General features: G+C 65.8%; 49 protein-coding genes (2 of these 49 cut by a window edge). 28 read left to right on the top strand and 21 right to left on the bottom strand.

Annotated elements, in window-relative coordinates:
• The 8 genes from FQU96_RS28155 to FQU96_RS28120 form a co-directional block, all read right to left on the bottom strand.
• Nucleotides 1-468, bottom strand: the 5' portion of a protein-coding gene (locus FQU96_RS28155; protein ID WP_146544691.1) for a TonB C-terminal domain-containing protein. The gene continues 243 nt to the left of window position 1, outside the view; 468 of the gene's 711 nt are visible here — the first part of the coding sequence; the start codon lies at nucleotides 466-468; its stop codon lies beyond the left edge, outside the window.
• A 24-nt stretch (nucleotides 469-492) separates the two neighbouring features.
• Nucleotides 493-897, bottom strand: a complete 405-nt coding sequence (locus FQU96_RS28150) for a biopolymer transporter ExbD (RefSeq protein ID WP_146544690.1) — start codon at nucleotides 895-897, stop codon at nucleotides 493-495.
• A 5-nt stretch (nucleotides 898-902) separates the two neighbouring features.
• On the bottom strand, nucleotides 903-2834 hold the full coding sequence (locus FQU96_RS28145) for a DUF2341 domain-containing protein (RefSeq protein ID WP_255468599.1): 1932 nt from the start codon (nucleotides 2832-2834) through the stop codon (nucleotides 903-905).
• A gap of 62 nt (nucleotides 2835-2896) precedes the next feature.
• Nucleotides 2897-4624 (bottom strand): ShlB/FhaC/HecB family hemolysin secretion/activation protein, encoded by a 1728-nt coding sequence (locus tag FQU96_RS28140; protein WP_146544688.1) that lies wholly within the window; start codon nucleotides 4622-4624, stop codon nucleotides 2897-2899.
• A 149-nt stretch (nucleotides 4625-4773) separates the two neighbouring features.
• Nucleotides 4774-5754 carry a FecR domain-containing protein gene (locus FQU96_RS28135; protein ID WP_146544687.1) on the bottom strand — a complete coding sequence of 327 codons (981 nt, stop codon included), beginning with the start codon at nucleotides 5752-5754 and terminating at the stop codon, nucleotides 4774-4776.
• A 61-nt stretch (nucleotides 5755-5815) separates the two neighbouring features.
• Entirely contained in the window at nucleotides 5816-6367 is a 552-nt protein-coding gene (locus tag FQU96_RS28130; protein WP_146544686.1) for an RNA polymerase sigma factor, read from the bottom strand.
• 128 nt (nucleotides 6368-6495) lie between these two features.
• Nucleotides 6496-7194, bottom strand: a complete 699-nt coding sequence (locus tag FQU96_RS28125) for an energy transducer TonB (RefSeq protein ID WP_146544685.1) — start codon at nucleotides 7192-7194, stop codon at nucleotides 6496-6498.
• A 4-nt stretch (nucleotides 7195-7198) separates the two neighbouring features.
• Nucleotides 7199-7939 carry an STN domain-containing protein gene (locus FQU96_RS28120; RefSeq protein ID WP_146544684.1) on the bottom strand — a complete coding sequence of 247 codons (741 nt, stop codon included), beginning with the start codon at nucleotides 7937-7939 and terminating at the stop codon, nucleotides 7199-7201.
• Between the two features lie 268 nt (nucleotides 7940-8207).
• On the opposite strand from FQU96_RS28120, the gene FQU96_RS28115 reads away from it, so the two are divergent.
• Both FQU96_RS28115 and FQU96_RS42820 read left to right on the top strand, forming a co-directional pair.
• On the top strand, nucleotides 8208-8642 hold the full coding sequence (locus FQU96_RS28115; protein ID WP_146544683.1) for a hypothetical protein: 435 nt from the start codon (nucleotides 8208-8210) through the stop codon (nucleotides 8640-8642).
• 67 nt (nucleotides 8643-8709) lie between these two features.
• Nucleotides 8710-9078 (top strand): hypothetical protein, encoded by a 369-nt coding sequence (locus FQU96_RS42820; protein ID WP_255468598.1) that lies wholly within the window; start codon nucleotides 8710-8712, stop codon nucleotides 9076-9078.
• A 42-nt stretch (nucleotides 9079-9120) separates the two neighbouring features.
• On the opposite strand, the gene FQU96_RS28105 is transcribed toward FQU96_RS42820, so the two are convergent.
• The 5 genes from FQU96_RS28105 to FQU96_RS28085 form a co-directional block, all read right to left on the bottom strand.
• Nucleotides 9121-20292, bottom strand: coding sequence for a filamentous haemagglutinin family protein (locus FQU96_RS28105; RefSeq protein ID WP_146544682.1), 11172 nt, complete (start codon nucleotides 20290-20292; stop codon nucleotides 9121-9123).
• Between the two features lie 115 nt (nucleotides 20293-20407).
• A complete protein-coding gene (locus tag FQU96_RS28100) occupies nucleotides 20408-21400 on the bottom strand; it encodes a FecR domain-containing protein (RefSeq protein WP_178130746.1) in 993 nt (330 codons plus the stop codon).
• Nucleotides 21401-21413: 13 nt separating this feature from the next.
• Nucleotides 21414-21983 carry an RNA polymerase sigma factor gene (locus FQU96_RS28095; protein WP_255468603.1) on the bottom strand — a complete coding sequence of 190 codons (570 nt, stop codon included), beginning with the start codon at nucleotides 21981-21983 and terminating at the stop codon, nucleotides 21414-21416.
• Between the two features lie 32 nt (nucleotides 21984-22015).
• Nucleotides 22016-22738 carry a TonB C-terminal domain-containing protein gene (locus tag FQU96_RS28090; protein WP_146544680.1) on the bottom strand — a complete coding sequence of 241 codons (723 nt, stop codon included), beginning with the start codon at nucleotides 22736-22738 and terminating at the stop codon, nucleotides 22016-22018.
• A 149-nt stretch (nucleotides 22739-22887) separates the two neighbouring features.
• Nucleotides 22888-23691, bottom strand: coding sequence for an HpcH/HpaI aldolase/citrate lyase family protein (locus FQU96_RS28085; RefSeq protein WP_146544679.1), 804 nt, complete (start codon nucleotides 23689-23691; stop codon nucleotides 22888-22890).
• A 319-nt stretch (nucleotides 23692-24010) separates the two neighbouring features.
• On the opposite strand from FQU96_RS28085, the gene FQU96_RS28080 reads away from it, so the two are divergent.
• The 13 genes from FQU96_RS28080 (at nucleotide 24011) to FQU96_RS28020 (ending at nucleotide 38056) form a co-directional block, all read left to right on the top strand.
• The gene (locus FQU96_RS28080) at nucleotides 24011-25348 is read left to right on the top strand and encodes an ABC transporter substrate-binding protein (protein ID WP_146544678.1); all 1338 of its coding nucleotides are present in this window, start codon (nucleotides 24011-24013) and stop codon (nucleotides 25346-25348) included.
• A 97-nt stretch (nucleotides 25349-25445) separates the two neighbouring features.
• A complete protein-coding gene (locus tag FQU96_RS28075; RefSeq protein WP_146544677.1) occupies nucleotides 25446-26783 on the top strand; it encodes an ABC transporter substrate-binding protein in 1338 nt (445 codons plus the stop codon).
• A 115-nt stretch (nucleotides 26784-26898) separates the two neighbouring features.
• Nucleotides 26899-28230 (top strand): ABC transporter substrate-binding protein, encoded by a 1332-nt coding sequence (locus tag FQU96_RS28070; RefSeq protein ID WP_146544676.1) that lies wholly within the window; start codon nucleotides 26899-26901, stop codon nucleotides 28228-28230.
• A gap of 12 nt (nucleotides 28231-28242) precedes the next feature.
• Nucleotides 28243-29574, top strand: coding sequence for an ABC transporter substrate-binding protein (locus FQU96_RS28065; RefSeq protein ID WP_370461395.1), 1332 nt, complete (start codon nucleotides 28243-28245; stop codon nucleotides 29572-29574).
• Between the two features lie 117 nt (nucleotides 29575-29691).
• Nucleotides 29692-30591 carry a carbohydrate ABC transporter permease gene (locus FQU96_RS28060; protein ID WP_255468602.1) on the top strand — a complete coding sequence of 300 codons (900 nt, stop codon included), beginning with the start codon at nucleotides 29692-29694 and terminating at the stop codon, nucleotides 30589-30591.
• Nucleotides 30588-31499 carry a carbohydrate ABC transporter permease gene (locus FQU96_RS28055; RefSeq protein WP_146544673.1) on the top strand — a complete coding sequence of 304 codons (912 nt, stop codon included), beginning with the start codon at nucleotides 30588-30590 and terminating at the stop codon, nucleotides 31497-31499. The genes FQU96_RS28060 and FQU96_RS28055 overlap by 4 nt, the downstream gene beginning before the upstream one ends.
• A gap of 42 nt (nucleotides 31500-31541) precedes the next feature.
• Nucleotides 31542-32642, top strand: a complete 1101-nt coding sequence (locus FQU96_RS28050; protein ID WP_146544672.1) for an ABC transporter ATP-binding protein — start codon at nucleotides 31542-31544, stop codon at nucleotides 32640-32642.
• A 75-nt stretch (nucleotides 32643-32717) separates the two neighbouring features.
• Nucleotides 32718-33497, top strand: a complete 780-nt coding sequence (locus FQU96_RS28045) for an SDR family oxidoreductase (protein WP_218574907.1) — start codon at nucleotides 32718-32720, stop codon at nucleotides 33495-33497.
• A 48-nt stretch (nucleotides 33498-33545) separates the two neighbouring features.
• The gene (locus tag FQU96_RS28040) at nucleotides 33546-34634 is read left to right on the top strand and encodes a malate/lactate/ureidoglycolate dehydrogenase (RefSeq protein WP_146544671.1); all 1089 of its coding nucleotides are present in this window, start codon (nucleotides 33546-33548) and stop codon (nucleotides 34632-34634) included.
• 39 nt (nucleotides 34635-34673) lie between these two features.
• Nucleotides 34674-35621 (top strand): nucleoside hydrolase, encoded by a 948-nt coding sequence (locus tag FQU96_RS28035; protein WP_178130745.1) that lies wholly within the window; start codon nucleotides 34674-34676, stop codon nucleotides 35619-35621.
• A gap of 18 nt (nucleotides 35622-35639) precedes the next feature.
• Nucleotides 35640-36035, top strand: a complete 396-nt coding sequence (locus FQU96_RS28030; protein ID WP_146544669.1) for a VOC family protein — start codon at nucleotides 35640-35642, stop codon at nucleotides 36033-36035.
• A 312-nt stretch (nucleotides 36036-36347) separates the two neighbouring features.
• Nucleotides 36348-37685: an acyclic terpene utilization AtuA family protein gene (locus FQU96_RS28025; protein ID WP_146544668.1), complete on the top strand. Its 1338-nt coding sequence runs from the start codon at nucleotides 36348-36350 to the stop codon at nucleotides 37683-37685.
• Nucleotides 37682-38056, top strand: coding sequence for a hypothetical protein (locus FQU96_RS28020; protein ID WP_146544667.1), 375 nt, complete (start codon nucleotides 37682-37684; stop codon nucleotides 38054-38056). The genes FQU96_RS28025 and FQU96_RS28020 overlap by 4 nt, the downstream gene beginning before the upstream one ends.
• Here the strand turns inward: FQU96_RS28020 and FQU96_RS28015 are convergent.
• Together FQU96_RS28015 and FQU96_RS28010 are read right to left on the bottom strand one after the other, a co-directional pair.
• Nucleotides 38053-38367, bottom strand: a complete 315-nt coding sequence (locus tag FQU96_RS28015) for a BON domain-containing protein (protein ID WP_178130744.1) — start codon at nucleotides 38365-38367, stop codon at nucleotides 38053-38055. The two genes, FQU96_RS28020 and FQU96_RS28015, sit on opposite strands and share 4 nt — an antisense overlap.
• An 87-nt stretch (nucleotides 38368-38454) precedes the next feature.
• A complete protein-coding gene (locus FQU96_RS28010) occupies nucleotides 38455-38709 on the bottom strand; it encodes a YMGG-like glycine zipper-containing protein (RefSeq protein WP_146544665.1) in 255 nt (84 codons plus the stop codon).
• Between the two features lie 283 nt (nucleotides 38710-38992).
• Between FQU96_RS28010 and FQU96_RS28005 the strand changes: the two genes are divergently transcribed.
• From FQU96_RS28005 to dapA, 3 genes are all read left to right on the top strand, one after another.
• Nucleotides 38993-39772, top strand: coding sequence for an EipB family protein (locus FQU96_RS28005; protein WP_178130743.1), 780 nt, complete (start codon nucleotides 38993-38995; stop codon nucleotides 39770-39772).
• Nucleotides 39773-39781: 9 nt separating this feature from the next.
• Nucleotides 39782-41212: a deoxyribodipyrimidine photo-lyase gene (locus FQU96_RS28000; protein WP_146544663.1), complete on the top strand. Its 1431-nt coding sequence runs from the start codon at nucleotides 39782-39784 to the stop codon at nucleotides 41210-41212.
• A 407-nt stretch (nucleotides 41213-41619) separates the two neighbouring features.
• The gene (gene dapA, locus FQU96_RS27995; protein WP_146544662.1) at nucleotides 41620-42525 is read left to right on the top strand and encodes a 4-hydroxy-tetrahydrodipicolinate synthase; all 906 of its coding nucleotides are present in this window, start codon (nucleotides 41620-41622) and stop codon (nucleotides 42523-42525) included.
• A 56-nt stretch (nucleotides 42526-42581) separates the two neighbouring features.
• On the opposite strand, the gene FQU96_RS27990 is transcribed toward dapA, so the two are convergent.
• Nucleotides 42582-42854: a hypothetical protein gene (locus FQU96_RS27990; protein ID WP_146544661.1), complete on the bottom strand. Its 273-nt coding sequence runs from the start codon at nucleotides 42852-42854 to the stop codon at nucleotides 42582-42584.
• A gap of 169 nt (nucleotides 42855-43023) precedes the next feature.
• Between FQU96_RS27990 and FQU96_RS27985 the strand changes: the two genes are divergently transcribed.
• The 3 genes from FQU96_RS27985 to FQU96_RS27975 all read left to right on the top strand — a co-directional run bounded on the left by FQU96_RS27985 (nucleotide 43024) and on the right by FQU96_RS27975 (nucleotide 45452).
• Nucleotides 43024-44058, top strand: coding sequence for a cyclase family protein (locus tag FQU96_RS27985; protein ID WP_146544660.1), 1035 nt, complete (start codon nucleotides 43024-43026; stop codon nucleotides 44056-44058).
• Between the two features lie 92 nt (nucleotides 44059-44150).
• Nucleotides 44151-44498 (top strand): hypothetical protein, encoded by a 348-nt coding sequence (locus tag FQU96_RS27980; RefSeq protein ID WP_146544659.1) that lies wholly within the window; start codon nucleotides 44151-44153, stop codon nucleotides 44496-44498.
• Between the two features lie 54 nt (nucleotides 44499-44552).
• Nucleotides 44553-45452 carry a TerC family protein gene (locus FQU96_RS27975; RefSeq protein ID WP_146544658.1) on the top strand — a complete coding sequence of 300 codons (900 nt, stop codon included), beginning with the start codon at nucleotides 44553-44555 and terminating at the stop codon, nucleotides 45450-45452.
• A gap of 151 nt (nucleotides 45453-45603) precedes the next feature.
• Here FQU96_RS27975 and FQU96_RS27970 read toward each other — a convergent pair whose 3' ends face one another.
• Both FQU96_RS27970 and FQU96_RS27965 read right to left on the bottom strand, forming a co-directional pair.
• Complete coding sequence (locus tag FQU96_RS27970) at nucleotides 45604-46053, bottom strand: DNA polymerase III subunit chi (RefSeq protein ID WP_146544657.1); 450 nt, start codon at nucleotides 46051-46053, stop codon at nucleotides 45604-45606.
• On the bottom strand, nucleotides 46050-47543 hold the full coding sequence (locus FQU96_RS27965) for a leucyl aminopeptidase (protein WP_146544656.1): 1494 nt from the start codon (nucleotides 47541-47543) through the stop codon (nucleotides 46050-46052). The genes FQU96_RS27970 and FQU96_RS27965 overlap by 4 nt, the downstream gene beginning before the upstream one ends.
• 176 nt (nucleotides 47544-47719) lie before the next feature.
• Here FQU96_RS27965 and FQU96_RS27960 point away from each other — a divergent pair, with 176 nt between their 5' ends.
• The 4 genes from FQU96_RS27960 to FQU96_RS27945 all read left to right on the top strand — a co-directional run bounded on the left by FQU96_RS27960 (nucleotide 47720) and on the right by FQU96_RS27945 (nucleotide 51954).
• Nucleotides 47720-49024, top strand: a complete 1305-nt coding sequence (locus tag FQU96_RS27960; protein ID WP_178130742.1) for a peptidylprolyl isomerase — start codon at nucleotides 47720-47722, stop codon at nucleotides 49022-49024.
• Nucleotides 49021-50061: a 4-hydroxythreonine-4-phosphate dehydrogenase PdxA gene (gene pdxA / locus FQU96_RS27955; protein ID WP_146544654.1), complete on the top strand. Its 1041-nt coding sequence runs from the start codon at nucleotides 49021-49023 to the stop codon at nucleotides 50059-50061. Before FQU96_RS27960 ends, pdxA begins: the two co-directional genes overlap by 4 nt.
• Before the next feature lie 109 nt (nucleotides 50062-50170).
• Nucleotides 50171-50992, top strand: coding sequence for a 16S rRNA (adenine(1518)-N(6)/adenine(1519)-N(6))-dimethyltransferase RsmA (gene rsmA, locus FQU96_RS27950; RefSeq protein WP_146544653.1), 822 nt, complete (start codon nucleotides 50171-50173; stop codon nucleotides 50990-50992).
• Between the two features lie 152 nt (nucleotides 50993-51144).
• The gene (locus tag FQU96_RS27945; protein ID WP_146544652.1) at nucleotides 51145-51954 is read left to right on the top strand and encodes a 1-acyl-sn-glycerol-3-phosphate acyltransferase; all 810 of its coding nucleotides are present in this window, start codon (nucleotides 51145-51147) and stop codon (nucleotides 51952-51954) included.
• A gap of 117 nt (nucleotides 51955-52071) precedes the next feature.
• Here FQU96_RS27945 and leuD read toward each other — a convergent pair whose 3' ends face one another.
• The 3 genes from leuD to FQU96_RS27930 all read right to left on the bottom strand — a co-directional run bounded on the left by leuD (nucleotide 52072) and on the right by FQU96_RS27930 (nucleotide 55130).
• A complete protein-coding gene (gene leuD, locus FQU96_RS27940) occupies nucleotides 52072-52683 on the bottom strand; it encodes a 3-isopropylmalate dehydratase small subunit (protein WP_146544651.1) in 612 nt (203 codons plus the stop codon).
• 1 nt (nucleotide 52684) lies between these two features.
• The gene (gene leuC, locus FQU96_RS27935; protein ID WP_146544650.1) at nucleotides 52685-54091 is read right to left on the bottom strand and encodes a 3-isopropylmalate dehydratase large subunit; all 1407 of its coding nucleotides are present in this window, start codon (nucleotides 54089-54091) and stop codon (nucleotides 52685-52687) included.
• A 136-nt stretch (nucleotides 54092-54227) separates the two neighbouring features.
• Nucleotides 54228-55130, bottom strand: a complete 903-nt coding sequence (locus tag FQU96_RS27930; RefSeq protein ID WP_146544649.1) for an oxaloacetate decarboxylase — start codon at nucleotides 55128-55130, stop codon at nucleotides 54228-54230.
• 95 nt (nucleotides 55131-55225) lie between these two features.
• Here FQU96_RS27930 and FQU96_RS27925 point away from each other — a divergent pair, with 95 nt between their 5' ends.
• The 3 genes in view from FQU96_RS27925 to FQU96_RS27915 are tightly spaced (at most 14 nt apart) and all read left to right on the top strand, a layout consistent with a single transcriptional unit that may run on beyond the window.
• Nucleotides 55226-56227: an ABC transporter substrate-binding protein gene (locus FQU96_RS27925; protein ID WP_146544648.1), complete on the top strand. Its 1002-nt coding sequence runs from the start codon at nucleotides 55226-55228 to the stop codon at nucleotides 56225-56227.
• Nucleotides 56228-56241: 14 nt separating this feature from the next.
• Nucleotides 56242-57096 (top strand): ABC transporter ATP-binding protein, encoded by an 855-nt coding sequence (locus tag FQU96_RS27920; protein ID WP_146544647.1) that lies wholly within the window; start codon nucleotides 56242-56244, stop codon nucleotides 57094-57096.
• Nucleotides 57093-57671, top strand: partial view of an ABC transporter permease gene (locus tag FQU96_RS27915; protein ID WP_146544646.1) — the 5' portion only. 174 nt of this gene lie beyond the right edge of the window; the window shows 579 of its 753 coding nt (coding positions 1-579); it begins with the start codon at nucleotides 57093-57095; the stop codon falls past the right edge of the window. Before FQU96_RS27920 ends, FQU96_RS27915 begins: the two co-directional genes overlap by 4 nt.

Here is a 57671-nt window from a genome sequence, read left to right as displayed (position 1 = left end):
CTGCGCCTGGACGATCGAGGCATACCAGCCCCACCGACTGCCACCACCGCCGCCACCGCCGAGCAATCCGTTGCCGCCGGGACGCCCGGCGAGATTGAAGGCATCACCCGGGCCCGTCGGTTTCGCGTCGACGCCAAGCGGACCCTTGGGCGGCGCCTCGACTTTCTTGGGCGGCGCCTCTTTCGGCTTTTCCTGCGGCTTGTCCTGCTTGACCTCGGGCTCCTTGATCTTCGGCTGCTCGATCATCTTGGGCTGCGGTATCTCCTTGGGCGGCGGTGGTGGCGGCGGCGGAGGGGGCGGCGGCTGAATGGTGACAACCTGGAACTCGGTCGCCTTGCGCGGTGCCTTGGAATCGCCCCTGGCCACCAGGAAGGCGACGACCACCAGCACGCCCAGCACGGCGACTCCGGCGCCGATCGCAACGCCGTGTTGCCGGATGAAGTCAGGTAGGGTGTTGGATCGGGCCATGGTCGCGTGCCTGCCTTTGCGCCGCTACTTCACGAGTGGCTTGGTCGCGAGGCCAACCTGGGTGATGCCGATGCGACCCAGCAGATCGAGCACGTCCATCACGCCCTGGTACTGCGCCTGGCCATCGCCCTTGATGACGACGGGAAACTCCGGCGTCAGTGCCTTCTGCTGCAGCAGGCGCTGCTCGAGCTCCGGCAGCGTGACCGGCACAGTATCGAGGAACAGGCGACCCTCGTTGGTGACGGTGATCGCCTTGGTGGTCGGCTGCGCGAGGCTGGGCTGGGCACTCGCCTTCGGCAGGTTCACCTTCATCCCTTGCACACTGGCAGTGGTCATGATGATGAAGATCACGAGCAGCACGTAGGCGAGGTCCAACATCGGCGTGATGTTGATGTCGTCGTACGGCTTGGAGTCGGAATGCAGCTGCATGGCCCCTACTCCGCCGCCAGCGCGCGCTGTTCGGCGCCGTTGGTGTAGTACTCGGCCATCTTGGTCACGAACTCGTCGATGAAGACCTGCATGTCGGTGGTGACGTCCTTGATGCGGGTCTGCAGGTAGTTGTAGGCAAACAGCGCCGGGATCGCGACGGCAAGGCCGGCGACGGTGGCCAGCAGCGCCGCCGCCACACCCGGCGCGATGGCGTTGACGTTGACGTCACCGCTGGCGGCGATGGCGGCAAACGTGATCATGACGCCGACCACGGTGCCGAGCAGGCCCAGGAACGGACCGCCGGAGATGGCGATGGTGAGCACCACCACCAGGCGGTTGAGCCGCTGCATCTCGCGCGCCAGGGTGCCGTCGAGGCTGGCGCGGATTGCCGCGATCGACTCGGCCGACAGCAGGCGGCTGGATTTGTCGCGCTCGAAGCGGTGGCGGATCTCCTGCGCGCCGACATGGTAGATGCGATAGAGCGAGGAGTTGCGCATCATCCGCGCGTCGGCCTCGGTGATACGGCCACCGAGCGACGACACCTCATCGGCATCGCCGCGATCGAGCACGGTGAGATCGGCTGACGCCTCGCGGAAGCGGCGCAGGAAGGCATTGTTGGCGCCCGCCTGGCGGCCGACATAGGTGAGCTTCTCGGCAATCACGATCCAGGAGATCACCGCCATGATGGCGAGGATGATGATGACGACCCAGGCATCGAGCGTGACCGCCTTGACGATCACGGCGAGGTAGCCTGAAAGCCAGCTGCCGGTCTCCTCATCGCCGCTGAGCGCCAGCAGCTTGGCGTTGTCGGGCCCCTGGCTGATGGTCGCCGCCTTCAGGAAACCCGCCGGCCGCGCAACCTTGGCGATCTGCAGTTCGTCCAGTTCACCGGCATAGTTGGCGTAGGCGACCGGCGCCGCGGCGGGTGCCGTAGCATCCGGCGCCGGCGCCGGCGCTGCCGGATCCGATGACGGTGCCTGCACCGGCGTCGGCGTGGGTGCCGCTGGCGCCGTGGCACCATCGGTCGTCGTCGGGGCAGGCACCGGCGGCGCAACATCACCGCCGAGCAGTGCTGTTCCGTTCATGGCCGGCAGCGTCGTGTTCAGCGATGCAACGGCGGCACCGTCGAGATAGAGGGTGAGCGTCTGCGCCGATGCAACGACGGCGAGATGGTGCCAGGCGTCGGGGCGAACCGTCGCCGTCGCGTTGGTGCGGTGGCTGCCGAACGTGTCGATCACTTCGACGAAGGGCGTCGCCTTGTCGATGCCGATCGCAATGCTGGTGGCACCGCTGCGGCGGGTGTAGATCGCGGCATTGGTCTGACCCGGCGTCGGCTTGATCCAGGCCGACCACGTCATCGCGGCGCCGTTGTCCCAGGCGAGTGACGGGCTGGGCGGCAGCGTGACCGTGGTCTTGCCGTCAAAGCGCAGGCCCGGGCCGATCAGCGTGCCGTCGACGCTGGGCGCCGCACTCTGGGCGTTGTTGCCCCATGCGCTCCAGTCGCGCAGCGGCGTGCCGCGTTCGCCGAAATGATAGACCAGAGCGGTATCGGGATCGTAGGTGCCCTTGGCATCCTCGGCCGGCGTTGCCTTGCGGTTGCCGTAGTAGAGCCAGATATCGCTCTGGGCGCCGGGTCGCAGGTCGGGCAGGTTGACCCAGACGAACGCCTCGCCCAGCAGGCTGTCGTACTTCTCGATGTGGAACTTCAGCGGCGTCTTGTCGTCACCGGCGACGAAACGCAGATCCGAGCCGTCCTGCTTGGCCGCCTCGAACTTGAAATTGCCCGAGTGCAGTCGGATGAGGACCGGCATGGCGCCGATCGGTTCATTGATGGCAGCGCCAGCTGGGCCGGCGTTCAGCGTGAGCTTCTTGCGCAGCTCCCACTCGTCGTTCCACCACGCCTGCGCCGGCGCGCTCCATGAAGCGAGAGCCGACAACAGGAGAGAACAGAAAAGGAAGAAAGAGTACCGCCGCATGGAACTACCGTTGTTTTCAGAGGTCAGAACTCGGCCCAAAGCCGGAACGTCATGTAAGGCTCGAAGGCACGCGTCTTGCCCTGCATACGCAGGGGAAAGCCGACATCGATTGAACCGTTGAAGTGGTCGGCGATGCGCATGCGACTGCCGAAGCCGACGCTGGCCAGCCGGAACGTCGACTCCTGCTCGGCCAGCGGTTCATGGATCTTGAGCACAGCGCCATCGGCGAAGACGTGGACACGCCAGTCGTTGATGAAACCGAAACCCTTGCCCAGCAGCGTGGGGATGGATGGGCTGCGCAACTCGATGGTGCCGGACGCGCCGTAGTCACCCAACGCCGCCGACTCGAGATAGCCGCGTACCGAATCGAGGCCGCCGGCCGAGAACTGCTCGCTGGATACCAGCGGCTGACGTGACAGTTGGGTGTTGACCTTGCCGAACACCTGCAGTCCGCCCGGCAGCTCGTGGGTATGCTCCACCTCGCCCTTGAAGTAGAAGAACCCCTCGCTCGCCTTGAAGCGCTTGGCGTCGAACTTGTCGGGCTTGCTGCCCATGCCGCGAAACGCCCAGTTGATGCCGGCACTGACCTGGGTCTGCGAACCCTCGCCCTGCCACGTGGCGTTATAGGTGAGGTTCATCGGGTAGTAGGTCAGCGGCACCGTGAGCTGGTCGCTGCCGACCTTCACCCGCTCGCCGAAGTGCTTGTAGTCGATGCCGGCACTCAGCGAATGGAAGAAGCCCTGGTCCTTGGCCGGCAGCGTGACGATGGCTCGGGTGCCGATGATTTCGCCACGCCCCACCACGTTGGTGCCGCCGACCGTCGAGACATCCGAGTTGTTCTTAACGCCATAGGCGAGCAGGCTGAGCCACGGCACGCCGGGAATGCGCGCCAGATAAGACGCCGAGAAGACCTTGGCGTCCTTGGGGTCCTGCGGCGCGACCTGAAAGCTGACGTTCAGGCTGTGGCCGAGCTGCCACAGATTGTCGTAGCGTACCGACGCGCTCAGGCGCAGCGGCTTGGTGTCGGCGCTGCGCCGGTTGTTGAGCTCCAGGCTGCCGTGCAGAGGGAATGTGTCCTGGACGTTGAGATCGACGTCCACGGTGCCCGGCGTCGCGCCCGCCTTCAGGGTCGGCGTCACCCGCCGGTCGGGAATCTGGTTGAGCGCGACGATGTCCTTGGTGACGGCGTTGAAGTTGGGCACTGTGCCTTCGGCCAGCGATGGCGCATCCTGCTTGATGCGATCGAGGGAGAAGTAGCGCGATCCCTTCACGCGCAGCCGCCCGACCTTGCCTTCGGTCACCTTGATCTGGACGATGCCGTCGCGCACCTGCTGCTGCGGAATTTCGACGGAAACGGTCTGATAGCCCTTGGCGTTGTAGGCTCGTTCGAGGGCAGCCCGTGCTTTCTCGACATCATCGGACGTGCGGCCCGGCCCTAGGAATGGATAGACCGCCTCCTCCACCTCGATCTGCGGCAGCATGGTCACGCCGTCGACACGGTACTCGTTGATGTCGAGGTGCTGGACCGGCGGCGGCGCCGCCGGTGGCGCACCGGCCGGCGGCGTGCCGGCGGGCGGTGCCCCATCGGCAGGCGTACTCTGCTGCGCCACCAGAGTTTTGCCCTTGCCCTTCGCGAGCGCGTCGCTCGCCGGCCCGATCTGGCTGGCGACAATCACCGACGACGCTACGAGGAGCTTCAGGCTCCAAGTTCGCTGACCCACCACGCGCAGCCCCCAAACCGCAGAACGCACTCAATGATCCTGTGCAACCCGACAGGGCTCGGCACAGGCAAGTTCTCGCGGGGCCAGATGGTCGAGTGAACTCGCTTGCTGCTGTCCCCTTGTCTCTAGGACAAGCGGCGGCGGTCAAACACGCAGCGCAGAAATATGAAACTTCTGCGTCAGTTGAGGATGACGATGTCGCCGGGCAACCGCGTGGCGCGCGCGCCCAGCTTCTCGAGCTGGGCGATCACGCCATCCAGGCGATCGATATGGAACACACCGTTGACCGGCCGTCGGCCGATCTGATCGCCGGCCAAAAGAATACGGCCCGCACGGTAGCGGTTCACTTCGGCAATCACGTCGCTCAGCGGCTTGTCGTGGAAGATCAGCAGGCCCGAGCGCCAGGCGCTGACCTCAGCGGCATCCATGGTCACCATCTCGCCCAGCGCCTGTGCCGTGTACGTGAGCTGACGGCCCGCCTGCAGCCGCGCCGTATCCGGCGACTGCTCGACTTCCACGGCACCGTCCAGACAGCTGACGCAGACCGAAGCGCCGTCATGGCGTACGTTGAAATTGGCCCGCGACGCCCTGATGATACCGTCCGCGGCCAGCACGACCAGGGGACTCGACACCGCGCGCCGGGCAACGATTTCCGCCTCGCCACCGATCAGTTCGATGCGTGGCATTTCACGGGTCGAGCGAACGGCGATGCTGGTGCGGGTGTTGAGCTCCAGCGCGATACCCTCGGTGAGTTCCACGCGTTTCTGCTCACCGGGACCGGTCCGATAGTCGGCCGTCATCTCGACCAGCGACGGCCACAGCGCCAGCGGCGGCCGCGCCAGCATCAGGCCGCCGGCACCCGCTGCCAGCGCACCGCCCAGCACCAAACGCCGTGACGTCCACGGACGGCGCGCCGGCTTGAAGGGCACCACGGTGCTAGCCGGAACGCCGGCCATCGCACCGCCGGCATCGCGCAACAGGCTGTTGAGGCGCAGGGCCTGATGCCATGCCTCGGCATGCGCCGGGCTTTGATCGCGCCAGCGTTGCAGGGCATCCGCATCGGCCTGCGTGACGCCCCCCGACTTCAGCCGCAGGAGCCACGCAAGGGCTTCGCGCGTCAGCGGGTCAAGCTCGTTCGTCTTGTCCTCCGAGTCGGTCATAACTCCAGCGGTCCTCGTAGCGCCGCCGGTTGAGGCAGACAGCCGTCATGGTAGGACTTCCCTATTTTGACGACAATCTGCGAGGGGCAGAGGCGAAATTTTTCCCGTGGTCACGTTCCAGGCGCGCCGCACAATGCTCCAGGGCATGCTTGAGCTCGATCTGGACGGTGCGGACGGAAATGCCAAATCGCGCTGCGATATCCTGCTGCGGCGCCTCCTCGACCCAGGCGGCCAGGAAGATCGCGCGGCGACGGGTCGGGATTTCCGCCAGGGCGCGCTTGAGCGCCTCGACTTCCGACCGCGCCTCGATCGTACGCGCCGGGTCGGGAGTCTCGTCGGGAAGCGCCAGCAACGCTTCGGTCTCCTGATCGGTCAGGTGCCGGCGTTCGGCAATCCGGCGGTTGGTGGCGATGTTGAGCGCAATGCGCCTGAGATAGGCGCGCGGACTGCGCAACGGCCCGATTTCGACGGACCGCTCCAGCCGCAGGAAGGTGTCCTGCAAGGCATCGCGCGCCTGGTCGGCGCAACCCAGCCGGGCCGTCAGCCAACGGGCAAAATCGTCGTAACCGACCAGCAGCAGGCGACGCAGGATGGCCCGACTCGAGTCCGCCATGGTCGCTCACACCTCCTGGGCGCGCAGTTTGCGTCGGAGGATCGGAACCACCACGGCGTGCACGCGAACGCGCACGCTCCTAGCAGCGACAAATTTCAGCTTGGCGACAGTTGATGGCAAATCGATCGTCATGGCATCGAAAAGGCGACGGGCACCATGATCGTCACGCGATCGGGCAGACCCGCTGGCACGGGTGGAAACGGCCTCGCCCGGCGGACGGTCTCGATCGCCTCGTTGTCGAGCACGGCGTGACCCGAGCTGCGGCTGACCCGGATATCGAGCACAGTGCCGTCGCGGCGCATGACGAACGCCAGCAGGACCGTGCCGTTCAAGCGTTCCGGTTTTGCCGCTTCCGGATAATGCCGGAACGGCTCCAGGTGCGAGAAGAGCCGCCGGCGGAAATCGACAGCAACCATCCCGTAGGTGTCGGGCGCCTTCACCACCTGCCGTGCCGGCTGGTCCTTTGCGGCCGGTTTGGGTTCGGCGAGCGCCGGCGGCGCTTCGGCCGGTCGCTTGGCCAGCAGTGGCTCCGGCAGTTCGGCGGGCTTCTCGGCAGGCGCCTTTGGTGTGTGGACGGGTACGGTGCTTTTTTCCGGTGGCACAGGCTGCGCCGGCGGACTGGGCGGTGCCACGAGCCGGACGCTGACGACCTGGTCGGCCTTGCGCGCCGGCGGTCCCTGCAGGGCATGACGCAGCCAATAGATTCCCGTCCCACACAGCAACGACACGCACAGGGCCACGCCCAGGAACTGGCGCAGATCGCCCCACGGTCTGGCCGCAGGCCATTTCTCCGGCGTGCCGTCGCCTATGGAGCGCTTGCCGGGCATGCCGTCAGAACGGCTTGACCGAGATCATCACGCTGACGGGCTGGGGCATGCCCCCCGGCGGGGCCCGGCTCACCGTCAACGCCTGCAACGCGTCGGCAATGGCCACGTCGCGATCGCGATCGCCGGTCGAACGAAACAGCCGCGCCTGCTGCACCGCACCCAGACCGCCGATCCACAGGTTGATGCCGACCTTGTAGCTCCCCGACCGGGTACGGGGATCGCGCTGCAAGGCGCCACGAATCTCGGACTGCAGCGCACGGGTGTAGTCCAGCACGCCCTGCCGGTCGGAAGCGCCGACCTCGACGGCGCCCTGGACATGCAGTGTATCCAGGGCGAAGACAGGCCCATCCGACGGACGCGGCATGTAGCTGGCAGCCGTTTGCACCCCCGCCGGCACAATGATGATGTCGCGCGAGTCGGTGTAGTGCGCCACCAGAGATGTGCCTCGCAGCAAGGCGGTCAACGCCGCCTGCGGCGTGAGCATGCCCCTGGCTTCAGCGGATCGTCGCCCCAGCGCCAGCGCACTGTCGTAGAGTACCTGGACACCGGTCGCGGTGCTGTAGGCTTCCAGCGCCGACGTCAGCGGCTGGGCCGCGATATCGAACTTGACCACACCCGACACTTGAAGCGTGCCGCCTGGCCTGGTGGTTGATTGGGCATGCGCGATGCCGGCCATGCCGATCGACGCGATGACCGCGACCATGCTGGCGCGCGGCACGAGTCGCAGCGGAGTCGAGCATTTCATCGGGAGAGTCCGCGGTCTTGTCATCGAACCAACCTCACCGGAAGCGTGATCAAAGAACGTCCCGTGAGCCGGTTACTTCGGCCTCTGCCATAGGCGGCCCTTGTTACGACGCCATGACAAATGGGCATTCGCTTGCGTACAACTGCCAGACTTGTCGAGGACGCAACGGCACCCCAGAACCGTAACGAACATCGTCTATGGATACAGGCGAGCGAATCGTGCTCGTTGCAACAATCAAGAGTTCCCGATGGTCCTGAATTGGCGGCGCATGGCGCGCCTGCTGGGTTTTTGTACGGCTGGATTGAGTGGCGCACTCTCGTCCGCCGACGTACGAGCACAAGGCGGCACACCAGGGACCGACTACCGGTCCGCGGCGACTGTTCCCGTCGAATGGCAGCAATTCGCCCAGCGCACACAGCAACGCATCGGCGAGTGGCTGCAGTCGGAAGACGAGGATGTCCGGCGCTTTCATGCCTATCTTCATGATCGCGCGGGCGGCGAGGCCGGTGCACCCGACGCGTTGATCGTCAAGATCTGGATCGCCGCCGACGGCAAGATCGACCGGGTCGACTTCCCGCCGCTGCCCGACGCGCGCGCCAATACCGACCTGCGCATCATCCTGGAGCGCGGCCGGATCGACCAGCCGCCGCCCGCGGACATGTTGCAGCCGCTACATCTCAAAGTGGCATTGAAACGGCAATGACACGCACCGTTGCAACAGCGTCTGCCGTCACCTATGTCGATAGCGCGACGGGCGTATGGAGGAGCCGATGAGACTGGCGATTGCGTGTATTGGCAGCTTGGTGCTGTTGGCGTCAGCGGCGCAGGCGCAGGACCGGCGCGTCGTGCTGGGCGGCCAGCCGACGCCGAACGCAAGCAGCAGCTGCATCGAAGTCGAGATCGGCGGCGAGCGCACCTCGAGCTTGGATTGCCTCAACCAGCGCCTGGAGCACCAGGTGCGCCGCGTCCAGCCGCCGCGCAACATCGCACCCGTCGATGCCGTCTCGCCGCAAGTGAAGATCGGCGGCTTCAACCAGGCAGCCCTGCGGCAGCAGTACGGACCGAATTTCGGCAAATCCGCCATGCCGTACCGCCCCTCGACGGGGCAGTTCAGCAATCCGATCCACCCTGGTCGCTGATCGCCTGGCGAGCGCGGGCGGGGAAGCCCGCGCTCGCAGGACCTACTGACCTGCCGTCCGCATTCTTTGCTCGATCAGGGTACGCGTCTGCTCAGCGGTGAGTTCGCCTGCACCCAGGACCTGATAGGCACTGGCCGGGTCCTGCGTCGGCGCGGCATCGACCTTGCGGACCGGCTGGCCCGTATCACCGCCGCTCTCGCTCTTCTTCTTTTCGTCGTCGCCGCCTTTCGCCGAGCCACCACCGCCGTAACCAAGCACCTCAACCGTGATGATGGAGGGCGTATCCGTGTTGCGGCCTGACGCCTTCTTGACCGCATCGTCGGCTGCCTGCGCAGCCTGACCCGGATCGGTTGTCGGCGGCGCCACCGTCACAGCCGCCGTCGGCCGCGGCACGCCCTTGATCTCACCCTCTACCTCGAAGTTATCGACGTTCAGTACGATGAGCGCGGCGACGTTGAGGTTGCCGGCGACGCGGATGCCGGCATCACCCGGGTTGACGGTACCCAGCGGCGCGATCAGATCGACATCGCCCTTCTCGACGCCACCGACACCGGCAATGGTCCCGATGCCGCTGCCGCTCATGTCGGGCCGTTCACGGATCTCGGTGTTGCCGTCGACATCCGTGACGATATCAGGTGCCGAGGTGATACGTGTGGTCTTGGCGCCGCGCCCGGCGTCGATATCGCCGAGCGTCGACCAGAGGATCTCGTCACCACCACCAAACGTGAGGACGCGCGAACGGTTCACGGTGACATTGTCGCGGGCAAAGATGCGGATCTCGCCGCCGCCCAGCGTAACGATGCCATATCCATCGGGCACCTGTGCGCCCAACGCCGCGACCTGAACACCACCGCCCGGTGTGAGAATGTCAACGTCGCCGCCAGCCATGGTGCGCAGCAGCGCGTTGCCGACGATGAAGTCGCCGCGCCACGCCTTACCGGGCAACAACGTATCGATGGCCCTGTAGCCGCGATTGTAGCCGCCGTTGATCGGGCGGTCGTCACGACCCAGCGTGTTCTGGTCGCGGCCCGCAGCACGCAGTTCCTGCATGTAGACCTGCCGCAGAAAGCGCTCCTGCGTGAGCCTGGGCAGCATCCCAAAGCGCGCCCACGCGTCCAGCGGCGACAAGGTTTCGCCCGTGATCTCCCTCACGAACGAAACCAACCCATGGCGCACGATATGGGTGTTGCCGTTCTTACGTTCCTCGGCCTCATCGGTCAGATAGATCGGCAGCCGTTTCCCGTCCGATCCCGTGATCGTCAGGTAGTCCGGCATGGCGTTCACGTTGGCCGGATCGAGGTAGGCAGCGGCAAAAGCATGGTACCGCGGCTGTTGGCCATTCAGCCCGGCCAGCACGGTGATCGAGGCACCATCGGTGGGCAGGCCCTTGATCTGAGTCTGGGGTATGCGTCGATTGTTGTCGTCGTAGGATTGATTGCCCCGGCTGTAGATCGAGAACCCCGTCGCATAGACGTCCCGCCCTGCCGATATCACGACGGCTCCCGGCCCCTGGATGTCGATCGAACGACCGATGACGTCATTGCCGGCTTCGAATATCGAGACGTCGCTGCGGCGCACGTTGCGCAGGTCGTAACTCCCGTTGCGGATATCGCGCCCTGCCCGCAGCCACGTCTGCTCGTTGGTCATTACGCTCGCGCGCTCACCTGTCGGGGTCATATCCGACACGGCGACAATCGAGCCGCTGCGGGAATAGATGCGACTCGGCTCGTCATCGTTCGCATTGGCAAGCCGCTCGGGATTGCGCAGTGCATAGAGGTGCGCCATGTGGATGATGTCCGCGAGGTTCGTCGGCGGCGGGATCATGTCATTTCGAATGAGTGCCCGGAAACCGTAGGTCCCGTCGGACAACTGGATGGGCGCACCCTCGCCACCGACCGACTCGAAGGGTGACGGAACCATCGCCGGCGTCGCGCGTGACATGACAATGGCGCCGGGCAGGACGTCTTTTTCCGCCAGGATGCGCAGTTCGGGGCGACTGCCCGGCAGCATGAAAAATGTGTCCTGATTGTCGACGACACCGTTGAGTGCGGTGATGCGGGTCCGTGACGGGAAGAGATTGCCGGCAAACTTGTTCACCTGCATGTAGGCACGGGGCCCACTCCAGGGATCGGGAAAATCAAGATCCTTGGAGAGAAACGTCGTCTGACCAACCAGGATCACATCGCCGCCAACCGAGATCAGGCTGAGGGCACTCCGATCGGTCTGGCCGCTCATGTACGCGCCATCATGGAAGCTGCCCTGGCCGATGAGCAGCGGATCCAGCATCGTCTGCAGGCGCAGATCGCCCGCCGTGCGCACATCCAGCGTGGCGTCGCCCAGCGACAGGACCGGCGCGATCGGGTAGCTCTTCAGTACACCCGCAGTCGTGATGTTGACAGCACGGCCGACCGCAAACTCGCCCGCGGTGATCGTGCCGGCGCCGCGCCCGACATAGTAGTAGCCGGCGCGGACAACACCGCCGGCGTCGACCGTCATCGCCCCGCCATTGCGCATCTCCAGCAGCTTGCGCTCCAGGGCTATGCGGCCACCGCGAACACGGCCGTTGGTCGGCAGTGCCACCAGCAGATTCACCAGGTCACCGCCGGCTGTCACCGCAACGTTGCCGCCACCCAGCGCACCGACGCCCTGCTGGAACGAGCCATGGTCGATCCACCAGGAGCTTTGCTCGGCAGGCCTGTCGCCCAGTGCGCCGTGGAAGTAAGGCGCAAACACGTAGTACCGGTCAGTGGCCCCCTGCCGCTTGAGCCATTCGGTGAAGAGCTGCATGTCCGACCGGTTGGCCGGAAGCGTGGTGCTGACGTCGCCTTGCACGGCGATGCGCAGATGACCGCCCCGGATTCCATAGACGGCGGTGGCCGGTGCGGTGGTGAAGTCGTCGAACACCGTCATGTCCCGGCGACCGGCGGTGTAGATCACCGATTGGGGGTGTGCCAGGTCGAGGTTGCGCGCCGCACGCACGTCGATGTCACCTGTTCCGGTGCGGACATGCCTGCCGGCCGCCGCGTCGCCGACCACCAACGAGCCCTTGCCGGCGACCAAGCCGGCCAGCGGCATCAGAGCCGTGGCACTGGCCGAACTGAGGTCGGCGCCGGCAATCAGACGCAGATCCCAGGATGCGGCATCGAGCAGGACGCCACTGCGGTCGACGGCCGAGAACCCGTCGGAGATGTGACCTCGAATCGTCAGGTTGCCACCGGCGCGTATCGTCAGACCGCCCTCACGCGACGCGAGGCCGGCGAGATTCCAGTCACTGTTCAAGACCAGGTCGCCGTCATGAACGATCTCGATACCCGCGGCTACGGTGACGCCGGCGGCGCCTGGAATTCTCGCCTGGATGTCAGCGGCGTGGCTGGCGAACACGTTGGCATGGGAGACGGCATCGCTCATGGCCGAATCGATGGTCGTGCCGTCGTAGTCACGGATGCTGTAGCGCGCCACGCCTTCCAGAACGGCCGAACGGGCGCCGACGATGACGGCCGACAGATTGTCGACAGCGCTCCCGTCATGCCCAGAAGTCTGGCCCGCGCGCAGACGGACCCGGCCACCTTCGCCGCCGGCAACGTCAATCGAGCCGCCCTGCAGATCCAGCCGCCCCCCGCTCGCCTCCAATGTCACCCGGCCTGACCCGAGTTCCGCGTCCATCGCACCGGCCTGTAGTCGGGCATCGGCCGTCATCGTGAGCCCGCTGCCGGCGGTGATCGCAATGCGGCCGCCAAAGGTGCTGCGCGCATCGATGATGCCGCTCAGGGTGACCGTACCCTGGTCGGCCACCAGGCCGAAGTCGGCCACGGCTGTCGCACCGTCGATCACCACGTTGCCATTGCGGATGCGGAACTGGCGCGAAGCGGAGAAGCCGGCATCGTTCAGCTGCCGCGTCAAGCCGGCAAAGTCGGGCAACGCCGCGATATCGAGCGCGAAGGATCCGCCCCGCTGGCCGGCAGCGGCCTGCGCACTGATGCGACCACCAAGATCGACCGTACCACCACCCGACGCGGTGACCGACAGCGTGCCGGCATTGCCGCCGCTGGGAGCACCGGCGAGGTTGATCAAGGCAGTCGATGCCATGCGCACCGAACCGCCGACGGCGACCAGTGACACGCGTCCGGCATCGGCATGTCCGGGCACGTCGAAAAAGTGCTTCTCGAAGCCGCCGACATCGATCGACGCGCCATCGGCCAGCACAACGTCACCGCCGCTGGCCGTCAGGGTGACGGCGCCGCCAAGCCCCACAACTCGACCACTGAACTGCACGCTACGCCCTGTCAAAGTCCAGCGCGTACCGAGGCTTTCGGTATCGCGCTCCGGCGCTGTGCCGCTGGCGCTCACCGTCAGATTGCCGGTCGTGATCAACGACTGCGCACTGCCGCCTCGACCCGTCAGCAGCGGTGCCGTCAACGCGACAGCAGCAGTGCCGGCATCGACCGTACCATTGCCCGCGCTGATGATGCGCCGATTGGCAATCAGCGCAATATCGGTGAAGCCACGAATGGTCTTGCTGCCGGCACCCAACACCACGTCATCGGCCTGGAGCATCAACTTGCCGGAGCCCGAGGCACCCGACTCGATGAAGCTGCTGCCGTTGTTGACCAGAGCGATCGCGCCGCCGGTGATGGCAATGGTACCGTTGCCATGACCCACCAAGCCCGACGCATCGAACGTGACGGACGCCAGGCCAGCACCGCCGAGATCGATCGATCCGTAGAAATCAATCGAGGTGTAACTGCGCAACGTCAGGTGCTGGGTGTCCCGTAGCAGCGGCAGTGTCGAGGCGTCGAGCACCAGTCCCTCGCGGCCACCACCCAGACTGATGCGGCCGCTCGACAAGGCCAGCGAGGCGCCGGAGAGCCGCGCTGATGCCGCGAGATTGGTCGTCTGGGTCGAGTCGATCAGCAGGGACTTGCCGCCGCGCAGGATGGCACCGGCCCCCACATCCACGACGCCGCCGATACTGGCATCGACGTTCTGGCGCACGACCCTGACTGCATCGCCATTCGAGACACGGATCAGGGCACCGTAGTCGCGCGATGGCGATACCAGGATATCGTCCTTCGGGTCGCCGTCGTCCCAGCCATCGGGGTCGCGATAAGCAGCCGGATGTTGCGGCGAAACAATCAGGTCACCGCCGCCGGCTCCAACTTCTCCTTCGGTCGCCAGCACGCTACCAGCCTCGACAGCCACCTTGCCGCTCGCCGCCAGGATGATCTCGGGCCCCACCAGGCGGCTCTCATCATTGTTGCGCACGACGATATCGGACGCGACCACGTCCAGCCGAATCCCCTTGGCATCGCCCGTGCGTACACCGCCGACCAGCAGACTGCCGGCACCGAAACTCGTCAAACTCGCTGAATCGATCACCAGATAGCCCTGGCCGCGCAACGCGCTGGCGTCCTGACCGGCACCGACGATGGCGATCTTCGCACCGGCAATGTCCACGAGACCGCCGCGACCACCTTCGGCGGCGCGGGACCGCAGCTGGCCGTCGAGGATCAGATCCTGCGTTGCCTTGAAGACGATAGAGCCGCCGTCCATCGGCAGTCGCGGGGTGACGACGTTCTCACCGGTAAGACGATACTGTGACAGCTTGAACGCATCGGAAGCAAAGAACCGGTTGGCCGCCGCTTCGTTGTACTCCGTGTATTGGCGCAGCACGGAGCCCGACAGAACCCGCCAGGCACCGAAGAGCTGATCCTGTTGGCCGGTCAGCGCGCTGCCGCGCCGGCCGCTCATGACCAGCGAACCATCGGTCAACCGCACGGCCGGCGCCGGCGATGCCAAGCCCGACTGGCCGGCCAGCATGATCGCATAAGCACCCGGCAGCAGCGCGTAACGCGACGGCAGCAGCGTGTACCAGCCGGCGGCGAGGCCATTGCCACCGGCCAGCCAGATGCGATCGCCGACGTCGAATGCGGCGGCCGGCGTATTGCCATCGCGCGGCGGCGCAACAGCAGTCGGCGCAGTCGAGGTGGCGTGCGCCGGCATGATGGCGAACATGCCCGGCATCGCCAGCAGATCGCGCGACCCGCCAGGACCGGGCACGAATTCCCAGGCGTGGAGATCGCCGCCACCGCGAATGTCGATCGTCGAGCCTTGGGCAAGCTCCACTGTCGGCCCTTCGAGCGAGATGCGCTTCTCCGGCGGCGCGATCATGCTCTCATTGGGTTTCTGTGGATCGGGAAGTTTGGCCGGGTCAATCCAATGCTCGTTATTGTTCAGTGTTCCATAGGGCAGGACGAGACCACCACCCGATACCGACGTGAGACTACCGGCACCCAGTGTCAGTCGCTCGCCGGCCTTGAAGTTGATAGTCCCGAAAGGAAGCCACAGCGCGCCGTTCTGTTCGATGATGGGCGCTTCCAGGACCAGCGTGGCACCGGCGGACAATGGTGCCCCCGACTGCCCATAGGGCACGATCTCGATCGCCTTGTCGGCGCGCACCGTCGCCTTGGTTGCCGTCACCGGATAGAGCCGACCGGCGATCGTGAGCTTGCCCTGTATGTCGACGACGACCGGCTGCTCGATCGTGCCGTTCAGGCGAATATCGTCGGCGCGCAGGATCGTCCGGTCGAAGCCCACCACACTGGTCGAGCCAAGATCGATCACCTTGCCCTGCAAGGTCAGCGTGCCCGACACGGTGTCACTGCGAGCGGCCGTCGGTCCACCGAGAACGAGATGCGGCGCCACAAGCGCACTGTTGCCGGCACCGGCGTTCACCAGCACACCGGAGACCTCGATGCGACGGCTGGCTGACAATTGAGCATCATCCAGGCGGATCAGGGCATTGTTGCTAGTGATGCGTATATCGGCAAACTGCCCGTCATTGATCGAGCCCGGACGTACGACCAGCGGTTTCAACGCGTTCGCACTGGCGAAATAGGCGGGGAGATCAACCCCGAGGTAGCTCCTGAGGGCCTCGACGGCGGCCGGATCGAGACCGAACTGGCCGGGCTTGAGCAGGTCGCTGCTCGGACTGGCGGCGTTCCGCGACAGGAGGAGTTCAGGCGCACTGCTGGCGGGCATCGCATCATACAGGGCGCGCGAGATGAAGATGGAGCCCTCGTACTCGTAGCCATAAGCGCGAATCACGTCGCCCAGATTGAAACCGATGGCATCTTGCCAATCACCGCAGTTGCCATTGCCACCAGGCAAACCAACACAATCCGGATCGAGGAACTGCAGGATCGCTTCGAGCTGCTGGCGCGGCGACTGGTCGGCTGACCCGGGTACCTCGATCGTGACATCGCCGCCACGGGCATTGGGGCCGCCGCCTTGGCCGATCAGCTTGCCCTCAATCACCCCTTTGCCCGAGAATGAAATCGTGCCGCCATTGCTGTCCAGGTGCAGCGATTGACGGCGATCACCGGTCAATCCTCCCTGCACCCGGTCGATCACGGCGCTGGCGCCCGACACATCCAGTACCGCATCGGGCTTGATCACCATCATGGGTGCGTTGATGGCAATCGCGCCACCAGGCCGGACGCTGCCGGTGCGATTGCCGTCGCCGTCGACGGCGATCACGGGTGCGCCCCTGGCCAACAGCCGGGAACCATCCTCAAGCACGATCCGCCAGGCGGACTGCAGGCTGATGGCGCCGGCGGGCGCCTCGATCGTCCCTTTCACGATCAGGTCGCCGTAGACGGTATCGCTGCCGCCGGGAAAGAAGACTTCCCTGTAGCCGGATGCCAGCGCGATGCTGCCGCCGACATCTGTCCGCAGCACGGCATCCCTGCCGATCGTGACACTGTCACCGCGCGATCCAAGGACGAGTGATGCGGGGCGGCGCTTGACGCGCTCCTCCAATGGCAGCACGCGGACCGGACCGATCTCCGCGATCGACGTGCCGGTCGCATGGCCCGACACATCCTGACCGCGCAGGTCGACGTTGACCGGCGTCTGAGAGATGTGCACGCCGTCGGGGACGACGATGTCCCGCGTGGTCCGGATCTCCAACGCACGGAAGCCGTACTCGGAGAACAGGCGGTCGGACAGATGGATGGTGGACGGATCGTCGGGCTTGGTGCCGCCAAGCTGAATCGGCGCACTGGCAACCACCTCCAGACTGCCCCCCGAACCGGCGGCATACCCGCGCACATCGAGGTTGGCCAGCAGCGCGCCGTCGAGATTGGCGCTGGCGATACGGATCGAGCCGGCGTCGCCGACCTTGAGCGTCGGTGCCGCCCGTGCCCGCGCGTTGTACCAACCACCGCCCGACACGTTCAACAGAACGCCCGGCGCGATCTGCAGCGTCTCGTTGGCAAATATGTCGATCTTGCCACCATGGATCGCCGGCGCCGGCACGCGCACCGTGTCGGTCACGTCATTGACCCACTGGCCACTGACGTCAATGGCGGCACCGGCGCCGAGAACGACACTGTTGCCTCCTGTCGTCACCGTACCGCCGGGAACGCGAATGGTACCGTCGATCGTCACCTTCGTGTGGCGCGCGTTCGGGCTGACGTTGAAGGTGATGGACAGCGAGGACCCAGGCCTGAGATCCAGATCGCCATCCGCGGCAACGCGCAGGCTGTTGTTGATGTTGAAATCGATCCTGTCCATGCCGGCGTTGTTCAAAATGGCGGGATCGACCCAGGTCGTCTTCGCCCGGCTTGGCTCGGCTGCGCCCGGATCGTAGAATTCGATCGGCACCGCGCTCTGCGCTGTAAAGTCGGCGGCCAGGCGGCGCGGCTGACGCGTGATGATCAGGTCGGAGATCAGCCAAGGACGGTCCTCGTCGCCGCCGTCGCCGAAAACGAGCTTGCCGGCCTTGGCGAGCTTGCCTGCTGCGATCTGGCGATCGCCCGCAATCGTGCCGCCCCAGAAATTGCCCTCGAGGACATAGGCTTCGCCGGCAAAGAACTGGATCGAACCCGCGTCACGGCCCTCCGTGTAACCCTTTTCGAACGTGCCCTTGGGGTCCATCAACGGATTGGACCAGCTCTCCGATATGCCCCAACGGCTGTGGCGACGCGTGAAGCGACCGGCGATGCCGACATAGATCCTGTCAGGTGTCGCGTCGCCAATGTTGTAGAGCCGTCCATCGGCACCCAGCAGCCGCGTCGTGCGGTTCCAGCCGTCGCTGTAGCGCACCGAGCCGCCGGCAATATCCAGCAAGGACCCGGCCCGCGTGATGATGGAGCCACCCGATTTGATGTTGATGCTGCCGCCCCGGGTCGACAGTTCGCCCAGGTCCGTGCGTCCGACGCCGATCCAGCCGGTGAAATCACCCAGCGGCGTGCCGACCCACTTACCGGGACTGCCCTGGACCCATTGGACTCCCGCCATCGGTCCGTCAGTGAACTGACCGGTAACGCGGCGATCCACGATGATGCCCTTCTGGCCGCGCAGCCAGGAATTGCGATAGAGGACGGTATCGCGCAGTTCGTTGATGCGGAACTCGCCCGTCACGAAGTTGCGCTCCATCGCCACCGCGACGTCCTGGATGCCGGCCACGCTGAGATAGGCGTTTTGGCCGATATAGACCCGGCTGCCGTCCCTATAGTCTCGCGCCCCCGCCGAGGGCTCGTCGTAGGACGTCGGATCCTTGTTCGCGATGATGCTGATGATGCCGGCGGGCACGACGACACTGGCGTCCGCTTCGATGGCGATCAGGTCGCCGCGCAGCTCGATGCGACCCGGCCGATAACGGGTTGCCAGCGCCGCCGTCTCGATCTCGCTCTTGTCACCGGCGTCGGGCACGACCATCGTTACGCTGCCTGGCCCCAGCGTCAGGGAGCCAGCCGACCATTGCTGTATGGGTGGCCCTTCGAGCGAACTCGAATAGGCGAACAGGCCTTGCCCCCACGCCTGCAGCCGGATGCTGCCTTCGCGATTGTTCAGCGCCGACGTTGCCGACAACACACCATTCTGAAAGATGCCGCGCGCGTTCAACGTGATGTTGCCGCGATCGGCCTGGATGATGCCCGTGTTCGTCGTGCTGTAGCCGACCGATTCGGCGCGCGCGAGCATCCACGGAATGATGGTATCACGCAGGCTGACGGTGAACGGGTTGTAGATCGTCGTCTTTCCGAGCGCGCCCTGCAGCTGATAGTAGGCGTAGAGATAAGGTGATGGCGCCGAGACCGCGACATCGAGGCCGCGCACAGTCAGAGCCGCCGGGTTGTTGCTCTTGGCCGGCGCCAGCCAGACCTGCTCACCAGCCGCCAGGATCACCTGGCCATCAGGCGCCTTGATGGTTCCACCGTTAGTCACCCGCGGAGCGAACAGCATGGCCTTGCCGCCGCTGGCCATGGTGAGGTCGGCACCGGCTTCGACGCGCACATCACCGGGCGGCGCACCGACGGGCAACGCTGGCACCTGGTCGGGATGGTCGATCTTCACGCCGTCCTTGGGCCGCCACGTCGGATGATCGCCGAATTGCGGCATGCCGTAGTCATTACCGCCGCCACCGTCGCTGACGGCGCGCGGATTGTTGATGCCGGCCTTGAACTGCGCATCGGACAGACTGAGGCTCGATGCCACCAGGCTGTGCACGTTCACCTGTGAGGCCCCACCGAAGATGATGCCGTTTCGGTTGATGACGTAGACTTGGCCTTCCGCCTTGATCTGGCCCAGGATCTGCGAGGGCCGTCCGGACGGGTCGGTCACACGGTTGAGCGCGATCCACTGTTGCGCACCCTTGGGATCGGCCGCCGTGTTGCCCTTCGACTGGTCGAAGACGACGGTCGTGTCGCGGCCAACATTGAAGCTCTGCCAGTTGAGGATCGCTTTCGCATCGGTTTGCCGGATGGTGACCTCGGTGCGAGCACCCGCCTGTCCCTGCGTCGGCAGATCGGCGCCAACCCATACGCCCGGCGTCGTACCGGCGCCCGGCGCCACGACCAAGCCGCCGGGCACCAGGCCGTTGGGCACGGCACTGGGTGTGGTGAGGGCGACACTGCGCGCCGCCACCTGCGCCGCTTGTGCGGCCTGCAAGGCGCGCGTCGTGCGCGCCAGCGCATTCTGCGCCTGACGCGCCATGGTCTGCGCCTGTTGCATCGCCGCGGCCTGCTGCGCCGTCACATTGGCAACCGGCGCCGCCACGCTGTTGCCGCGCAGAATGTCACGCGCCTGGCTGGCCGGACCGGCAAGCGCCAGCGTGATCGTGCTGACGCTGGTCAGCAGAACAGCATTCAATGCCCGGCGCCACACGCTGCGGCGCGACGGGAACGGCGTGGAAACGGGAAGACCGACAGGCATTCTAAGCCCCTTCGACGGACGCAACGGCACGGCGGCCACCGGCTGTAGACATCAGGCGGCCACCCACCAAGATCCCCGGACTGTGTTGCGACCGAAAAAAAAATCGGAGGACCAATCAGCTCAGCAGGACGATTCCACCCGGCAGCGACGTGACGCGTGCGCCGAAGATCTGCTGGATCTGGTCCACCACGCCATCGACGTTCTCGATGCGAAAGCGAGCATTGAACAAACGTCGTCCCAGTTCTGCATTCATCAGGATGATGCGGCCACGACGATAGCGGTTGATCTCGTCGATTGCCTGGGCCAACGGCATCGCCTGGAAGATCAGCAGGCCGTTCTGCCACGCGGTGACCATTTCCGGATCGATCGATGTCGCCGGTCGAAATCCCTGATGCGAGTACAGGATCTGGCGCTGCGCCGGCAGGGTACGCACAGTATCAGGCCGCGCAATACTGACCTGTCCTTCCAGGCAGCTCACCGAAACGGCAGTACCGTCATAACGCACGTTGAAGCGCGCTTGCCCGGCCGAGATCCGGCCATCACCGGCTATGACCGTGAACGAACTGGTGGCGCCTGTCGTGGAGATGGACGCCTCGCCCGCGATCAGCTCGATGCCGTGCGCCTGCGCGATCTTCGATCGCACCGCGACGCTGGTCTGGGTGTTCATGTCGATGGAAATGTGATCGGCCACGACGATCCGACGCTGCTCACCGGTGTCAGTCCGCCAATCCGCCGCCAGTTCCGCCAGAGACGGCCAGACTCCCAACGGCGGCTGGACCGCCACATAGGCACCGGCAGCGGCCATGGACATTGCTCCGGCCAGGAAGGCCCGGCGGCCCGGTGGCCGGTGCACGCGGGCCGCCTTTTCCGCCCTGGCGGGCAGCGCTGCCTGATCGATCATCCACGGTTCAGCGGCTTGCCCCACTGTTTCCCATAGCCGAGTCGCCCGGGTGAACGCTTGGGCGTGTGCAGGGCTGCGCGCGGCCCAATGTTTGAGCGAATCGAGGTCAGCCGACGTCGCCTCACCCGCGGCGAAACGCATCACCCAGTACTGGGCCTCGCGATCCAGTGGCGCCAGCATCTTGTCGGGTTCAATGGTGCCGCGCATCCCCCACCAGCTCTCAGGATTTCGTACCGCCCGGCTCACCCCGGGCGTTGTTCGCCATGTCATCAGATCCCTGGCGAGGCCGGGGACCGAATCGCTGTGTTACTGTTTTGTCCAGGCGCAAGGCGCAGTGGGCCAGGGCGTGCTTCAATTCGAGTTCGACCAAACGTTGGGAGATGCCCAGCCGGATGGCGATCTCGCGCAGCGGGATACCTTCCAGGCGCGAGGCCAACAGGACTTGGCGGCGGCGCGGCGTGAGCTCGGCCATGGCGTGGCCGAGTGCCTGCAGGTCGAGACGCGCCAACGTCGCCCGCGCCGCGTCGGGCGCTTCGTCGGCGATGCCCATTGCCGCCTTGGCATCGGACAGTGTCAGGGTGCGCGGTTCGGCCTTCAGCCGTTTCCAGGCGATGTTCAGCGCAACGCGCAACAGATAGAGACGGGGACTGCGCACGTCGCTGGCCACGGCGGCACGATCCAGCCGCAGCCACGTTTCGTGCAAAACTTCGCCGGCGAGATCGGCAGACCCCAGCCGCCGGGTCAACCGCGACTTCAGATCATCATAGCTGTCGACGAGGAACCGCCGCAGCCCATCCCGGCCCCTGCCGGCTATCCGCGTGCCTATCGCTCGCCGGCACGACTGCCGACAACACCGCAATCGGCCGGTTGCAGCCCCGTGCGCGGCAAAACGGCCATAGTGATCGGCTGAGGCATGCGCGGTGGCGGCGAGGCGCCGATTTGCAGATTCCGCAGCACATTCAAGAAGGCCTGGTCACGCGACGGCCCGCCCGTCGACTCGGACAATTCGGTGCGCCGAATGACGCCTGTGGGCGCGATCCATAATTTGATGACAACCTGGTAGCGTCCCGGCCGAGTCTGGGGACTGCTGCACAGGGTCCGCGCGACGTTAGCCTGAACCAGCGCGAAATAGGCCTCATAGGAACTGCTGCCGGCGGCCGGCGCGCGTCGGGCCGATGCGCTCGCCGTCGGTTCGATGGTGAAGCTGCCCGCCCCCGTCGATCGGGCAGTGAGTTCCGTACCCCGCAGGAGGAGATGCAGTGCCGCCGGTGCCGCAAACTGCCCCTTCACGTGGCTGGAGCGTATCGCCACGGCCAGCGCACCATCGTAAAACACGTCGAGCCCAGTCATTGCGCTGTAGGCTTCCAGCGCCGATGCCAGGGGTTGGGCTGCAATATCGAAGACGATGCCGTCCCGTGGCGGCGCGTCACGCAACATGCCTTCTTCCGCGGGAGGGGCGGCTGACGCGATGCCGCCGAACAACCCCGACGTCAGAAGCAGAACCGGGCCCCACATCGCTCCGGAGGCTGCCTCCTGCATCCGCATCGACTGTCCCAACCCGCCCTGCGTCGAACCCGCGGTCGGCACTCTAGCGTGGGAACTGTGAAGCGGTGGTTACAGACCGCAGCGAAGCGACGCGCGGGGAAACCTCCCTTCTCCGCGTCTGCGCGGAGAAGCCATACGATCAACCTGCCTCAGTACGGACCCGTCGGCTTTGCCGCTGTCGTTGCGGCACCGGTGCCGGCTCGCATCTCGGCCACGGTCTGCTTGGCCGCGTTCATCAACAGCGCGTTGTCCGCGAGAATGGTGACGAACTGATAGCCCCATTCGATCGCCTGCCGGGCGTAGGCGGTGGAGGCACAGTGCAGGCCGGCATGGATCTTGTGCTTCTTGGCTGCCGCCAGGATGCCCTTGATGGTGTCGACCATGAACGGGTCGGTGTGGTCGCCGCGCGGCTCCTTGCCCAGCGACAGGCCAAGATCGGCCGGACCGACATAGATGCCGTCCAACCCCGGGACGCTCAGGATCTCGTCCAGGTTGTCGAGCGCCTTGCGGGTCTCGATCATCGCCATGGTAACGATCTGGCCGTTGGCCTGCTTCAGGTAGTCGGCGCCGGCCCACCAGGTGGCGCGGGTCGGACCGACGCTGCGATAGCCGACTGGCGCGTAGCGGCAGGCGCCGACAAAAGCCTCGCACTCGGCGCGGGAGTTGATCATCGGGCAGATCACGCCCATGGCGCCGGCATCGAGCATCTTCATGATGATGCCGGGCTCGTTCCACGGCACCCGGCACAACGGCATGGTGGCCGTGGTACAGACCGCCTGCATCATGCCAACGCCGGCCTGGTAGTCGACCAGGCCGTGCTGCAAGTCGACGGTCAGCGAATCCCAACCGGCCTGCGCCATGTTTTCGGCGGCGACACTGCTGGGAATGCCGAGCCAGCCGTTCACCACGGCGCCGCCCGCGGCCCAGATCTTCTTGACGGTGTTCTCCCGCACGCCGCGCCTCCCTCGACCACTGTCGACCAGCATCGAGGCGGATGCGCGGGCCTGTCAACAGCCGATGTAACCTTCCGGTTACTTGCCATGCAGCCGTCATGGGCGCCGCAGCCACCGTGGCCGTCAGCCGGCGTCAAACGGCTGCTCATTTGTTGGTCATGCAACCCTAGGCCGACAATGGGTATAGACCTGATGTGCAGAATGCGCTTAGCATCCATGCCAAAGCACCGTCACAGAGTGCACGCATCGCGCAACGATCGGGATGCGAGAAAGAAAGAACGCCGAGCCCATGTGCCGGCGCACCACGGAGGACAACGCCATGAAGACTCGGAGTCTGACTCGCAGAAGAGTTGCCAAGGCAGCGCTGGCGTCGACAGCGCTCGTCAGCATGCCGTTCGTGCGGGGTGCCCACGCCGCCGGCTCGCTGACGATCGGGTTCTGGGATCACTGGGTGCCCGGCGCCAACAAGGCGACCGAGGATCTGGTCAAGGAATGGGCAGAAAAGGAGAAAGTCGACGCCAAGATCGACTACATCACCTCGCAGAACAACAAGCTGCTGCTGACCATCGCCGCCGAAGCACAGGCCCGCTCAGGCCACGATATTCTGGCGACCTACACGTGGCTGCCGCACGAGCACGCGGAGCGTCTGGAGCCCGTCAACGACGTCATGGACGAGCTGATCAAGCAGAACGGCGCCGTCAACGGAACGGTCGAATATCTCGGCAAGAAGGACGGCAAGTGGCTGTCGGTGCCGGCCACCGTGGGCAGCCAGATCAAGGGCCCCTGCACACGCATCGATCTCTTGAAGCAGCATGCCGGCATCGACATCCAGGCGCTGTATCCTGCAGGCGAAGCCGCCAAGGCCGACAGCTGGACCTACGACGCCTACCTGAAGGCGGCGGAAGCCTGCCACAAGGCCGGGGCCACCTTCGGCATTGGCCTGGGTACGACCACCGACTCGGTCGACACCATCGGCGCGTTCTTCCACGGCTTCGGCGCCCAGCTTGTCGATGCCAAGGGCAACATCACGGCCAAGTCGGATCCGGTCCGCCAGGCGCTCGACTACTACAAGCGGCTGATGGCCTTCCTGCCGCCCGATGCGCCGGCATGGGATGACGCCTCCAACAACAAGTGGCTGGTATCGGGCAGGGGCGCCTCGATCATGAACCCGCCCAGCGCCTGGGCCGTGGCCAAGCGCGACGCGCCTAAAGTCGCCGAACAGTGCTGGACGCACGGCATGCCGGCCGGACCCAAGGGCCGCTTCGCGCCGTTCCTGCCCTACTTCTGGAGCACCTGGAACTTCGGCAAGAACAAGTCGGCGGCCAAGAGCCTGCTGATGCACCTTTCACAGGCGTCGTCAGCCGAGAAGATGGTGGCGGCCAGCGGCGGTTACGACCTGCCCTCGTTTGCCAAGCTCACCACGTTCAAGACCTGGGCCGAGGAAGGCCCGCCCAAAGGCACGCTGTACCACTATCCGAACCCGCACAATCACCAGACCCTGTCGGTCGGCGCGGCGCCGGCACCGCCGAAGATCGCGGTGCAGATCTACAATCAGGGCCTGATGACCAAGATGGCGGTGCGGCACTTCCAGGGCGAGGCCATGGAGAAGACCCTCGACTGGGCGACCAGCGAACTCGAAGGCTTTATGCGGACCTGAGCCGCCGGCAAAGCGGTACCCGCGATCGATCGTGGGTACCGCACCTTGCATCAAGGACTTGCAATACGCCGATCGCACCGGGACGTTCCGAAGGAGTATGGCCGTGTCGACTTCCCGCCTGTCGCGCCGCACGTTCCACGGCTTCGCTGCCGCCACCGCGCTGACGGCACCGTTCGTGCGCGGCGCTCATGCCGCCGGCAAACTCTCCATCGGCTTCTGGGATCACTGGGTGCCAGGCGCCAACAAGATCACGACCGACCTGGTCAACGAATGGGCCGCCAAGGAAAAGGTCGAGGTCCAGATCGACCACATCACCTCGCAGGGCAACAAGCTGCTGCTGACCGTGGCCGCCGAGGCGCAGGCGCGTTCCGGCCATGACATCATGACGATGAACACCTGGTTGCCGGCCGAGCATGCCGAGCGGCTGGAGCCCGTCAACGACGTCATGGACGCGCTGATCAAGCAGAACGGTGCCGTCAACGCGACGGTCGAGTATCTCGGCAAACAGGGCGGCAAGTGGCTCGCGGTGCCCGCGACATCGGGCAGCCAGATCAAGGGGCCCTGCTCGCGCATCGACCTCTTGAAGCAGCATGCCGGCATCGACATCCAGGCGATGTATCCAGCCGGCCAGGCTCCAAAAGCCGATGACTGGACGTACGAGGCGTTCCTGAAAGCGGCTGCAGCCTGCCACAAGGGCGGTGTGCCGTTCGGCATCGGCCTGGGTACAACCGCCGATTCCGTCGATACGATCGGCGCCATCTTCCATGGCTTCGGTGCCCAGCTCGTCGATGCCAAGGGCAACATCACCGCCAAATCTGACCCGGTGCGTCAGGCGCTCGACTATTACAAGAAGCTGATGGCGTTCCTGCCGCCCGATGCGCCGGCCTGGGACGATGCGTCCAACAACAAGTGGCTGGTCGCCGGCAAGGGCGCCATGATCATGAACCCGCCCAGCGCCTGGGCGGTCGCCAAGCGCGACGCCCCGCAAGTTGCCGAACAGTGCTGGACACACGGCATGCCGGCGGGGCCAAAAGGCCGCTATTCACCGTTCCTGCCGTTCTTCTGGGGTGCCTGGAGCTTCGGCAAGAACAAGTCGGCGGCGAAAAGCCTGCTGACCCATCTCTCGCAGGCGTCGTCCGCCGAACGGATGGTGGCCGCCAGCAGCGGGTTTGATCTGCCGTCGTTCGCCAATCTCACGACCTTCAAAACCTGGGCCGAGGAAAGTCCGCCCAAGGGAACGCTGTATCACTACGCCAACCCGCACAATCACCAGATCCTGTCGATTGCCGCCGCGCCGGCGCCGCCCAAGATTGCCGTACAGATCTACAATCAGGGCTTGATGACCAAGGTGGCCGTGCGACACTTCCAGGGCGAGGCAATCGAGAAGACCCTCGACTGGGCCACAGGCGAGATCGAAGGGTTCATGCGGACCTGAACACCGCAACGCGTACGGGAACATTCGCAGGAGGTAAGCCAGACCAACAACGCGGCACATAGGCCGTCCACATCGAACCAATCAAGAAAGAAAGCGCTTCCATGGGAGGATCGATATGGCGACAACCAGACTGTCACGGCGTACGTTCCACACGCTAGCCGCCGGTACGGCGCTAGCCGCACCATTCGTGCGCGGCGCTCATGCCGCGGGCAAACTCTCCATCGGCTTCTGGGACCACTGGGTGCCCGGCGCCAACAAGGCCACGACCGACCTGGTCAACGAGTGGGCCGCCAAGGAGAAGGTCGAGGTCCAGATCGACTACATCACCTCGCAGGGCAACAAACTGTTGCTGACGGTGCAGGCCGAGGCGCAGGCGCGGTCGGGTCACGACATCATCGCGATGGCGACGTGGTGGCCGGCGGAACATGCCGAACGGCTGGAGCCCGTCACCGACCTGATGGAGCCGCTCATCAAGCAGAACGGCGCCGTGAACGCGACCGTCGAGTATCTCGGCAAGCAGGGCAGCAAGTGGCTGGCGGTGCCGGCGACGGCGGGCAGCCAGATGAAGGGCCCCTGCTCGCGCATCGACCTGCTGAAGCAGCATGCCGGCATCGACATTCAGGCGATGTACCCGGCCGGCGAGGCACCCAAGGCCGACGCCTGGAACCTCGAGACGTTCCTGAAAGCAGCGGAGGCCTGCCACAAGGGGGGCGTTCCCTTCGGCATCGGGCTCGGCATCACCTCCGATTCAGTCGACACCATTGGCGCCATCTTCCATGGCTTCGGTGCCCAACTGGTGGATGCCAAGGGCAACATCACCGCCAAGTCGGATCCGGTGCGTCAGGCACTGGACTACTATAAGCGGCTGCTGGCGTTCCTGCCGTCGGACGTTCCGGCATGGGACGACGCCTCCAACAACAAGTGGCTGGTGTCGGGCCGAGGCGCACTGGTCATGAACCCGCCCAGCGCCTGGGCTGTCGCCAAGCGCGATGCGCCACAGATTGCCGAACAGTGCTGGACACACGGCATGCCGGCCGGCCCGAAGGGTCGATTCGGGCCCTTCCTGCCGTTCTTCTGGGGCACGTGGGCGTTCGGCAAGAACAAGGCGGCGGCCAAGAGCCTGATCAACCACCTGTCGCAACCGGCGGCAGCCGAGAAGATGGTGATCGCCAGCGGCGGCTACGACCTGCCGTCGTTCGCCAATCTCACCACCTTCAAGACCTGGGCCGAGGAAGGTCCGCCGAAAGGCACGCTTTATCACTATCCCAATCCGCACAACCATCAGGTCCTGTCGATCGCTGCCGCGCCGGCGCCGCCCAAGATCGCAGTCCAGATCTACACCCAGGGCATCATGACCAAGATGGCGGTGCGGCACTTCCAGGGCGAAGCCATGGAGAAGACGCTCGCCTGGGCGACCAGTGAACTCGAAGGCTTCACGCGAACCTGAGCCGGAAGGAGGATCGACATGTCCAAACTTTCGCGACGGACGTTTCAAAGTCTGGCAACGGGCGCCGTCCTGACGGCGCCGTTCGTGCGCGGCGCGCATGCCGCCGGCAAGCTGTCGATGGGCTTCTGGGACCACTGGGTCCCGGGCGCCAACCAGGCCACCACCGATCTGGTCAACGCATGGGCGGCCAAGGAAAAGGTCGAGGTCCAGATCGACTACATCACCTCGCAGGGCAACAAGAACCGTCTGACCATCGCCGCCGAGGCACAGGCCCGGTCCGGCCATGACATCATGGCGTTCCCGTCCTGGGAGCCACATGACAAGGCCAAATTGCTCGAACCGGTCGACGATCTGATGGGTCCGCTGATCCAGCAGAACGGCAAGGTCAATGCGACAGTCGAGTACCTGGGCAAGGCCGACGGCAAGTGGCTCGTGGTGCCGGCCACGGTGGGCAGCCAGATCAAGGGACCCTGCTCGCGCATCGATCTGCTAAAGCAACATGCCGGCATCGACATCCAGGCACTGTACCCGGCCGGCGGCCCGCCCAAGACCGAGACCTGGACCATGGATGCCTATGTCAAGGCAGCGGAGGCCTGCCACAAGGCCGGCTTCCCGTTCGGGATCGGCATCGGCGTGACCGCCGATTCGGTTGACAGCGCCGGAGCGATCTTCTCGTCCTTCGGTGCCGAACTGGTCGACGCCGGCGGCAACATCACGGTGAAGTCCGATGCCGTGCGCCAGGCGCTGGACTACTACAAGCGGCTGGTGGCGGTGATGCCGGCCGATATCGCGGCCTGGGACGATTCGTCCAACAACAAGTGGCTGGTGTCGGGCAAGGGGACCTCGATCATGAACCCGCCCAGCGCCTGGGCGGTGGCCAAGCGCGATGCGCCGCAGATTGCCGAGCAACTGTGGACGCACGGTATGCCGGCCGGCCCCAAGGGCCGTTTCGCGCCGTTCGTGCCCTACTTCTGGGGCGTCTGGTCGTTCAGCCGCAACAAGCCGGCGGCCAAGAGTCTGCTGATGGACCTGTCGCAAGCGTCGTCGGCCGAGAAGATGGTGGCGGCCAGCGGCGGCTATGACCTGCCGTCGTTTGCCAAGCTCACCACGTTCAAGACCTGGGCCGAGGAAGGCCCACCCAAGGGTACGCTCTATCACTACCCCAATCCCCACGATCATCAGGTCCTGTCGATGGCCGGTGCGCCGGCACCACCGAAGATCGCCGTGCAGATCTACACGCAAGGCATCATGACCAAGATGGTGGCGCGCCAGGCGCAGGGAGAGGCGATGGAAAAGACGCTGAACTGGGCCGCGGGTGAACTCGAGGGTTTCATGCGGACATGATCGGATTGAGGCGAATTGCATGCGTTCATCGCCGGGAGCGTCCCCAACGGGGCGCTCCCGGCGACAAGAGATCAAGGAGCACCCATGGCTGACATCGCGGTATCACGTACCGGCACCATGAACGGCGCAGCGGGGCGATCGAGTCTGCATCGCCTGATGCAGCGCAAGTCGACGATCGCCTTCCTGATGGCGCTGCCGCTGATCCTCGTCATCTTGTTGCTGGTGGCCTACCCCGCCGCCTATTCGATCTACCTCGCGATGCTCAACAAGTCGATGGAGCGCTTCGTCGGGCTGGGCAATTTCACCTTCCTGTTCGGCCGCGAGACATTCTGGCTGGTCGTGAAGCAGTCCTGCCTCTTCGCCATCACGGCCGTCATCTTCAAGGCGCTGATCGGTTTCATCGTGGCGCATTTCGTGCACAACATCCCGACCAAGGGTCAGCGCAAATGGCGCGGCATGCTGCTGGTGCCCTGGGTCATCCCGCCGGCGATGAGCACGTTGGCGTGGCTGTGGCTGTTCGATCCCTCCTACAGCGCCTTCAACTGGATACTGGCGCTGTTCGGAATCGATCCTATTCCATGGACGGGCAACGGCAGCTGGGCACGGTTCTCGGTGATCCTAGTGAACATCTGGATCGGCGCGCCGTTCTTCATGATCATGTACCTGGCGGCACTGAAGTCGGTCCCCGAGCAACTCTATGAGGCGGCTTCCATCGACGGTGCCACCTGGTGGCAGCGAATCTGGTACGTGACGTTGCCGATGATGCGCAACATCATCGCCATCACAGCGCTATTCTCCCTGATCGTCACATTCGCCAACTTCGACATCGTGCGCGTACTGACGGCGGGCGGCCCGATCGACTACACGCACATCTTCGCGACCTGGGCGTTCCGCGTCGGCATCGAGAGCGGCGATATCCCCTTGGGCGCCGCTGTCTCGCTGTTCATGGTGCCGATCCTGGCCGCCGCCGCCGTATTCATCCTGCGCGACATCAGCCAGCGGGGAAATGAAGCATGACCGTCGTGACCGCCGACAGCGCCACCGCGGCGCCACGCCAGAAGTACGGCAGCATCAGCAAGAGCCGGCGTTGGGCACTGCGCTGGTCGTATTTCTTCCTGATCCTGTTCGCGATCTTCTTCCTGACGCCGCCGGTCTACATGTTCATCACGTCGCTGAAGACCAGCGCCGAGATATCGGCGGCGACCAATCCGTGGTGGGTCTTCAACCCGACACTCAGCAACTACATCGAGCTCCTGACCCAGAATCAGTACCTGGTGTTCTTCCGCAACTCCGCCATCGTGTCGGTCTGCGTCGTGGCAATCACGATGGTGATCAGCGTGCTGGCAGCCTTTGCGCTGGCGCGCATGAAGTTCTGGGGGTCGGCCACCCTCGCCACGGGGGTGTTTCTGACCTATCTCATCCCCGAAACGCTGCTCTTCATTCCGCTGTTCAAGACGTTCGCCTTCATTCGCGATGCGCTGGACATCGAATTGATGAACCACTGGTGGACGCTGATCATCCTGTATCCGACGCTGACCGTGCCGTTCTGCACCTGGATCATGATCGGCTACTTCGCCAGCATTCCCAAGGAGCTCGACGAGGCGGCCCTGATCGATGGAGCGACCTGGCGCCAGACGCTGACGAAGATCTTCATTCCGGTGGCGTTGCCGGGCATTATCGCCGCCACGATCTTTGCGTTCACGGTCTCATGGGCACAGTTCCTCTATCCGCTCGCCTTCACGACGTCGACCGACCAGCTCGTGCTGCCGGTCGGCATCGTGACCACCCTCATCAAGGGCGACGTCTTCAACTGGGGGCAGATCATGACCGGCGCCCTGCTTGGCGCGGCACCGCCCTTGATCATCTACGCGTTTTTGATGGACTACTACATTGCCGGCCTGACAGCCGGCGCCACCAAGGGCTGACGGCGCGCGGCGTCGAACGCAGCAGGGAGCATTGACGAGACCATGGCACAAGTGACGTTGCGCAAACTCGTGAAGACGTACGACGAGACGCCGGCCGTCCGCGGCATCGACCTCGACATCGCCGACAAGGAGTTCATCGTCCTGGTCGGTCCGTCCGGCTGCGGCAAGAGCACGACCTTGCGCATGATCGCCGGCCTGGAAGAGATCACCGGCGGTGAAATCGCCATCGGCGGCGACGTCGTCAATGACGTACCACCCAAGGACCGCGACATTGCCATGGTGTTCCAGAACTATGCGCTCTACCCGCACATGAGCGTGTTCGAGAACATGTCGTTCGGTCTGCGGTTGAAGAAGGTGCCCAAGGACGAGATCCGCCGCCGCGTCGATGATGCGGCCCGCATTCTCGACATCACCGAACTGCTGCAACGCAAGCCCAAGCAGCTCTCCGGCGGCCAGCGCCAGCGCGTCGCCATGGGCCGCGCCATCGTACGCGACCCCAAGGTGTTCCTGTTCGACGAGCCGCTGTCGAACCTCGACGCCAAGCTGCGGGTACAGATGCGTACCGAGATCAAGAAGGTGCACCAGAAGGTGCGCACCACGACCGTCTACGTCACGCACGACCAGGTCGAAGCCATGACCCTGGCCGATCGCGTGGTGGTGATGAACGGCGGCATCATCGAGCAGGTGGGCGCACCCAATGACCTGTACCACGCACCGCAAACCAAGTTCGTTGCCGGATTCATCGGCTCGCCGGCGATGAACTTCATCCCGTGCAAGCTGGAGGAAGCCGCCGGTGCCTTGCGGGCACGTGTGTCGGACACGATCTCGTTTCCAGTGCCGGCCAACCGCACGGCACGCTACAAGCCGCATGCCGGCAAGGAGTCCCTGCTGATCGGTCTGCGGCCGGAGCACATCCGCGAGGAGCCGCGTCATCTCGAACCCGACCAGCACGTCTTCGAGGTCGGCCTCGAGGTCACCGAGCCGATGGGCATGGAAACCCTGGTCTACTTCAACATCGAGGGCACCGAGATCTGCGGCCGCGTGAACCCGAATGCCGGTGCCGTCGACGGCGGCAAGATGCGGCTGATCGCCGACCTCAACAACCTCCACCTGATTGACGACAGCACCGGGAAAGTGCTCTGACCATCCGGTCGCACAAGGTCGGCGGCGCCCTCCCGGGCGCCGTTGCCGTTTCAAATCTTACGTTGCGAGGGGATCATGGGAGCGTTGCAAGGCAAGATCGCGTGGGTCACGGGCGCGGGCACCGGTATCGGCCAGGCAGCGGCGGTTGCACTGGCCCAGGAGGGCGCGACAGTGGTCCTCACCGGTCGTCGCGAGGCGCCGCTGGCGGCGACCGCGGCCACGATCGCGAAGGATGGCGGCAAAGCCGTCGTGAAGGCCGGCGACCTGACGAGCGCCACCGCGGTCGCTGCTATTGCCGCCGACATCGAGAAGACGTTCGGCCGGCTCGACATCCTCGTCAACAACGCCGGCCTCAACATCGTGGAGCGCAGCTGGCAACAGCTCAAACCCGAGGGCGTCGACACGGTGATCCAGGGCAACCTTTCCAGCGCTTTCTATTGCGTCACCGCCGTGTTGCCGATGATGCGCAAGCAGAAGGATGGCGTGCTGATCCATACGGCATCGATGGCCGGCCGTGTTGTCAGCCCCTTGAGCGGCACCGCCTACACCGCCGCCAAGCATGCCGTCGTCGCCATGAGCCACTCCCTGAACATGGAGGAGTGCATCAACGGCATTCGCTCCTGCGTGGTCTGCCCCGGCGAGGTGGCAACGCCGATCCTCGACAAGCGGCCGGTGCCGGTCAGCCAGGAGGACCGCGCCAAGATGGTGCAATCGGAGGATTGCGGCGACCTGATCCGCTACATCGCCTGCCTGCCGGCCCATGTCTGCATCAACGAGGTGCATATCACGCCGACATGGAATCGCGGCTACGTCGCCGGCCTGCAGCAGGCTCACGTCGGCGCGGGAAAGAAGTAGTCTTTTGGAGCGCGCGTGGACGCGCGCGGTCGCAAAGAGGATCAGCGTATGACGGTCACCATCCCCGCCGAGTCCCTGTCGGACTTCGTGCGCGATATCTTCGCTGCGGCCGGCTGCTCGGCGGCAGAGAGCACGCGCATCGGCAAGTACCTGGTCGAGGCCAATCTGACCGGGCATGACAGCCACGGCGTGATCCGGGTGCCGCGCTACCTGCAGATGCTGCGAGACAAGGCGATCGTGGCCGATGCCACGGTCGAGGTCGTGGTCGACACGCCCGTGCTGGCGGTGGTCGATGGCAAGTATGGTTTCGGCCAGACGGTCGGGCCGCAGGCGGTGCAGATCGGCATCGGCAAATGCAAGAAGATGGGCCTCGCCGCCATCGCCCTGCGCAACGCCGGTCACACCGGCCGCACCGGCGACTTCGCCGAGATGGCCGCGGCCGAGGGGCTGGTATCGGTCCATTTCGTCAATGCCCGCGGCAGCGTGCTGGTCGCCCCCTACGCCGGCGTCGATCGGCGCTTCTCCACCGCGCCCTACTGTGTCGGCATTCCCCGCCCCGGCCAACCGCCGCTGGTGCTCGACTTCGCCACCTCGATCGTGGCCGAGGGCAAGGTCCTGGTGGCGAGCCAAGGCGGCAAGAAGATCCCCGGCGACGCGTTGATCGGGCCTGATGGCGCTCCCAGCGCCGATCCTCACCTGCTCTATGGCGACTATACGCCGGACGGTCCGCGCCATCACCGCCAGGGCAAGGGTGCCATCCGCGCCTTCGGCGAGCACAAGGGATCCGGCCTCGCCTTCATGTGCGAGCTGTTGGGCGGTGCGCTCACCGGCAACGGCGCCACTCAGGATGGCCAGCGTTTCGCCAACGGCATGTTCTCTTTCTTCGTCGATCCCAGGGTCGTCGATCCGTCGAATTTCTTCGATCCGGAAGTCGCCCGCTACACCGAGGCCGTCAAGAGTTCACGCCCCGCCGCACCGGGCAGCGACGTTCTGGTTCCTGGCGAACCCGAGATTCGCACGCGTGCCCAACGCACGGCCGACGGCGTGCCGCTGCCGGACGACACCTGGGCCAGCATCGTCGGCGCCGCCCGGACCGCAGGCCTCGATGAACGGCGGATCCAGCAAGCGACACAATGACTCGCGCATTCCCAGGCCATAAGATCCTGGAGGTTCACCGTGACCAAGATCCTGATCGACTGCGATCCCGGCCATGACGATGCCGTGGCGTTGCTGTTCGCGGCGCGACACCTGGACCTGGTCGGCATCACGACAGTCCACGGCAACAGCTCGCTCGAGAACACGACGCATAACGCGCTGGCGCTGATGGAGCTGGGCGGCCTCGACATCCCGGTGGCGTGCGGCTGCGCGGCACCGTTGGTGGGCAACGCGACATTTGCGCCGCACATCCATGGCAAGAGTGGCCTGGACGGTGCCACCCTGCCCCAACCGTCCCTCAAGCTTGTCGACGCCCACGCGGTCGACTTCATCATCGATCAAGCCGAGCGCCACCGCGGCGAGCTGGTGGTTGCCGTGATCGGACCACAGACCAACCTGGCGCTGGCCCTGCGGCGTGAACCACGGCTCGCCCAATGGCTGCGCGAAATTACCGTCATGGGCGGCTCGACCACGACCGGCAATGTCACGCCGGCCGCCGAATTCAACATCTACTGCGATCCCGAGGCGGCTGCCGCGGTGTTCGCCAGCGGCATCCCGGTCCGCATGGTCGGCCTGAACGTCACGCGCCGCACGGGCTTCACGTCGGCCGACGTCGATCGCCTGCGCTCCAGCAGCCGGCGTGTCGCCGGCGTCATCGCCGACCTGCTGGCCTTTTACCTGGCCCGTCAGCGCGAAAGCTTCGGCCTCGACCTGGCGCCGATGCACGACGTCTGTGCCATCATCCCCTACGCCTTCCCTGACCTGATCCGCTATGGCCAGACCACGGTGCAGGTGGAGCTTGGCGGCGCCCTGACGCGCGGCATGACCGTCTGCGATCTGCGCGCCTTTCATCCCGGCACACGGCTGCCGGCGCAGCTGGCCCAGGACGGCCATGTCCAGGTCGCACTGGAAGCCGAGAGTCGCCTCTTGATCGACCGGGTGATCGAGACGATTCTGGCCTATCCCTGAGTTGGCCGGAGCGGCGCCATGACGTTCAGCATCCAGCGCATCGATCACGTCGTCCTGCGCGTCCACGATCTTGATCGAATGATTCGTTTCTACGAGCAGGCCCTCGGCTGTCACGTCGAGAGGCGACTCGACAAGCTGCAGCTCGTGCAGCTGCGAGCCGGCGCCTGCCTGCTCGACCTGGTCAAGAGTGACGCACCGCGCAGCGGCGCGAACATGGACCACCTCTGCTTCCGCGTGGACCCGTTCAGCCTACCGGATATCCAACAGGCCTTGCAGCCCTTCGGCATCACGGCCGGCGACGTCGTGCAGCGTTACGGCGCCGAAGGCGACGGCCCGTCGATCTATTTCGACGACCCGGAAGGTAACCAGATCGAACTCAAGGGTCCCGCCACGAGTCCGCCACTGCGCCGCTAGCGCCGGTCACACAAATATCTCCGGCAGTGTCCGGGAAGGCGGCAGACTGCACCCAGCGGGAATACTAGACTCCCGACCGTCTCGATGCGCTGCGGTGCAGGAATATTACGGCGTGCAATGCATGCCAAACTTGGGCCACATTGAGTGGGCCGCATACCGCGCCATCGGGCCGGAGAGCAGGCTTATCCACAATCACGTGCCGTTTGGGGGTCTCTGAGTGTTGGTGCGTTTCCAGTCGTTTTCAATTGATGCCGGTCGGCACGCCCCCGCGTTGCCGCCGGCGTGCGATCTCTTGGTGTCAGGGTGCATCCGATGAGGCGCTCGGTGCGCATCGGCTGTGGAGCCGGTTTTTCCTCCGATCGTGTGGAGCCCGCCGTCGATCTCGCGCAGCGCGGCGCGCTCGACTATCTGGTGTTCGAGTGCCTGGGCGAACGAACCATGGCGTTCGCCCATCGCGATCGCATGCTCGACGGTTCGAAAGGCTATAATCCCCATACCGCCCAGCGCATGCGGGCCGTGCTGGCTGCCTGCCGCAAGAACGGCACGGTCGTCATCACCAACATGGGCGCGGCCAACCCGCTGGCGGCAGCCCAACTGACGGTCGGCATCGCGCGTGAGCTGGGACTGGCCGGGCTCAAGGTGGCCTGCGTCGAGGGCGATGACGTGACGCGCCAGATCAACGCCGGCACGGCGCTGCACGATCGCGACGGCACGGTCCGCGATATCGGCCTGCCGGTGGTCGGGGCCAACGCCTATCTCGGCGCCGAAGCCCTGCTGCCTGCGTTGAAGGCGGGTGCCGACGTCATCATCGCCGGGCGCATCGCCGATCCCTCGCTGTTCGTGGCGCCGCTGGCCTTCCGCTTCGGCTGGGGCCTCGACGACTGGCAGCTGCTGGGACGCGGCACCGCGGTCGGCCATCTGCTGGAATGCGGCATGCAGGTCACCGGCGGCTACTTCGCGGATCCCGGCTTCAAGGACGTTCCCGGCCTGGTCGATTGCGGATTTCCCATTGCCGAAGTCGGCTTCGACGGCGGCTTCACCGTCACCAAGTTGCCGGAGGTCGGCGGCTGCGTCACCACGGCCACCGTGAAGGAGCAGTTGCTGTACGAGGTCCACGATCCGGCGACGTATCTGACGCCCGATGTGACGGCTGACTTCTCGCGCGTCGCCATCGAGCAGCTGGAGCCGGACCGGGTCCATGTGCACGGCGCCGACGGACGTCCGCGACCCGACAAGCTGAAGGTCACGATCGGCTTCGATGGCGGTTTCCTTGCCGAGGGCGGCATCAGCTATGCCGGACCCAATGCACAGGCGCGAGCACGGCTGGCCGGCGAAATCGTCTGGCAGCGCCTGTCGCGCAACAATGCCCTGTTGGCTGACCTGCGTATCGACATGATCGGCGTCAACTCGCTGCACGGTACGGCACACACGCCGCCGACCGACAGCGAGGACGTACGACTGCGCGTGGCCATGCGCTCGCGCCGACGCGAGGACATCGACACCATGCTATGGGAGGTCGAGGCCTTGCTATGCTGCGGACCAGCCGGCGGCGGCGGTTATCGCGGAACGATCTCGCCCAGCGTCGTCACCCATTCAGCCCTGGTCGCGCGCGACCAGGTGCGGCCAACCCTGCGGATGTTCACGGCATGAGCGAGCGTTTGAAGGTTCATGACATCGCCCATGCCCGCGCCGGCGACAAGGGTGATGTTTCCAGCATTTCGGTCTGGGCCTATGATCCCAAGGACTATCCGCTGCTCAAGAACCAGCTGACGGCCGAGCGCCTCAAGGCGGCGTATCCCAAGCTGCTGCGCGGCAGCGTAACGCGCTACGAACTGGATCACCTGCATGGTTTGAATTTCGTGCTGCGGGACGCGCTGGAGGGCGGCGTCAACACGTCGCTCAATCTCGACTCGCACGGCAAGTCGTTCAGCTACCTGATCCTGGGACTGGAGATTGAAGCCGCTGATGCCGACCCCGTCGTCCCGGACGCCGCAGAGTCCGGGACGACGGATGGCGGCTAGCGCACGATGATCTCGTTGCTGACGCTGCGGACGCCTTTCACGCTGTAGGCTACCTGCGCAGCACGAGCACGTTCGCGATCGGAGTTGACCCGGCCGCTCAGGCGTACGTTGCCATTCAGAGTCGTCACGCCGACATCGCCGAAGTGGACCGTCGGGTCTTCGATGTACTTGGCACGAATGTTGTTGGTGATCGCCGAGTCATCGACATACTCACCAACATCCTGGCGTCCCTGGAACACGTCGCAAGCCGCGAGCGGCACGGTGAGCGCCAGAGCTGCCAACAAGCAGACCGACGGAGACGTAAGTCGCACGATAAAACCTCCTTGACGTAGACAGCGTCCTAACGGTGCCGCGGTGGAAAAGTTGCGGCTCCGCCGCGGCACGCCGCCTCGGCACGATTAATCGTAGTCGTAGCGATCGTAGTAGCGGTCGCGATTGCGGCGCTTGGGCGTGGTGGCTGCGCCAACACCTGCACCAATCGCACCGCCCACGACGGCGCCGGTCAGCGGGCTGCCGCCGGTCGCAGCGCCGACGACGGCACCGGACCCGGCACCAATGGCACCACCCGTCACCGCGCGCTGACCCCAGGTGTCGCCGCAAGCGGCGGCCGCCAGGGCGACAAAGGACAGGGCAACAACACTATTTCTGGCCATCGTTCGTCTCTCCTCAGGTACCCGATATACGCCGCTCACGGCGAATGGTTGCCGTCAAGCATGACCATCACGCGCGGGGAATCGCGCCCAAAATCGTCGGCGCGACGCCGACAATGTGGCCAATGAAGGCAGACCTGTGACCAGTGTGGTCTTCGAACGACGAGGGGCCGGCAACGTGATCGTGATGCGCGGCCCCTCCCCCGCGGCCACAGGATCGCCCACAATCGGCATCACGATCTTTCGGCGTGTCCGACAGGAACGCCTGCCTCCGGCCCGGATATCCATGTCCCGTATCGTCGCCCTCACCTGCCTTGTCATTGCATCGCTGGCCGTCCCGCCCGTGCTTGCCGCCGACCTGCTGCCGCATGAGGGCAACTACGCCATACGGCTGGGCACGTCGCCGACGGCCCCTCAGGTCGGCACAGCGCGGCAGTTGCTCGGCATGGATTGCCAGGTCTGGCGACTGGAACGGGACATCAAGACCGATATCGGCCTTGCGGCCAGCCTGCGCCTGACATCGGAGTCGGAGCTGCGCGGCGCCGAACCACGCGATGGCAGTGCGTTCGACTACCAGCTGCGCCGGGCACAGAACGGCCGCGAACAATCGCTCAGCGGCCGGGTGAAGGTCGGCAAGAACAGCGCCCAGGCCACGATCATATGGCCGTCGCGGCCCGTCACAGTTGACTTGCCGGCGGACATTGCCCTGCCGGTGGCGGGGTTTGCGCGCGTGATCGATGCGCTCAAAGGTGGCGCCACGAGCTTCAGCTTCGCGCTGTTCGACCCCGAGTTGACAGGCGACGCCCTGCAAATCGATGGCGGCATCATACCGGCCGATACCCTGCGCCCGGCCCGCCCCGATGCCCCCAAACTGCCCGCAGGCACCACGTGGCCGGTTGAAATCAGCTTCACGCGCGCCGGCGGACGCGCCCTGTTCACGGTCACCCTGCTGATGCACGAAGCCGGCCTGCTCGACCGGCTGACGATCAACACCGGGCTGATCGCCGCCAGCGCCGACCTGGTGACTTTCAAGCCACTGCCCCGCCCCGACTGCCCGACATCTTGAACGGCGCGTATGTCCGGCACCGCTATCGTCTGGTTTCGCCGTGATCTGCGCCTGGCGGACAATCCCGCGCTCACCGCGGCCATCGAACGTGCCGATTGCGTGTTGCCGCTGTTCATTCTTGACGATGAGCAGAGCGCCTGGCGACCGGGCGGCGCTTCTCGATGGTGGCTGCATCACAGTCTTGCCTCGCTCGACGCGAGCCTGCGCCACCTTGGAAGCCGCCTGATCCTCCGACGCGGGCCGGCATCTCGGATCATCGCCGAGCTGGTGCGCGATACTGGAGCGCGCGCTGTCTACTGGAACCGACGCTACGACCGTGACGGCCGCGCGATCGATACCAGGATCAAGAGCGCCTTGAAGGCGCAGGATGTCGACGCCGATAGCTTCAACAGCACGCTGCTGTTCGAGCCTTGGACGATGACGACTGGCGCCGGCGGTCCCTTCAAGGTTTTCACGCCGTTCCTGAAAGCCAGCCATGCCGTCCCATCACCGCAAGCCCCGCTGCCCCCTCCGCGCGCCATCGGCAGTCCACGGACGTGGCCGGTATCGGACACACTCGACGACTGGGCGCTGACACCAGCCCGACCTGACTGGGCCGGCGGCCTGCGTGCCGCCTGGCAACCAGGCGAACAGGGCGCACTGCAGCGGCTGACGGACTTCGTCGATCAGGCTCTCCCCGACTACGCGACCCGACGCGACAGGCCCGATGTCGAGGGTACGTCGCAGTTATCGCCCTATCTGGCGAGCGGTGAGATCGGGCCGCGCCAGATCTGGCACGCCGTGCACTTGGCCGCGGATCGCATCGGCAAGTCTACCGAGACGTTTCTGAAAGAGCTCACCTGGCGAGAATTCGCCTATCACCTGCTCTTCCATCACGACACGCTGCCGGAAGCCAACCTGAGGGCATCGTTCGACACATTTCCCTGGCGTGACGATCGTGACGCACTGCACGCTTGGCAGCGTGGCCGGACCGGCATCCCCATTGTCGATGCCGGCATGCGCCAACTCTGGCAGACCGGATGGATGCACAATCGAGTGCGCATGATTGTCGGCTCGTTCCTGGTGAAGAACCTGATGCTGCACTGGCGCCACGGCGAGGATTGGTTCTGGGATACGCTGGTGGACGCCGATCTCGCCAACAATGCGTTCAACTGGCAATGGATCGCCGGCAGCGGTGCCGATGCCGCGCCCTATTTCCGCATCTTCAATCCAGTCCTTCAGGGTGAGCGCTTTGATCCCGATGGTGCTTATGTCCGCACTTACGTACCCGAACTCGCGGCGCTGCCGGACGCCGTGATTCACAAGCCGTGGATGGCAGGCCCCGACACGCTTGACCGTGCCGGCATTGCTCTGGGACGCGACTACCCCGAACCGATCGTCGACCTCGACACCTCACGCAAGCGGGCTTTGGCCGCTTTCGCCACGATCAAGGGGCGCTGACCTGCGCCAGTCGCGGCGGCGAGCGCCGCAAACGCTGCCCCATCGCCATTGGCGACAGCCGGCGTGCCGGGTTCGCCGACGCTGCCCAGGGGCGACTCGCCACTGCGAACGATCACGGTTTCGATCGCAGGTATCGCACTCACGCGCACAACCGAATACGGGCCTGCCCTCCACACGCTGACGGGTGGCAGATGACAACGTCAGAATTGACATCCGGCTGGCGCCGCAGCATTGTCGGGCCATGCGCGTGCAGTGCATCCTGAAGTCGAAAAAAGCCCCGTGGCCCGGGGCCGATGGACTTCGTCTGCGCTGAACGCCGCGCACCGCAAGAACCACAGGACCCCGCCGGATCGGACGGGGTTTTTTGTTTGGGCCCCGCGCCTCCGGCTTCACAAGGAGAGCGCATCATGACCACCACTCCCACGACGACAACCCCGCAGGGCGTCTGGCTGCCATTGGTGACCCCGTTCCGGGATGGCGAACTGGACGAAACCTCACTGCGACGGCTGGTCCGCCACTATGCCGCGCAGCCGATCGACGGGCTGATCCTGGCGGCCACCACCGGCGAGGGCCTCACGCTCGATGAGGACGAGCAGGCGCGGTTGGTCAACATCGTCGCCGGTGACATCGAGGGCAGGCTGCCGGTGTTTCTCGGCGTGTCCGGCAGCGACACCCGCAAGCTGGGGAAGGCGCTGGACCATACGTCGGCATGGCCGATCGACGGCTACCTGATCGCCTGCCCCTACTACACGAGACCCTCGCAGGAAGGCCTGTTCCGGCACTTCGCCACCCTGGCGCGCGATACCGACAAGCCGATCATGGTCTACAACATTCCCTATCGCACCGGCGTCAACATGAGCACCGAGACGATGCTGCGGCTGGCCGAGCTGCCCAACATCATCGGCACCAAGGACTGCTGTGTCGACGCCGCGCAGTCCTTCGACCTGCTGCGAATGCGGCCACCGGGTTTTGCCGTGCTGACAGGCGAGGACGCTCTTTTCTATGGTGCCCTCACCCAGGGCGCCAATGGCGGCATCCTTGCCGCGGCACACATCGAGACCCGGCTGTTCGCGCGCGTCTACAATGCCGTGCACGGCGGCAATCACAGTGCGGCGCTGGCGGTCTGGCGCGATCTGGTCGACCTGCCGCGCCTGCTGTTCGCCGAACCCAGCCCGGCCCCCATCAAGCATTGGCTCTGGCGGGCCGGCCTGTTGCACAGCCCGGAGGTGCGTTTGCCGATGACCGAGGTCAGTGCCGGGCTCGCGGCGCGCATCGATGCTGAAATCGCGCGCCGCACCAGCCTGGCGGCGTGACATTCTTCAGGCTCTCCCCACACCGGCTGGGGAGAGTCTGGCTTTGATCGGTCCGATCAAGCCGGTGGCACGTTGTAGCCGGTCCGGCGGATCGCTTCTTCCAGCAGCCTCACGCCGCCAGCGAAGTCACCCTTACGACAGGCTTCGTAGCCAAGTTCGCGTTCGATGCGCCCAACCGGCATGCGACCTTCGCTGACGCGGCCGCCGCCATAGCGATCGTAGTAAGCTGCGAGCTGATCGCACCGCCTCATGTCCTGGGCCTGCGCGCCCAGCGGCGCTCCGAGCGTGATCATCGTTGCCAGTGCGCAGCAAACCCTGCGGCGTATCATGTATCCTCCTGGTACCCCCAAGTCGCCGCATTAACGCCGGACGAGCCCTCACCTTCCAATCGCGTTCATTCAACTCTGCGTCACACGCGCGTCAGGCTGACGCGCAAAGCGCTGGACCTTGCGCGGAGCGTCCGACCAACATGCGCCGTCACGGCAATGGAGGAGATGGATGAAACGCTGGACGCAGCGCCCCGAGGGTTCGACGTGGGGCGATTGGGGCGAGGATGATCAGCTGGGACGCCTCAATCTGCTGACCCCCCAGAAGGTGCTGCAGGGCATCGCCGAAGTGAAGGAAGGCCGCACGTTCTGCCTCAGCCTGCCGCTGGATCTGCCCGGCGGCAACGTGCTGAATCCGCGCCGCCTGCCACCAGTGCTGTCGCCGACCGGCGACGAGAACGGCTGGCGGTTCAACTTCCTTACCGGCAAGCTCGATCCGCGCCACCAGGACGTCGTGTCCGACGACCGCGTGATGCTGACGCTGCAATACTCGACCCAGTGGGATACTCTGGCCCATGTCGGCAGCCAGTTCGACGTCGAAGGCAACGGCAAGCCGCAGGCGGTCTACTACAACGGCTACCGGGCCGGCACCGACGTCGTCGGACCGCAGCCCGACGCCGGCCGTGACGGCTGCGGTCACCTAAGCTACGCCCACAAGCTGGGCGTCGAGAACATGGCCGAGAAGCCGATCCAGGGTCGCGGTGTCCTTGTCGACCTCGAGAAGCATCTCGGGCGCGACCACACCTTCGTGGGCTACGACCAGCTGATGAAGATCATCACTGCCGACAAGGTCGTGGTCGAACCGGGCGACATGCTGCTGCTGCACACCGGTTTTGCCACGATGCTGGTCGAAATGGGCGGTAAACCCGACCCCCAGAAAGTGCACGCCATGTGCGCCGTGCTGGACGGACGCGACCAGCGCCTGCTGCAATGGATCACCGACAGCCAGATCGCCTCGCTGATCGCCGACAATTACGGGGTCGAGGCCGTGCCGGCCCGCGATGCCGGATCCGGCGAGCAGCCGCTGCTACCGCTGCACCATCATTGCCTGTTCAAGCTTGGCGTCAATCTGGGCGAGATGTGGTACTTGTACGAACTGGCCCTGTGGCTACGCCAGCACCAGCGCTCGCGTTTCCTGCTGACTGCACCGCCCTTGCGTCTGCCTGGTGCCGTCGGCTCGCCCGCCAACGCCATCGCGACGGTCTGACGCACCGATCCTCCCCAAAACCACGCCTTGCGGGGAGGATCCGATGTCCGGTTTCGCTTGCAACCGGCAGCGGTGAGCCTCATTTTGGGCCCATGTTGCTGGCTCACCACGCGCGCAAGAACCCCGTTCGCGATACGTCGCGCAGCGGACAATTGTTTGTCGCGTGCGTGGTGGTGATGATGCTGTTGAGCATTTTCAGCGAGACCTGGGAACTCGCCACCCTCGAGGCCGAGTTCCTGGCCAGCGACGTGACACTGGAGTTCCTCGCGTCGCTCGGGCTTCGGCATTGGAGCCTGCTGGAGCTCATTCTCGCCGCCGGCGGACTGGCAATCGCGCTGTCCGCCATGGCAACGGTCGGTGTCCTGCTTCTGAAAGCCATGACCCCGACCGATCGCCGGCGAGCCGGCAAAGTACCGATAGAGACCTCGCGAACCTCGTGATTGTTCGCCGTCCGCACGCGCGGGCGGTACTTCTCGTTCGCAAGGGGCCTCCCCATGGAAATGGATATTCTATCCAGCGCATTCCTGTCCGCGCTGCTCGTCATCGTTCTCATCGACCTGGTGCTCGCCGGCGATAACGCACTGGTCATCGGTCTCGTCGCCCGGCACCTGCCCAAGGACACCCAGCGCAAGGTGATCTTCTGGGGCACCTTCGCCGCCGTCGCCGTTCGCGCCGTGATGGCCATAGGCGTCGTCTGGCTGTTGAAGATCCCCGGCTTCCTCGTCGTTGGTGGCGTGGCGCTGATCTGGATCGCACGCAAGCTGCTCGATCCGCAGGAAGGCGGCGGCGGCGACCACAAGGTCGCGGCAGCACAGACGCTGGGCGCTGCGATCCGCACGGTCGTCATCGCCGACGCCGTGATGGGCATCGACAACGTGCTGGCGATCGGCGGTGCCGCGCACGGCAGCATGCTGCTGATCGTGCTGGGGTTGTTGATCAGCGTGCCGATCATCGTCTGGGGCAGCCAGCTCGTGATCCGCCTGGTCGAGCGCTGGCCCGCCGTCGTGCTGCTGGGCGGCGCCGTGCTGGCCTGGACCGCCTATGGCATGATCGTGCAGGAGCCCTTGCTGAAGTCGTGGCTTTCCGCGCATCCGACGGCCAAGCCGATCCTGATCACCGCGATCTTCGCCATCTCGCTCGCCCCCTGGTACAGCGTCCACCTGCAGCCCAAGCACAAGCCGCTGGTGGTGCTGCTGCCGGCTCTGCTGCTGTGGCTGCTGGCCTTCGAGGCGGCCGAGGACATCTGGCACTTCGAAGTCGACTACCTCGAGGCCAACTCCATGCGGGACTACGCCATCCAGGCCGCCCGCTGGTTCGGTTGGCTGCCGTTTGCGCTGGCCTACCTGGCGTGGCGCGGCCGCGTGACTCAGCAAACGGCGACGGCACAGCGCTGATGCGTTCACCTCTCCCGCAAGCGGGAGAGGTCGCCAGGCGCGTAGCGCCTGGCGGGTGAGGGGCCGCATACGCGGCGCCTCGTCCTTGTCCCCTCACCCTCCCATCGCTTCGCGATGGGCCCCTCCCTCTCCCGCTCGGCGGGAGAGGGAGCTACGCCTTCTTCTCCCAGCCGCCGCGCTCGCCCTGCTGCCAGTACTCGATGGCGTGGCCGGCGTTCTTGTAGGCGGTCCAGCGCTGGCGGGCATCGGCAACGGCCGTGTCATCACGACCGTCGAAGATCTCCGACACGCGCTCGTAGTCGGCGACGTGCTCGCTGCGCGCACCATCGGCCACGAACAGGTACGTGGCGGCGTTGGGATTCTCGTCCACGTGAGTCAGCCAGATCGGATGGCGCGCCGCATGGCCGTCGCGTGCGCTGCCGTGCGGCAGGAAGCTACCGGGATCGAACGTCCACAGATGGGCGTTGAGGGCTTCGACCCGCTCGGCTGAGCCCAGCAGCACCACGGCACGCTTGCCACGCTCCAAAGTGAGGTCGAGCATGCGGGGCAGCACGTCCTCGATGCTGCCCCGCATGAGATGATAGAAGCGAACGTCGCTCACCGTTCGTAGTGGTCGGCCACGAACTGGTCGATCAGCCGCACGCCGTAGGCCGTGGCGCCCTTGGGGGTCGTTGCATCGCCCTTGTTGGACCACGCCGTGCCGGCGATATCGATGTGCGCCCAGGGGCGGTTGCCCTGCACGAAGCGCTTGAGAAACTGCGCCGCCAGGATCGAGCTGCCCTCGCGACCGGCGCTGTTCACCATGTCGGCGATATCAGACTTGATGCCCTCGTCGTAACCGCTCCCCAGCGGCATGCGCCACAGCTTCTCGCCGACCTTCGCGCCAGAATCGCGCAGCTGCGTGGAAAGCCGCGTGTCGTTGCTGAACAGCCCGGCGCGCTCATGGCCCAGCGCCACGATGATGGCGCCGGTCAGGGTCGAAAACTCGACCATCAACCGTGGATCGAACTTCTCCTGCGCGTACCACATGACGTCGCACAGCACGAGCCGGCCTTCGGCATCGGTGTTGGTGATCTCGATGGTCTGGCCCGACATCGAGCGCACGACATCGCCCGGCCGCTGGGCGTTGCCGTCGGGCATGTTCTCGACCAGACCGACCAGACCGACCGCATTGACGCGGGCCTTGCGCGCCGCCAGCAGACGCATGATGCCGATGACGGCGCCGGAGCCCGCCATGTCCCATTTCATGTCACCCATGCCGCCTGCCGGCTTCAGCGAGATGCCGCCGGTATCGAAACACACGCCTTTGCCGATGAAGGCCAGCGGTTTCTCGCCGCGCCGGCCGCCGTCCCAGCGCATCACCACCATCTGCGATTCGCGCCGGCTGCCCTGGCCGACGCCCAGCAGCGCATTCATGCCCAGCCGGCGCATCTGCGCCTCACCCAGCACCTCGACCTTCAGGCCCAGCTTGCCGAGGTCCTTGGCCCGCTTGGCCAGGCTCTCCGGGTAAACCACATTGGGTGGCTCGCTCACGACGTCGCGGGTCAGGAACACCGAGTCGGCGATCGGTTCCAACGCCGCATAGTGCTTGCGCGCCGTCGCCGCGCCCGGCACGTAGACAGTCACCGACGTCACAGTCGGTTTCTGCTCGGGCTTCTCCTTGGTCCGGTACTTGTCGAAGCGATAGGAGCGTAGCCGCAGGCCCAGCGCCACACGCGCCGCCAGTTCAGCCGCTGGCAGCGGGCTGCCGGACGGCGCGTCGACCAGGATCGACAATGCCTTCTGGCCGGCGTTGTTGGCATCGGCCAGAAGCGCGCCGCCGACACCTTCAGCGCTGCGGCGCGTCATTTCCTTGGCCGCCCCCAGGCCGGCAACAACGACCCGGTCGGCCGCAAGCCCGTTGGGCGCCATGATACTGAGGATCTGCCCCTTCTTGCCGGCGAATCGGCTGGCCGCCATCGCCCGCTTGAGCGCGCCTTGCGTTGCCTTGTCCAGCGCCGCGCCGTATCCCAGCAGCGACCGTTCCGGGATCGCGAAAACCGCGACACAACCGGCCGGCGTCTTGGCGGGTTCGGCGAACACAATTCTCATGACAGCCCCTCGTCACAGCGATTTCAACAGACTGCCGCACCTTGGCATGCGCACCCAGTGAAGAAAAGTGCTCGCAAGCACCGCGATTTAGCCATGATCTGTCCGCTATTTGCGTGCCCCGGCAGCCAGAAGCTATAATGAGCGGCCATTTTTGTAACAATGACCGGAACCTGATCGTGCATCGATTCTCCCTGCCCCGCGTGTTTGCCGCTCTCCTAGCCGCCGTCGGCGCCACCTGCGTCACGGCCGCGCCGACGTGGGCACAGGGTCATTGCGTTGCCGCCATGGTCAACGACCTGCCGATCACCGCTTTCGAACTGGCTCAGCGGGTGCGCTTCTCCCTGCTGGTGGGCCGCGTCGCCGACTCTGCCGATAATCGCGAGCGGATGGCGCGCCAGGTGCTGCGCCAGATGATCGACGAACGCCTGCAACTCGACGATGCGCGACGCAACGGTATCAGCGTCGATCAGAGCGAGATCACCGAGCGCCTGGCGCGGCTCGAGCAGGACAATGGCATGCCGCCGGGCGGCGCCCAGGCCTCCCTTGCCCGGGCCGGCATTCCGCTATCGGTCCTGACTGATTCGTTTCGCGCCCAGATCGCCTGGAGCAAGGTCGTGCTGCGCAAGGTGCGCGCCGGCGTCAACGTCAGTGCACCCGAAGTCGACGCCTCGCTGCGCCAGCTGAAAAGCAACGTCGGCAAATCGGAGAACCGGGTGGCGGAAATCTTCATCGCCGTCGACAAGCCCGATCAGGCCGACGAAGGCCTGCGCACGGCACGGCGCATCCAGGAGCAGTTGCGTGGTGGCGCGCCGTTCCCGGCGATGGTCCAGCAATTCTCCAGCGGTGCCTCGGCTGCCAACGGCGGCGACCTCGGCTGGGTCCTGCCCGGCTCTCTTGAGCCGGCGCTCGATGCTGCCATCGCCCGGATGTCTGTCAACCAGGTCTCCGAGCCGATCCGTACGCAGGCCGGCTGGCACATTCTGAAGCTGCTCGCGCAACGATCCTATGGCCGCGGCGGCGCCAACACGAGCGGTGGTGGCGGTGACGTACGACTGAACATGATCCAGCTGCTGCTGCCGTTGCCGCCCAACTCGTCGCCTGATGAGATCGAACGCCAGAAGGGCCTGGCGCAAGGCATCATCAGCCAGTCCAAATCGTGCGCCGACTTGCGTCGCCAGTGCGACCGGACCAAGGGCTGCACATCGGCCGACTCCGAGGGCGTCTCGCCTGCCGCCCTGCCGGCGACGATCGGCGACGCCGCGCGCAGCGCCGGCATCGGACAGGGCCTTGGCCCTTATCATGCCGGCAATGCCATGCAGATCGTCGCGGTGTGCTCGCGCGAGGGTGACAATGGTCTGCCCAGCCGTGACACCGTCGAGCGAACCATCCTGATGACCAAGCTCGAGGCGGCCGCACGGCGCTACATGCGGGATGTCCGCCGCAACGCCATCATCGACATCCGGAAAGACTGCCGCATATGAAACCGACGGCGACCCTTGCGCCGGTCGCCGTTACCATGGGCGAGCCGGCCGGTATCGGCGGCGAGCTGACCTTGAAGGCGTGGCAGGCACGCCGCAGCGCGGCCGGCGCGCTGGCCTTTTTCGCTGTCGATGACCCGGACCGGCTGCGCCGCGTGGCGCAGCGGCTGGATCTGGCCGTCGACACTGTCGAGATCGCAACGCCAGCCGAGGCCCCGGGGATCTTCGCCCACGCACTGCCCGTGATGGCGCAGCCACTCGCGGTGCCTGATCAGCCTGGTCACCTGGACGTCCGCAATGCCGGCGCGGTCATTGCCAGCATCGAGCGTGCGGCGCGGCTGGCCCGCGACGGCAGCGCCAGCGCCGTGGTGACCAACCCTATCCAGAAGAAGACGCTGCAGGCAGCCGGCTTTCCCCATCCCGGCCATACCGAGTTCCTGGCGGCGCTGGGTGGCGCGCCCGGCCGGCCGGCCGACGTCGTGATGATGCTGGCTTGCCGCACCTTGCGCGTCGTACCGGTCACGATCCACGTCGCCCTGCGCCGGGCGCTGGACATCCTCAGCACCGACCTGATCGTGCAGGCAGGACGCATTGCCGCCGATGCGATGCGGCGCGATTTCGGCCTCGAGGCCCCCCGGCTGGCCGTCGCCGGCCTCAACCCGCATGCCGGCGAAGGCAGGACCATGGGCGACGAGGACGCGGACATCGTGGCCCCGGCGGTGGCGGCGTTGCGCGCCGCCGGCATCGACGCGACCGGTCCACTGCCGCCCGACACGATGTTCCACGAGGCCGCCCGCGCTCGCTATGACCTGGCGCTGTGCATGTATCACGATCAGGCCCTGATCCCGATCAAGACCATCGATTTCGCCGGCGGCGTCAATGTCACGCTGGGCCTGCCGTTCATCCGCACCTCGCCCGACCACGGTACCGCGCTGGATATCGCCGGCACCGGCGCCGCCGACCCGAGCAGCCTGCTGGCGGCGCTCGACATGGCCGCTGACATGGCGCACCGCAGGGCCCTTCGCGCGATCGCGGCGTGATGGCGCCTTCTTCTGGACCGCGGGCGTCCACGCCCGCACTCGTCCGTAGCGATAGCGAAAGGCGACACCTTGAGCTGCCGGCGCTTCGCGCCGATGCGGGCATGGAGATATGACAACCCTGCCCCCGCTGCGCGAGGTGATCGCGCGCCATGAGCTGGCGGCACGCCGGTCGCTGGGCCAGCACTTCCTGCTCGACCTCAACCTCACCGACCGCATCGCCCGCGCCGCCGGCGATCTGTCGACCGGCACCACCATCGAGGTCGGCCCCGGTCCCGGCGGCCTGACGCGCTCACTGTTGCGCCAGGGCGCACAGCGCATGGTGTGCATCGAACGCGATCCGCGTGCCGTTGCCGCGGTCCGCGAGTTGGCGGTGGCTTATCCCGATCGCCTCGACGTGATCGAGGCTGATGCGCTTGCCGTCGACATCGCCGCGCTGGGTCCGCCGCCGCGGCGGATCGTGGCCAACCTGCCGTACAATATTTCGACCGCGTTGCTGATACGCTGGCTGCACGCAGCGCCGGCGCTGGAATCGATGACCCTGATGTTCCAGAAGGAAGTCGTCGACCGGCTCGTCGCCCAGCCGCGCACCAAGGACTATGGCCGCCTCTCTGTCCTGACCCAGGTCGTCTGCGGTGCCTCGCGGCTGTTCGATATCGCACCAACAGCCTTTGTGCCGCCGCCCAAGGTGGTATCGACCGTGGCCCGTCTGGTCCCCCTGGCCGCGGCGGGACAGGCCGTCGACCTGCGGGCGCTGGAGCTGGTGACCGCAGCTGCCTTCGGCCAGCGCCGCAAGATGCTGCGGACCAGCTTGCGGGCCGCCTTCGCTCAGCCTGAGGTCGCTCTCGCTGCCTGCGGCATTGCTGAGACGGCACGTGCCGAAGACCTGACACCGGCACAGTTCGTTGCGCTCGCACGGTCCAAGCAGTTGTAATCAAACGGATTTCGATCTGGTAAAAATATGACTATAGCGTCATCTTGTTTTATGAGTGACTACTCGCTAAATTGAACTGACCACAACCCGGCTCGACGGGACGTACCGGCACACGCACAGTCGGCACGGCTGCCGCAGCCTTGAAGGACCCCATGGCCCGCCTCCGTTCATTGGCGTTCAATCTGTTCTACTGGACCAGCACCGGGCTGACCGTCCTCGCCGCCCTGATCGTCGTGCCCATCCCCTCGCCACGACCGCTGCGTTGGATCCTGCACAACTGGGCGCGCCTCACGATGTGGGCCATGCGCGCCATTGGCGGCATGAGCGTCGAGGTGCGCGGCCGCCAGTACCTGCCCGTCGACGGACCGGCCCTGATCGCCAGCAAGCACCAGAGCGAATGCGACGGCACGATCATGGCGGCGCTCATTCCCGGCATCGCCTTCGTCGCCATGAAGGAGCTGTTCTCCTGGCCGCTGATCGGCGCGATCCTCTATCGGCTTGATATGATCCGCGTCGACACCTGCGGCGGCGAGCGCGAGCGGCGCAACCTCGCGACGTTCGCGCGCCGCGCCATCGAGGCACGCCGCGTGCTCACGATCTACCCCGAGGGCCATCTCATGCCGATCGGCGAGAAGGAGCGCTATCGCACCGGCATCTACTACATGTCGCGTGATCTGGACCTGCCGGTCACGCCGGTCGCCACCTGCGTCGGCCGCCTGTGGGAACGCTGGAGCTTCTGGAAGACGCCGGGCAAGGCTGCCGTCGAATTCCTGCCGCCACTGGCGCCCTCGGCCGACAAGGATACCTTCATGCGCGAGCTTGAAGACCGCATCGAGGAAGCCACAGCGCGCCTGGTGGCCGAATTCGGCGGCCAGCCCTACAGCCTCGCCCGCTATGCACCGCGATCCGAGCCGAAGACCGATCGCACCGCAACGCTGGCGGCCAGCACCGCCGACCCTTAAGCCCTCCCCACACAGTGGAGTCCTGGGAGTGCAGGCGTCTCGCCCGCATCTCCAGCGAAAGAGCGCATGGTCAAAGCATGAGCGGGCCAGAGGCCCGCGCTCCCGGGAAGGTCTGAATCAGAAATAGATCCACGGGCGCAGCGCACGGTCGCGGGCCTGGAACGCGGCAATATCCGGCTCACGCTGCAGCGTGACGCCGATCTCGTCGAGGCCCAGGAGCAGCGCTTCACGCCGGCCAGGGTCGACCTCGAAGTCGATCGCCACGTCGGCGGCCCGCACGGCTTGGTGTTCAAGATCGACGGTCACCGGGTGTGCCTGCTGATCGCGCCGAACGACGTCAGCCAATGCCTCGATCTTGTCGGCCGGCAACACGACCGGCAGAACGCCGTTCTGGAAGCAGTTGTTGAAGAAGATGTCGCCGAAGCTGGGCGCAATCACGCAGCGGATGCCGACGCACATCAGTGCCCACACCGCACCTTCGCGCGAACTGCCGCAGCCGAAATTGCGGCCCGCCAACAGGATGCGCGCGCCCTTGCAGGCGGGATCATTGAGGAAGAACGCCGGATCGTCGCCGCCATCCTCGCGATAGCGCAGCGCCTCGAAACAGTACGGCCCCAGCTCGGTGCGGCCGAGCGTGATCAGACGCTCGATACGCACGATGATGTCGGTGTCGATGTTCTGCCGCAGCAGAACGGCCGCCGGGGACGTGAGCGTGGTGAATTTGTCCATATCACGCTCCCAGCTTGCGGACGTCGGCGATCGTGCCGGTCACGGCGGCGGCCACCGCCATAGCCGGGCTGGCGAGGTGGGTGCGCGCCAGCGGTCCCTGGCGACCGACGAAGTTGCGGTTGGAGGTTGATACCGAGCGTGCCTTGGGCGGCACCTGCTCGCCGTTGGCGGCGACGCACATCGAGCAACCGGGCTGGCGCCACTGGAAGCCGGCGGCGCGGAAGATTTCGTGCAGTCCCTCGCGCTCGGCATCGCGGCGCACGATCTCCGAGCCCGGCACCACCCAGGCATTGACGCCGGATGCAACCTTGCGGCCCTTGGCGACCGCCGCGGCGGCGCGCAGGTCCGACAGGCGCGAGTTGGTACAGGACCCGATGAACACCCAGTCGACCTTGGTGCCTTCGATCGCCGCGCCGGGTAGCAGGCCCATGTAGTCGAGCGCCGCCGCCATCGCCTTGCGACGGTCGGGATCGGCGGCCTTGTCCGGATCGGGAATCCTGTCGCCGATCGCGATCACGTCCTGCGGGCTGGTGCCCCACGTGATCTGGGGCGCGATGGCGGCGGCATCGATCTCGTGCTCGACGTCGAACGATGCATCCGTGTCGCTGGGCAGCGTGCGCCAGAAGGCCACGGCGCGCTCCCACATCGCGTCGCGCGGCGCGAAGGGGCGGCCGTGCAGATAGCCGAAGGTCGTGTCGTCGGGCGCCACCATGCCCATCTTGGCGCCGAGCTCGATCGACAGGTTGCAGATGGTGAGGCGGCCCTCCAGCGGCAGTGCGCGGATCGCCGAGCCGGCATACTCCACGGCAAATCCGGTGCCGGCGGCCGCACCGATGCGGCCGATCAGGAACAGGATCATGTCCTTGGGCGTGACACCGGCTTGCGGCGTGCCCTCGAAGCGCACACGCATGCGCCGCGGCTTGCGCTGCACCAGGGTTTGCGTCGCCAGCACGTGCACCAGTTCGGACGAGCCGATGCCGAAGGCGAGCGCGCCCAACCCGCCATGCGTGCAGGTATGCGAGTCACCGCAGACAATCGTGGCGCCCGGCAGGCTGATGCCCATCTCCGGACCCACGACATGCACGATGCCCTGCCCCTCCTGGCCGAGATCGAACAGGCGGACGCCGGTCTGCGCCGCATACCGACGCAGGTCGCGCAGGAATTTGCCGCCCGTGGGATTGGTGTCCTCGGTACGGTCCGGCGCGCTCGACACGGCATGATCGGGCGTGGCGAACACCAGCTCGGGATTGCGCACGCGATAGCCCTTGGCCAACACGTCGGCGAGGCCGCGCGGCCCACCGAGGTCGTGCATGATGTGCCGGTCGATATGCAGCAGCGCGGTGTCGTTGCCGAGATCGGCCACGACGTGCTGCGCCCAGATCTTGTCGAACAGCGTTTGTCCGCCCATCGCTTCCTCTCTCGTTTGATGTTGTGTGCTGGGAGCGCGGGCGTCTCGCCCGCATCGGCGCGGCAGCGCCGACCATCGAAGTTTCGCCCTCCGCCGTCGCTACGGGCGAATGCGGGCGGGACGCCCGCGCTCCCAGCTACTCCGCCGCCTTGGGGGCCGGTAGCTGCCACTGTTTCTCGAACGCCCAGATGTCGGGGAAGCCCATCAGTTCGTGCAGGTTCTGGCCCGATACCTTGGTCTCGTAGAGCGGCACGTCGATGCCGAGGCTGGAGCCCGTCTCCTTGAGGTGCACGAAGGTGCGCCGCGCGGCCTCTGCAACAGCGCCCAGCGCCAGGCCGGGATAGATCGCGATCGAGAAACCCATCGCCTTCAGCTTGTCGGCCGGCACGACGGGCGTGCGGCCGAACTGCACCATGTTGGCCAGCAGCGGCTTGTCGATGGCCTTGCCGATACGCACGAGTTCATCCTCGCTCTCGGGCGATTCGACGAAGATCACGTCAGCGCCGGCACGCGCATAAGCCTCGGCGCGGCGCAGCGCTTCATCGAGGCCCAGCGTGGTGCGGGCATCGGTGCGCGCGATGATCAGCGTGTCCTCGCTGTCGCGGCTGTCGATGGCGACCCTGATCTTCAGCACCATCTCCTCGGCCGCGATGACGCGCCGGCCCGGCGTGTGGCCGCACTTCTTGGGCATCTCCTGATCCTCGATCTGGATGCCCTGGGCGCCGGCCCGCTCGTAGCCTCGTACGGTGTGGCGCACGTTCACCAGGCCGCCGTAGCCGGTGTCGGCATCGGCGATCAGCGGCGTGCGGGTGCCCTCGCAAATGGTACGCACCCGCCCCACCATGTCGGTGTAGGTCGCGAGCCCCGCGTCGGGCAGGCCCAGGTACGAGGCGGTGACGCCATAGCCGGTCATGTAGAGGGCGGGAAAGCCCATCGCATCGGCAATGCGCGCGGTGATCATGTCGAACACACCCGGCGCGAGCACGAACTGGCCCGACGACAGAACACTGCGCAGCGACGCTTGCTTGGATTTGGCCATGACAATTTTCCTTGCCGATCCGCAATTGTTGTACATGTCATCATAAGATGATAACAACATGACTTGTCAACAAACCAGATGGGAGGAATGAGGGCATGAAGTGCTCCAGGCTCGGAAAATTCGTGCGGACGGCCCTGCTGGCGGGTGCAGCCTCGATGCTGGCGGCGGCCCCCACGCGCGCTGCCTCGGAGATCGTGGTCACCCACTGGTCGGCATTGCTGTACGGCGTGCCCTACGCGATCGCGCAGGCGAAGGGCTACTTCAAGGAAGAGGGCGTCGACCTCTCGGGCATCCTGTCGTCCAAGGGCGGCGGCACCAGCGTGCGCAACCTGATGGCGGGCGAGACGCTCTACGCCGAGGTCGCGCTGCCGGCCGCGCTGGCGGCGATCAAGGAAGGCTTTCCGATCCGCATCATCAATGCCGGCACCGACGGCTCCAGCGGCATCTACATCACACGCGAGGGCGAGAAGATCGACAAGCCCGAGGACCTGAAGGGCAAGCGCTTCGCCTACAGCCGCCCCAAATCGGTGTCGGAGAGCGGCGTGATTGCAGCCCTGAAGTCGCATGGGCTCAAGGCATCGGACGCCAAGCTGATCGCCGCCGGCGACATCGGCGCCGGCATCACGGCGCTGGAACACGACAAGGTCGATGTCGCCATCATCCCCGAGCCGATCTTCTCGACCAAGATGAAGGACGGTGCGAAGTACAAGCCCCTGCCCTGGTTCGGCAAGGACGTGCCGCGCTACACCCAGACCGTGGGCGTCGCCACCATCGAGACCATCGAGAAACGCGGCAAGGAACTGGCGGCGCTGATCAAGGCGCGTCGGCGTGGCGTGGAGTTCCTGTACGCCAACCCCGAGGAGACCGCGAAGATCCTCGCCAAGGCCTACAACATGCCGCTCGACATCGCGACAGCCGCCATGGCCAACGCCAAGGCGCAGACGCCGACATGGTGGAATCCCGGCCGGCTCGACTTCGAGGGTATGAACAACATGTCGGAGGCGCTGGCTTCGGTGGGTGCGCTGGCACTGCCGATCGACTGGAAGACGGCCGTCGACGACCGCTTCGTGCCGCCCGATCTCAAGGCCATGCGCTAACGCGGGCAGTGACGATGACCATCGATCGCACATCGGTGCACGCAGCCCTGGCCGGCGTGACACGGGTCTACCCGGCGCGCGCCGGGCAGCAGCCCGTCCACGCTCTGGGACCGCTCGACCTGGAATTACGGCATGGCGAGTTCTTCAGCGTCGTGGGCCCTTCGGGCTGCGGCAAGTCCACGCTGCTGGATGTGCTGAGCGGGCTCGCGCCACCGTCGGACGGACAGGCCTCTTTTGAAGGCAAGGCTCTGGGCGACAACGTGCCTGACGGTATCGGCGTGGTGTTCCAGGAAGACGCATCGTTCCCCTGGCTTACGGTCGGGGACAACGTCGCCTTCGGCCTGCGCCGGCGTGGCACCGATCCGGCAGAGATCCGCCGCCGGGTCGACTATGCGCTGGGTTTCATGGGCTTGCTGGCCTTTGCCCAGGCCTATCCGGCACAGCTCTCCGGCGGCATGCGCCAGCGTGTCTGCATCGCGCGCACCTTGGTGATGCAGCCGCGGCTGATCCTGCTCGACGAGCCGTTCGGGGCTCTCGATCAACAGACGCGTCTGCTGATGGGCGATGAGCTCTTGCGCCTGTGGCGCGAGACCGGCGCTACCGTGATGCTGATCACCCATGCGCTCGACGAAGCCAACCTGCTGTCGGACCGCATCGGCGTGATGAGTGCCCGGCCCGGGCGCTTTATCGCCATCGTCGAGACCGGCTGGAGCCGCGACCGCGATTCCACGCTGGCCGAGGACCCGCGCTTCGGCGCCGTCAGCTCGCGGCTGTGGTCATATTTGCGGCCCGAATCGCTGCGGGCGCTGGGCCAACAGGTGCCGGCCGCCGCGCAATCGGCAGATCCGCTGATGAGCGCCGCTCAATGAGCGGCGCTGGGTGGATCCGGCTTGTGGTGGTGGCGATCATGGTGGGCGGCCTGGAGGCTGCCTGCCGCCTGGGTGCCCTGCCCGCCACAGCGATCATTGCCCCCAGCGAGATGCTGCGCGCGATGGTCGAAGCCTTGACGTCGGGCGAGATCGCCACGGACATTCGCCTGACGTTCACCGCCGTGGCAATTGCCGCGTCGCTGGCCGTCGCCGGCGGCTTCGTTCTGGGCTTCCTGATCCACCTTTCGCCGCGACTGCGCGCCGCGCTCGACCCGTTGCTGGCTGCCTACTACGCCATCCCGCATGTGGCATTCTATCCGCTGCTGATCGTCGTCTTCGGGCTCGGTATCGGGCCGCTGATCGTGCTGGCGACCGCTTTCGGCATCGTGGCGATGATCATCGCAACCTTGACCGGGCTCGACCGCGTGCCGCGCGTGCTGATGCGCACCGCCCGTGTCCATCGCCTCTCGCCGCTGCAGGAGATGGTGCTGGTGCGTCTGCCGGCGGCGATGCCGCATTTGCTGTCCGGTGTGAAGCTGGCGTTGTCCTATGCCTTCATCGGCGTCATCGCCGGC

This window comes from Reyranella sp. CPCC 100927 (assembly GCF_007859315.1).
Lineage (GTDB): Bacteria > Pseudomonadota > Alphaproteobacteria > Reyranellales > Reyranellaceae > Vineibacter.
Note: the sequence above shows the minus strand (reverse complement) of the source record. Positions and strands in the feature narration are given on the sequence as shown.

What these genes read in the sequence shown, in the direction of transcription:
- leuC (WP_146544650.1), bottom strand. Translation starts at nt 54,091, where the DNA reads ATGGGCGGACAAACGCTGTTCGACAAGATCTGGGCGCAGCACGTCGTG.
- dapA (WP_146544662.1), top strand. Translation starts at nt 41,620, where the DNA reads ATGACCACCACTCCCACGACGACAACCCCGCAGGGCGTCTGGCTGCCA.
- FQU96_RS28150 (WP_146544690.1), bottom strand. Translation starts at nt 897, where the DNA reads ATGCAGCTGCATTCCGACTCCAAGCCGTACGACGACATCAACATCACG.
- FQU96_RS28020 (WP_146544667.1), top strand. Translation starts at nt 37,682, where the DNA reads ATGAGCGAGCGTTTGAAGGTTCATGACATCGCCCATGCCCGCGCCGGC.
- FQU96_RS28040 (WP_146544671.1), top strand. Translation starts at nt 33,546, where the DNA reads ATGACGGTCACCATCCCCGCCGAGTCCCTGTCGGACTTCGTGCGCGAT.
- FQU96_RS28130 (WP_146544686.1), bottom strand. Translation starts at nt 6,367, where the DNA reads ATGGCGGACTCGAGTCGGGCCATCCTGCGTCGCCTGCTGCTGGTCGGT.
- rsmA (WP_146544653.1), top strand. Translation starts at nt 50,171, where the DNA reads ATGACAACCCTGCCCCCGCTGCGCGAGGTGATCGCGCGCCATGAGCTG.
- FQU96_RS28080 (WP_146544678.1), top strand. Translation starts at nt 24,011, where the DNA reads ATGAAGACTCGGAGTCTGACTCGCAGAAGAGTTGCCAAGGCAGCGCTG.
- leuD (WP_146544651.1), bottom strand. Translation starts at nt 52,683, where the DNA reads ATGGACAAATTCACCACGCTCACGTCCCCGGCGGCCGTTCTGCTGCGG.
- FQU96_RS27980 (WP_146544659.1), top strand. Translation starts at nt 44,151, where the DNA reads ATGTTGCTGGCTCACCACGCGCGCAAGAACCCCGTTCGCGATACGTCG.
- FQU96_RS27985 (WP_146544660.1), top strand. Translation starts at nt 43,024, where the DNA reads ATGAAACGCTGGACGCAGCGCCCCGAGGGTTCGACGTGGGGCGATTGG.
- FQU96_RS28025 (WP_146544668.1), top strand. Translation starts at nt 36,348, where the DNA reads ATGAGGCGCTCGGTGCGCATCGGCTGTGGAGCCGGTTTTTCCTCCGAT.
- FQU96_RS28000 (WP_146544663.1), top strand. Translation starts at nt 39,782, where the DNA reads ATGTCCGGCACCGCTATCGTCTGGTTTCGCCGTGATCTGCGCCTGGCG.
- FQU96_RS27990 (WP_146544661.1), bottom strand. Translation starts at nt 42,854, where the DNA reads ATGATACGCCGCAGGGTTTGCTGCGCACTGGCAACGATGATCACGCTC.
- FQU96_RS27965 (WP_146544656.1), bottom strand. Translation starts at nt 47,543, where the DNA reads ATGAGAATTGTGTTCGCCGAACCCGCCAAGACGCCGGCCGGTTGTGTC.
- FQU96_RS28060 (WP_255468602.1), top strand. Translation starts at nt 29,692, where the DNA reads ATGAACGGCGCAGCGGGGCGATCGAGTCTGCATCGCCTGATGCAGCGC.
- FQU96_RS28120 (WP_146544684.1), bottom strand. Translation starts at nt 7,939, where the DNA reads ATGAAATGCTCGACTCCGCTGCGACTCGTGCCGCGCGCCAGCATGGTC.
- FQU96_RS28100 (WP_178130746.1), bottom strand. Translation starts at nt 21,400, where the DNA reads ATGCGCGGCACCATTGAACCCGACAAGATGCTGGCGCCACTGGATCGC.
- FQU96_RS28070 (WP_146544676.1), top strand. Translation starts at nt 26,899, where the DNA reads ATGGCGACAACCAGACTGTCACGGCGTACGTTCCACACGCTAGCCGCC.
- FQU96_RS28030 (WP_146544669.1), top strand. Translation starts at nt 35,640, where the DNA reads ATGACGTTCAGCATCCAGCGCATCGATCACGTCGTCCTGCGCGTCCAC.
- pdxA (WP_146544654.1), top strand. Translation starts at nt 49,021, where the DNA reads ATGAAACCGACGGCGACCCTTGCGCCGGTCGCCGTTACCATGGGCGAG.
- FQU96_RS28045 (WP_218574907.1), top strand. Translation starts at nt 32,718, where the DNA reads ATGGGAGCGTTGCAAGGCAAGATCGCGTGGGTCACGGGCGCGGGCACC.
- FQU96_RS27975 (WP_146544658.1), top strand. Translation starts at nt 44,553, where the DNA reads ATGGAAATGGATATTCTATCCAGCGCATTCCTGTCCGCGCTGCTCGTC.
- FQU96_RS28075 (WP_146544677.1), top strand. Translation starts at nt 25,446, where the DNA reads ATGGCCGTGTCGACTTCCCGCCTGTCGCGCCGCACGTTCCACGGCTTC.
- FQU96_RS27945 (WP_146544652.1), top strand. Translation starts at nt 51,145, where the DNA reads ATGGCCCGCCTCCGTTCATTGGCGTTCAATCTGTTCTACTGGACCAGC.
- FQU96_RS28010 (WP_146544665.1), bottom strand. Translation starts at nt 38,709, where the DNA reads ATGGCCAGAAATAGTGTTGTTGCCCTGTCCTTTGTCGCCCTGGCGGCC.
- FQU96_RS42820 (WP_255468598.1), top strand. Translation starts at nt 8,710, where the DNA reads ATGAGACTGGCGATTGCGTGTATTGGCAGCTTGGTGCTGTTGGCGTCA.
- FQU96_RS28055 (WP_146544673.1), top strand. Translation starts at nt 30,588, where the DNA reads ATGACCGTCGTGACCGCCGACAGCGCCACCGCGGCGCCACGCCAGAAG.
- FQU96_RS27925 (WP_146544648.1), top strand. Translation starts at nt 55,226, where the DNA reads ATGAAGTGCTCCAGGCTCGGAAAATTCGTGCGGACGGCCCTGCTGGCG.
- FQU96_RS28135 (WP_146544687.1), bottom strand. Translation starts at nt 5,754, where the DNA reads ATGACCGACTCGGAGGACAAGACGAACGAGCTTGACCCGCTGACGCGC.
- FQU96_RS27930 (WP_146544649.1), bottom strand. Translation starts at nt 55,130, where the DNA reads ATGGCCAAATCCAAGCAAGCGTCGCTGCGCAGTGTTCTGTCGTCGGGC.
- FQU96_RS28125 (WP_146544685.1), bottom strand. Translation starts at nt 7,194, where the DNA reads ATGCCCGGCAAGCGCTCCATAGGCGACGGCACGCCGGAGAAATGGCCT.
- FQU96_RS28005 (WP_178130743.1), top strand. Translation starts at nt 38,993, where the DNA reads ATGTCCCGTATCGTCGCCCTCACCTGCCTTGTCATTGCATCGCTGGCC.
- FQU96_RS28090 (WP_146544680.1), bottom strand. Translation starts at nt 22,738, where the DNA reads ATGCGGATGCAGGAGGCAGCCTCCGGAGCGATGTGGGGCCCGGTTCTG.
- FQU96_RS28050 (WP_146544672.1), top strand. Translation starts at nt 31,542, where the DNA reads ATGGCACAAGTGACGTTGCGCAAACTCGTGAAGACGTACGACGAGACG.
- FQU96_RS27920 (WP_146544647.1), top strand. Translation starts at nt 56,242, where the DNA reads ATGACCATCGATCGCACATCGGTGCACGCAGCCCTGGCCGGCGTGACA.
- FQU96_RS28115 (WP_146544683.1), top strand. Translation starts at nt 8,208, where the DNA reads ATGGCGCGCCTGCTGGGTTTTTGTACGGCTGGATTGAGTGGCGCACTC.
- FQU96_RS28105 (WP_146544682.1), bottom strand. Translation starts at nt 20,292, where the DNA reads ATGCCTGTCGGTCTTCCCGTTTCCACGCCGTTCCCGTCGCGCCGCAGC.